The organism is Mycobacterium sp. E342 (assembly GCF_001667665.1).
Taxonomy (GTDB): domain Bacteria; phylum Actinomycetota; class Actinomycetes; order Mycobacteriales; family Mycobacteriaceae; genus Mycobacterium.
Genome location: NZ_LZJM01000022.1, coordinates 1 through 55172, shown reverse-complemented (window position 1 = coordinate 55172; position 55172 = coordinate 1). Strand labels below are relative to the sequence as shown.

Here is a 55172-nt window from a genome sequence, read left to right as displayed (position 1 = left end):
CTGCGGCAGTCGGTGCATTCGGTGTCCTACGAGACGCTGGCACACCTCCCCACTTACGCGCATTGGCTGTCCGAACAGGACTGGACGCCGTCGTATCGACGGCACCGCAAGAACCTCCAGCTGATCGGGCTCAATGACACCGAAAAGCGTTGGGTGCTGAAGAATCCCAGCCATCTGTTCGCGTTGGACGCCTTGATGGCGACCTATCCCGACGCGCTGGTGATTCAGACGCACCGGCCGGTCGAGACGATCATGGCGTCGATGTGCTCGCTGGCCCAGCACACCGCCGAGGGGTGGTCGACCACGTTCGACGGAGCCCAAATCGGTGCTGACGCAATGGACACCTGGTCGCGAGGGCTGGAGCGGTTCAACACCGCCCGCGCCAAGTACTCGCCGTCCCAGTTCTACGACGTCGACTACAAGGAACTGATCGCCGATCCGATCGGCACGGTGGCCGACATCTACCGGCATTTCGGTTTGACGCTGACCGACGACGCGCGCGCGGTGATGGAAAAGACGCACGCCGCCAGCCAGTCCGGCGAGCGCGCGCCGAAACACCGTTATTCGCTGGCGGATTACGGGCTGACCGTGGAAACGGTCAAGGAGCGGTTCGCCGGGCTGTAGAAGATCAGTCCTCTTCGGGCACCGGCTCGCCCAGATAGCCTTCGGCGACGGCATGCTCGATGCTGTCGCTCAATTTGGGGCATGAGCGGGTGCGTGCGGTATCGCCACCGGAGTTGCGCACCTCGGTGAAGTGCGCGCAGCGCTGCCACGCCTCGGTGTTCCATTGCACCGCGGTGTGACCCGGGCCGAGCCTGCGCACGGTGACCGTGACATGGCAGAACCGGCAGTCGACCGGCAGCAGCCCCGAGCTGAGGTAGCGCTCCCGGTCGGCTCGGCTGGCCTCGGCGACGGCCGCGGCGCGTTGCGGATCGTTACTGAAATCCCTTGACTTCGACCATGATCCAGAGCCGCCATCGCGGGCGGGCTTGTCCTCGTGATCGTGCCCGTCGCCGTGCAGCAACAACATCGACCGAGCGAGCCGATCGACGTCAGGAACTGCCGGCTGATCGTCGGGCATGGGCGTCAGTGCTGGTCCGCGGGAACGTCTTCGGTCTCTTTGGCCTTCAGGTTCTCTTCGACCTCGGCGTTCCAGTACTCGTTGGCGCGCGTGGTGTCCACTTCGATCTCGAAGCGTTCCACCATTTCCGGCTGGATGTCGGCGACATCGACATAGAACTGCTGATACCAGCGGCGCAGCTGATAGACGGCGCCGTCCTCTTCGACCAGCAGGGGGTTGTCGATGCGGGTCTTGTGCTTCCAGATCTCGACGTCCTGCAGGAACCCCTTGCTGACGCCTTCGGTGAACACCCGCGACAATTTGTCGGTCATCGCTTCGTCCATGCCCTTGGGCTTTTCGACGATGACTCCCCACTGCAGCACGAAGGAATTCTGCGTCACCGGGTAGTGGCAGTTGATCAGGATCGACTCGGCCTTGTAGCCCCCGTAGCTGTTGTGCAGCCAGTTGATCATGAACGACGGCCCGAAGTAGGACGCCTCCGAGTCCAAGTGCGCTTCGCCGTAGGAGGTGCCCAGGTCGTTGACGTCCGGCCGGCCCACGTTGTGCAGGTACTGCGACGCGATGTGACCCTCGAAAACGTTCTTGAAGTAGGTGGGCAGACCGAAATGGATGTAGAAGAAGTGCGCCATGTCGGTGACGTTGTCGATGATGTCGCGGCAGTTCGACCCCTCGATGAGGATGCGGTTCCACCGCCACTCGGTCCACTCGTCGCTATGCGCTTCCGGGATATCCGGAATCCGGACCGCGGGGTCCGGCGGATTCTGTTCGTGGTCGTGCCAGACGAAGAGCAGGCCGCCACGCACATCGGTCGTCCAGGAGCGGGTGCGCGCGGTCTTGGGCGTGCGCTTCGCGTACGGCACCAGCTTGCAGCGGCCGTCACCGCCCCAGCGCCAGTCGTGGAACGGGCAGGCCACCTCGTCGCCCTTGATGGTGCCCTCCGACAGGTCACCGCCCATGTGCCGGCAGTAGCCGTCCAGCACCTTCAGGTCCCCCTGAGAGTCGGCGAACACGACCAGCTTGGTGCCGAACGCCTCGACCGAGTGCGGCTTACCGTCCTGGAAGTCCTTCGCGACGCCCAGGCAGTGCCAGCCGCGCGCATACCTCGTCGGCAGCGCACCCGGGTCGATCTCCCGGATGCCGACCGCTTTGGTGTCGGTACTCACCTGTCACCTCCAAGTCGCGAGCCCTCTAACTAGAACACGTTACAGTTTTGCGGTAGGGGCGCGCAATGACGGCGAGTTTGGCTGGGCTTTCCCGACGAGCATGCGCGCTCGGGGTATATCTAGACGATGCCGCTGTTTGCTTTCGAGGGGCGGGCGCCGCGGGTCGATCCCACCGCGTTCGTGGCCCCCACCGCCACCCTGATCGGCGACGTTGTCGTCGAGGCCGGTGCCTCGGTGTGGTTCAACACCGTGCTGCGCGGCGATTACGGGCCCATTGTGGTGCGGGAGGGCGCCAACGTGCAGGACGGGTCGGTGTTGCACGCGCCGCCCGGCATCCCGGTCGACATCGGGCCGGGCGCCACAGTGGCGCACATGTGTTGCATCCACGGGGTGCACGTCGGGTCCGAGGCCCTGATCGCCAACCATGCCACCGTCCTCGACGGCGCGGTGATCGGTGCGCGCAGCCTGATCGCGGCCCACTCGCTGGTGACGGCCGGCACTCAGATCCCGGCCGGCATGCTGGCGGTAGGCGCGCCGGCGCAGATCAAGGGCCCGGTCGCCGGAACGGGCGCGGAGATGTGGGTCAAGGTGAATCCGCAGGCGTATCGCGAACTGGCGCAGCGGCACCTGGCCGGGCTCGAGCCGCTCTAGACCTTTCGGGCCGACGCGGCCGCGCGGTCCATTTCCCAGTACGCGCGCAGGGCGGTCAGTTTGCCGTCGTCGTCGGCCTTGTACGTGAAGACGCCTTCCGCGGTCACCTGGTAGTCACCATGGGTGATGAGGATGTGCCCGACGTTGGCTTCCTCATTGCCGCACTGATAGGTGTCGCGGAAGACGAATTCGATCCTCGTCGTGGGCGCGATGGCCTTGTCCCAGAACGCCGAGATCGCGTCGCGCCCGCGATGCCCCTTGCCTTCGGGGTCGAAGGCCGACGGCCCGATCGGGTCCTCCACGATGGCGTCGTCGGCGAACACCGCCAGCCACGAGTCTTTGTCCCTGGCGATGACCGCCTCGCGTGAGCGCCGGCCGGCCTCGTGCGCCGGGTGCTCAGCCATCGGCGCCGCTCTCCCCCGCAAGCGGGAGGTACCCGCACCTCATCGCTGCGTCCCCCTCGCCGCTTCGCGGCTGGGGGTGCCCCCACTGCATCGTCGCCGGCTGGTCACGCGCGGACTTCTTCCGGCGTGGGCTTGTCCGCGCCGACCACCCACATGGAGTAGTACTGCGAGCCGCCACCGTAGGCGTGCCCCAAGGCCTTGCGCGCGCCCCGCACCTGGTGATCGCCACCCTTGCCCATCACCTGAATGGCCGCCTCGGCGAACCGGATCAGGCCCGAGGCGCCGATCGGGTTCGACGACAACACACCGCCCGAGGGATTGACCGGCAGCCGCCCGCCGATCGCCGTTTCGCCGGCTTCGGTGAGCTTCCAGCCCTCGCCTTCGGGCGCAAAACCGAGGTTTTCCAACCACATCGGCTCGAACCACGAGAACGGCACGTAGATCTCGGCGGCGTCGATCTCGTCGATCGGGCTGGTGATCCCGGCCGCCTTCCACAGCGCGGCGGCCGCGTCCCGCCCGGCCTGCGGGCTGACCTGGTCGCGGCCGGCGAACTGCAGCGGCTCGGTGCGCAGCGCGGTCGCATGGATCCAGGCCACCGGTTGTCCTTGTGCCAGACGGGCTTCGGCCGCCTCTTCATTGCCGATCACGACCGCGGCGGCACCGTCGGACGACGGGCAGGTCTCGTCGTAGCGGATGGGGTCCCAAAGCATCGGCGACTGCATCACCTTCTCGACGGTGATGTCGGGCTGGTGGAGATGGGCCAGCGGATTGCGGGCCCCGTTGAGCCGATCCTTGACGGCCACGATGGCGCCGATGTTCAACGGTGCGCCCGAACGGCGGATGTATGACCGCACGTGTGGCGCGAAATACCCGCCCGCGCCGGCGCCGACCGGTTTGATGAAGGGGATCGGAATCGACAACGCCCACATGGCGTTTGACTCCGACTGCTTCTCCCAGGCCATCGCCAGCACGCGCCGGTACTTGCCGGACTGCACCAGGCTGGCGGCCACCACCCCGGTGGACCCGCCGACCGAACCCGCGGTGTGCACCCGGATCAGCGGCTTGCCGGTGGCCCCCATGGCATCCGCCATGAACAGCTCCGGCATCATGACGCCCTCGAAGAAGTCGGGCGCCTTGCCGACGACGACGGCGTCGATGTCGTCGAAGGTGGAGCCGGAGTCGGCCAGCGCACGGTCGATCGCCTCGCGCACCAGGCCGTTCATCGAGACGTCTTGCCGCTTCGCGACGTACTTCGTTTGTCCGGTACCGAGTACCGCGGCGAGGTTGGGGCCCGCACCGGCCATTAGTTCTTTCCTTCCATGACCGCGACCAGGTTCTGCTGCAACGCGGGCCCGCTGGTGGCGTGCGCGAGCACCCGCTCGGCTGACCCATTCCAGATATGTTGCGCCGCAAAGCCGATGCGCTCGAGGCCGGCGACGAACATGGGGTGGGCGGCCAGCGCGCCGCCCGACGGATTGACCTTGGTCGGCCCCGGTATCCGGATGGCGTCGGCGATGATCAGGTGCTGGTGGGTGAAGGGCGCGCAGATCTCCGCGACGTCGAGCTTGTCGGTCCTGCCGCCCGTGGCCGCCTGAGCCGCCGCCCTGGTTGAGGCCGATTCGGTGAGGTCACGCGCGCCCAGCGACGGGGTTTCGATGCGGTGCTCGATTCCCGTAATCCAGGCGGGGTTTTCGCGAAGCTCTTTCGCCCGCTCGCCGGCCGCCAGCACGATGGCGGCGGCGCCGTCGGTGATCGGCGCGATGTCGTGGCGCCTCAGCGGCTCGGCGAAGAACGGCCTTTCGAGCAACTCCGCGACGCTGATCGAGCCCTCCACGTTGTCGACCCGGCGGGCATTTGCGAAGGAATCAAAGGCGACACGCGCCATCTGCTCTTCGGTCCACTTGCCGGTGTCGAGCCCGATTCGGGCTTGCAGGCCCGCGATCGACACCGAGTCCGGCCACAGCGGCGCCACGGTGTACGGGTCGGTCTGCCGCGACAGGATCTGCCGCAGAATCCCGGCCGAAGATTTCCCGAAGCCGTACACCAGTGCGGTGTCGACCTCACCGGTCAGCAGCTTGATGTAGGCCTCGTAGAGGGCCCAGGCCGCGTCCATCTCGACGTGCGATTCGTTGATCGGCGGGATGGCGCCGATCGAGTCGATCGCCGAGATGAACGAAAACGCCCGCCCGGCAAGGTAGTCCGACGATCCCGAGCACCAGAAGCCGATGTCGGCCTTGGTGATTCCGAGGTCTTCGTAGAGTTGGGCGAAGCACGGCATCAACATCTCGACGCCATTGGTGGTGCCGTCGGTGCGGCGGACGTGTGGGGCGTGGGCGAAGCCGACGACCGCAACGTTGCGAGCGCTCATTTGATAGGTAGGCCCTTTACAGGTGGTGCTTGTAGGTGTCGTAGTCGGCGTCGGGTTCCCCGGTCGGCCGGAAGTACTCGATGTTGTCGATGCCAAAGCCCCACTCCTCGCGGGGTTTCCACACCGCCTCCACGCGCATGCCCATCCGCACTTCGTGCGCGTCGATATCCGCGACCAGATGTAGGAACGGGATGTCCGCTCCGTCGAGCAGCACGTAGGCCGCCACGTACGGCGGCTTGATGCGCTGGCCCTGGAACGGGATGTTGATGATCGCGAACGTCGTCACGGTGCCCTTGTCCGGCAACTCGACGAATTCGGTGGTGGGTTGGCCGGTGGCCGGGTCCGCGCCGTGGGGCGGGAAGTAAACCTTGCCCTCTTCGCCGTTGGCGCCTCTGGTCCGCGCGCCCAGCAGCTTGCCCTGCGCGATGGCGCGCAGGTAGGCGCTTTCCTCGTGCGACGCCGTGTGCTGAATCGTCAGCGAGATCGGCGTGACGATCATGGTCACCGGGTCTTGTTCTCCCGCAGCCTGTTCGGACACGGGTTCGGTTTCCTCGCCGAGGGCGAAGTACGCGATGTCGGTGATGGCGCCCACCGGCTCGTCGACCCAGTGCACGTGCACCCGCGAACCGGTCTTGATGGCCTTGGGCTCACCCGCATCGACGGCGTGCATCAGCGGGGTGTCCGCGCCGTCGAGCTTGATCAGCGCCCAGGCGAACGGGCGGTCCAGAGGCTGGCCCGCCAACGGCTCCGGTTGCCATGTCCAGGACACGACGGTGCCGACGCTGGACACCGGTACCATCTCGCCCAGCGGCTCATAGGTAACCGGGTCGTATTCCGCCGGTGGCACGTGCACCCGGCCATCGGATCCGCGCACCCCGAGGATGTGGCGTTCACGCAGTGCGGTGAAGAACTTGCTTAGCGTGGGGCCGACCGAACGGGTGTAGTCGAAAGACAACGTCAGTGGCGCGGAGAGCGGTGGCTCAGGGTGATCCGTCAAGGTCGGGCTGCTCGAGCTGGCTGTCACGCCATCGAGTAGAACAGGTTCTAAGAACGGTTTCAACATCGGGTCGCCGGAAGGGTCAATGACTATGAAGCTGGGGTTGCAGCTCGGGTATTGGGGCGCTCAGCCGCCGGAGAATCACGCGGAGCTCGTCGCTGCGGCCGAGGACGCCGCGTTCGACGCGGTCTTCACCGCCGAGGCGTGGGGTTCGGACGCGTACACGCCGCTGGCGTGGCTGGGTGCGTCGACGCGCCGGCTCCGCCTGGGCACTTCGGTGATCCAGCTGTCCGCGCGCACCCCGACCGCAACCGCGATGGCCGCGCTCACGCTCGACCACCTGTCCGGGGGTCGGCACATCCTCGGGCTCGGAGTCTCCGGCCCGCAGGTGGTGGAGGGCTGGTACGGGCGCCCGTTCCCCAAACCGCTGGCCCGCACCCGTGAGTACATCGACATCATGCGGCAGGTGTGGGCCCGGGAAAATCCGGTGACCAGCGACGGGCCGCACTACCCGCTGCCGCTGACCGGGGAGGGGACGACCGGCCTGGGCAAGGCGCTCAAGCCCATCACCCACCCGTTGCGCGCCGACATCCCGATCATGCTGGGCGCCGAGGGGCCGAAGAACGTGGCGCTGGCCGCCGAGATCTGCGACGGCTGGCTGCCCATCTTCTACACGCCGCGGATGGCCGACACCTACAACGAATGGCTCGACGAGGGGTTCGCACGGCCCGGTGCGCGGCGCAGCCGCGAGGACTTCGAGATCTGCGCGACCGCGAACATCGTCATCACCGACGACCGCGCCGGCGCGTTCGCGGCCATGAAGCCCTACCTGGCCCTCTACATGGGCGGCATGGGCGCCGAGGACACCAACTTCCACGCCGACGTGTACCGCCGGATGGGCTACGCCGAGGTGGTCGACGACGTGACCAAGCTGTTCCGCAGCAACCAGAAGGACAAGGCCGCCTCGATCATCCCCGACGAGGTCGTCGACGACGCCGCGATCGTCGGCGACATCAACTACGTCCGTGAGCAGGTCAAGGTCTGGGAAGCCGCCGGCGTGACCATGATGGTGGTCAACGGACGCAACGAGGCGCAGATCAGGGAGCTCGCCACGCTGGTCTAGCCGATCCTTGCCAGAGGATTAGAACGCGTTCTAGTGTGGCGATCGCAAGCGCGGCGAAGCCGGGCACAGCGGGTCGCCACGAGAACAGGAGACCGGATGACAGCCTCGCAGCACACCATCGCGGGCACGGTACTCACGATGCCGGTGAAGATCCGCCAGGCAAATCAGCACATGGCGATGTTCTCCGTCGACGCCGACGCGGCGCAGCAGATGATCGACTACAGCGGCCTGCGGGTCTGCCGCTACCTTCCCGGCCGCGCGATCGTGGTCCTGATGCTGATGCACTACCTCGACGGGGACCTGGGCCAGTATCACGAGTTCGGCACCAGCGTGATGGTCAACCCACCCGGTTCGAAGGCGAGCGGGCCGCGTGCCCTGCAGTCGGCCGGCGCCTTCATCCACCACCTTCCCGTCGACCAGGCGTTCACCCTGGAAGCGGGGACCAAGATCTGGGGCTACCCGAAGGTGATGGGCGAGTTCACCGTCTCCGAAGGCCGCCGGTTCGGCTTCGACCTCAGCATCGACGGCCAATCGGTGATCGGCATGGAGTTTCGCCGCGGCCTGCCGTTCCGGCTCACCCCGCGCCGGCAATCCCAGCGCACCTACTCCCACCGCGACGGAATCACCCGCGAAACCGCCTTCGAACACACTCTGGACGGCGTGCGCACCCGATTCGGCGGCGTGAGTGTCCGACTCGGTGACCATCCGTACTCGAAAGAGCTTGCGGCGCTGGGTCTTCCAAAGCATGCCTTGATGGCCAGCTCTGTCGACCACGTACAAATGTCCTTCGGTGATGCCCAGGAGATCTCATGACCGCCAGCGAGTTGAAGACCAAACCCGACGTCGACCTCACCGACGGGACTTTCTACGCCGGTGACTCCCGGCCCGTCTACAAGTGGATGCGCGAGAACGAGCCGGTCTTTCGGGATCGCAACGGATTAGCCGCGGCCTCGACGTATCAGGCGGTGATCGGCGCCGAGCGCAACCCCGAGCTGTTCTCCAACGCCGGCGGCATACGCCCCGACCAACCGGGCGTCGAGATGATGATCGAGATGGACGATCCGCAACACCTGTTGCGCCGCAAGCTCGTCAACTCCGGCTTCACCCGCAAGCGCGTGAAGGACCTGGAATCCAAGATCTTTGCGCTGTGCGACACGCTGATCGACGCGGTGTGCGAACGCGGCGAGTGTGACTTCGTCTGGGACCTGGCGGCGCCACTGCCGATGGCCGTCATCGGTGACATGCTCGGCGTGCGGCCCGAAGAACGCACGATGTTCCTCAAGTGGTCCGACGACCTGGTCGGCGCGTTGAGCAGCACCGCGGCCGAAGCGGACGTCCAGGTCACCATGGACGCCTTCGCGGCCTACAGCCAATACATGATGGGAATGATCGAGGCCCGCAAGGCCGAACCGACCGACGACCTGGTCAGCGTTCTGGTGCACGCGGAGGTGGAGGGCTCACGGCTCGAGGACCACCAGATCGTCACCGAGGTCCTGCTCCTGCTGATCGGCGGGGACGAGACCACCCGGCACACGCTGTCCGGCGGGACGCGCCAGCTGCTGCTGCACCCCGGCCAGCACCGGCGCCTGGCGGCCGATCTGAGCCTGCTGCCCAACGCGATCGAAGAGATGCTCCGCTGGACCGCGCCGGTGAAGAACATGGCACGCACGATCACGGCCGACGCCGAATTCCACGGCACCCAGCTGCACCAGGGCGAGAAGATGATCCTGCTGTTCGAGTCGGCCAACTTCGACGAGAAGGTCTTCGACGACCCGGAGACCTTCAACATCGAGCGCTACCCGAACAACCACCTGGCCTTCGGGTTCGGGACGCACTTCTGCCTCGGCAACCAGCTCGCCCGGCTGGAGCTGTCGATCATGCAGACGCGCCTGCTGCAACGGCTGCCCGACATGCGGCTGGCCTCCGGCGCCGACCTGCCCCTGCGGCCGGCCAACTTCGTGTCCGGCCTGGAGAAGATGCCGGTGGCGTTCACGCCGAGCGCGCCGCTGGGGTGAGCCCACCGCTGGCTCTTGCGCCGAGCGTGCGTTCAGCGCGACTTTTCGATGAGATTTCCGCGCTGAGTACACGCTCGCCGTTGCCATGCGGTGGTCACCCTTGCGATGATCCCGCCCGGGGTGTCTGCGGCGGTCACGCGAACGACAGTCCACCCCAACTCCACGAGCGACTCTGCGCGACGGATGTCCTTGTTGAACTGTCTTCTATCCGTTCGATGTTGGTCGCCTTCGTACTCGACGGCCAGTTTGATGTCCTCCCAGCCCATATCGAGGCAAGCGATCAGGGCGCCGTATTCGTGAACCGCGATTTGCGTTTGTGGTGGGGGAAAACCCGCGCGTATCAACAACAGTCTCAGCCACGTCTCGCGCGGGGACTCGGCGCCGGGATCGGCCAGCGACAGTGCGATGCGTGCCCGCCGGATGCCGCGGCGGCCCGGGTAACGATCAGCGATCATCTCGGCGTCGGAGACCTTGAGTTCTGTCGCGCGAGCGAGCGCGTCGATGGCCGCGACGGCCGCATCGACCTGATAGCGGCACGCGAGGTCTAGTGCCGTCCGGGCCGGCGTTGTCGCGGGGATCCCGGAGATCAGTTCTATCTCGTCCTCGGCCACGCGATCTGACCAGGTCCGGATGGCGCTCGGTGGCCGACGGTAGTCGTAGAGCAATTCGGCCGGGGCGTGATCGTCGACCCACTTGGCCCCGTGCAGTACTGATGCCGAGCGGCCGGCGACGACGGCCCGTCGCCGCGACCACAGCCAGGCCGCGTGCGCACGGCCGCGCGCGGTCAGCTCGGCGCCCGTCGCGATGTAGACGTCGGGATGAACGGGCACGAACCGGCTGCGCAATGCATAGGGCGTCAGACGGCCGGACGCGACGGCCTCGCTACCGATGAATGGCACCTCCATGGCAGGAGTGTGCCGGCGCGGTCTGACAGCGGGACCGAACGTGTACTCAGCGCGAAAAAGCGGCCGAAAATTCGCAGTGAGCGCACGCTCGGCGAAGAGGGCAGGGGAGGTATCAGCGGTTCTGGAAGTTGGGCTTGCGCTTCTCGGCGAACGCCCGCGGGCCTTCCTTGGCGTCGTCGGACAGGAACACCTTGATGCCGATCTGGGTGTCGATCTTGAACGCCTCGTTCTCGTGCATGCCCTCGGTCTCGCGGATCGCCCGCAGGATGGCCTGCACGGCCAGCGGGCCGTTGTTCTCGATGACCTCGGCGATCTCGAGCGCCTTGGCGAGCGCCTGCCCGTCGGGCACCACATGCCCGATCAGCCCCATCTCCTTGGCCTCGGCGGCGGTGATGTGGCGCCCCGTCAGCAGCAGGTCACACGCGACCGTGTAGGGGATCTGCCGCACCAGCCGCACGGCCGACCCGCCCATCGGGTACAGGCTCCACTTGGCCTCCGAGATGCCGAACTTGGCGCTTTCACCGGCGACCCGGATGTCGGTGCCCTGCAGGATCTCGGTGCCGCCGGCGATCGCGGGCCCCTCGACGGCCGCGATGAGCGGCTTGGTCAGCCGGCGGCCCTTGAGCAAAGCGTCGATTCGCGACGGGTCGTAGCTGCCGTCCTTGAACGACTCACCGGGCGGCTTCTTGGTTGCCGCCTTCAGGTCCATGCCGGCGCAGAAGTAGCCTCCGGCGCCGGTCAGGATGCAGCAGCGGATGTCCGGATCGTTGTCGACGCGGTCCCAGGCCTGCACCATGATTTCCATCATTTCGGTGCTCAGGGCGTTGCGGGCATGCGGCCGGTTCAACGTGACGATGAGGGTGTGACCCCGCTGTTCCACCAGTGCGTCTGCTTCGGAGGGGCCGGACTGCTCGTTTGCTGGGGCCGGTGCCACGGCTACCGCCTTTCGGTCGACGAGGGGCATGAGCTTGTCAAGAAATGTAACACGTTCTAATTTGGTGGCCGTGGCCCTGAATATTGCCGATCTCGCAGAGCACGCCATCGACGCTGTGCCGGACCGTGTCGCCCTGATCTGCGGCGACGAGAAGCTGACCTACGCCCAGCTGGAGGAGAAGGCCAACCGCCTGGCCCACTACCTGATCGACCAGGGGGTGAAAAAGGACGACAAGGTCGGGCTGTACTGCCGCAACCGCATCGAGATCGTCATCGCGATGCTCGGCATCGTCAAGGCGGGCGCCATTCTGGTGAACGTCAACTACCGCTACGTCGAGGGCGAACTCCGCTACCTGTTCGACAACTCCGACATGGTCGCCCTGGTCCACGAACGCCAGTACTCCGACCGGGTGGCCAACGTGCTGCCGGACACTCCCAACGTCAAGACGATCCTGGTCATCGAGGACGGCTCCGACAACGACTACCAGCGCTACGGCGGCGTCGAGTTCTACTCGGCGATCGCTCAGGGCTCGCCCGATCGCGACTTCGGCGAGCGCAGCGAGGACGACATCTACCTGCTCTACACGGGCGGCACCACCGGCTTCCCGAAGGGCGTGATGTGGCGCCACGAGGACATCTACCGGGTGCTCTTCGGCGGAACGGACTTCGCCACGGGGCAATTCGTCGAAGACGAGTACGACCTGGCCAAGGCCGCCGCGGCCAACCCGCCGATGGTCCGCTATCCGATCCCGCCGATGATCCACGGCGCCACCCAGTCGGCCACCTGGATGTCGATCTTCTCGGGCCAAACCACCGTGCTCGCACCGGAATTCAACGCCGAAGAGGTATGGCGCACCATCCACGAGCACAAGGTGAACCTACTGTTCTTCACCGGTGACGCGATGGCGCGCCCGCTGCTCGACGCGCTGGACACGGAGCACGAATACGACCTGTCGTCGCTGTTCCTGCTCGCCAGCACGGCCGCGCTGTTCTCGCCGAGCATCAAGGAAAAGCTCCTCGAGCTGCTGCCCAACCGGGTCATCACCGATTCCATCGGCTCCTCGGAGACCGGATTCGGCGGCACCAGCATCGTCGCGAAGGACGCACCGCACGCCGGCGGCCCGCGAGTGACCATCGACCACCGCACCGTCGTGCTCGACGAGGAGGGCAACGAGGTCAAGCCCGGCTCCGGGGTGCGCGGCTTCATCGCCAAGAAGGGCAACATCCCGGTCGGCTATTACAAGGACGAGAAGAAGACCGCCGAAACGTTCAAGACCATCAACGGGGTGCGCTACGCGATTCCCGGCGACTGGGCGCTCGTCGAGGAGGACGGCACCGTGACGATGCTGGGCCGCGGCTCGGTGTCGATCAACAGCGGCGGTGAGAAGATCTACCCCGAAGAGGTCGAGGCGGCGCTCAAGGGCCACCCCGACGTCTTCGACGCCCTGGTGGTCGGCGTGCCCGACCCCCGCTACGGGCAGCACGTCGCCGCCGTCGTCGCACCCCGGCCCGGGGCGCGCCCGACGCTGGCGGCGCTCGACCGCTTCGTGCGCTCCGAGATCGCGGGATACAAAGTGCCGCGCAGCCTTTGGCTGGTCGAAGAGGTGAAGCGCTCGCCGGCGGGCAAACCGGACTACCGCTGGGCGAAGGAGCAGACCGAGGCGCGACCGGCCGACGACGTGCACGCCGCTCACTTGTCCGCCTGACCGCGGTCATTGGCCGACTTCGTCAAACAGCACCCCGCCGCGCCCAGCGGCTACTTCGCGTGGGAAGCCGCCGGATTGCGATGGCTGGGCAGCGTCGCCGGCGGCGTGCCGTGCGCGCGGGTTGTTTCCGTCGACGCGACGAGCCTGACGCTGGGGCGCCTCGAGTCGGCGCCACCCACCCGCGAGGCGGCGCACGCGTTCGGCGGCCGGCTCGCCGTGACCCACGACGCCGGTGCCTCTGCGTTCGGCGCCGGTCCCGACGAATGGGAGGGGCCGGGTTTCTTCGGGCCGCTGTCGCAGCCGCTGCCGATGTCGCTGCGACGGCACGGCCGCTGGGGTGAGTTCTACGCCGAGGAGCGGCTGGCTCCGATGGCCGACCGCGCGGCGGAGCGCCTCGACGCCGCCACCCGCGGCGCGGTGGATTCCGTCGTCGCGCGATGCCGGGCGGGCGACTTCGACGACGATGACCCGCCCGCGCGGCTGCACGGCGATCTGTGGAGCGGCAACGTGATGTGGACACCCGACGGGGTGGTGCTGATCGACCCGGCCGCGCACGCCGGTCATCGCGAGACCGACCTGGCGATGCTCGCGTTGTTCGGCTGCCCGCACTACGACTCCGTCGTCGACGGGTATCAGCGGGTGCGGCCGCTGAAACCGGGCTGGCGCAACCGGATCGGGTTGCATCAACTCTTCCCGCTGCTGGCGCACGTCGTGCTGTTCGGCGGCGGGTACGCGCAGCAGACGCACGCTGCGGCCCGCGCGGCACTGGCCGCGTAACGCCCGTCTACTGTTGGATCTCGATGACGGTCGACGTGTGGATGCAGCATCCGACTGCGCGGTTCCTGCGCAGCGACATGCTGGCGTCGCTGCGCCGCTGGACCGGTGATTCCATACCGGACGCCGACGTGCCGATCGAGGCGAGCATCGCGACGATGGACGCGGCCGACGTGCGCTTCGGCCTGCTCAGCGCGTGGCGCGGTCCCGGTGGCCAGGACCTGATCTCCAACGACGAGGTTGCCGACTGGATCAACCTGCATCCGAAGCGGTTTGGCGGGCTGGCCACGGTCGACCTCGATCGCCCGATGGAAGCGGTTCGCGAACTGCGGCGCCGCGTTCGAGCGGGGTTCCTGGGCCTGCGGGTGGTGCCCTGGCTGTGGAACGCGCCGCCCACCGATCGCCGCTACTATCCACTCTTCGCCGAATGCGTGGAGCTGGGCGTGCCGTTTTGCACACAGGTGGGACACACCGGCCCGCTGCGCCCGTCGGAGACCGGCCGCCCGATTCCCTACATCGACCAGGTCGCCCTCGACTTCCCCGAGTTGGTGATCGTGTGCGGCCACGTCGGTTATCCCTGGACCGAGGAGATGGTCGCCGTCGCCCGCAAGCACCCCAACGTCTACATCGACACCTCCGCTTACACCTTGCGGCGGTTGCCACCGGAGCTGGTGCGGTTCATGAAAACCGGGACCGGACAACGCAAAGTGTTGTTCGGCACCAACTACCCGATGGTGACCCACGCGCACGCCCTGGCCGGGTTGGCGGACCTGGGCCTGACCGACGAGGGCCGCCGAGACTTCTTGTACGGCAACGCCGAGCGCGTTTTCACACTGGAGGCAATCACGTGAACGGTGCCCAGGCCCTGATCAACACCCTGGTCGACGGCGGCGTCGACGTGTGCTTCGCCAACCCGGGCACCTCGGAGATGCACTTCGTGGCCGCCCTGGACACCGTCCCGCGGATGCGCGGCGTGCTGGCGCTGTTCGAGGGTGTGGCGACCGGTGCAGCCGACGGGTACGCCCGCATCGCCGGGCGCCCGGCGGCGGTGTTGCTCCACCTGGGGCCCGGCCTGGGCAACGGCCTGGCGAACCTGCACAACGCCCGGCGCGCCCAGGTGCCGATGGTGGTGGTCGTCGGCGACCACGCCACGTATCACAAAAAGTACGACGCCCCACTGGAATCGGACATCGACGCGCTCGCCGGCACGGTCTCGGGGTGGGTGCGCCGCACCGAACACACCGCGGACGTCGCGTCCGACGCCGCCGAGGCGATCGCCGCCAGCCGCTCCGGCCCGCGAATCTCGACGCTGATCCTGCCCGCCGACGTGTCCTGGTCGGAGGGTGCGCAAGCCGCGGGCGCCGTGGCCGCGGAACCACCGGGAGCCGAGCCGCGGTTGGCGTTCGAGGTGGCCGAGGTGCTGCGGTCGGGAGACCCCACGGTGCTCATGATCGGCGGCGACGCCACTCGCGGTCCCGGACTTGCCGCCGCGGTTCGGATCGCTCAGGCGACCGGGGCCCGGCTGCTCTGCGAAACGTTCCCGACGCGGCTGGAGCGCGGCGCTGGCGTCCCCGCCGTCGAGCGGCTGGCCTATTTCGCCGAGGCCGCCACCGCCCAGCTGGACGGTGCCAAGCATCTGGTGCTGGCGGGGGCCAAGTCGCCGGTGTCCTTCTTCGCCTACCCGGGCATGCCCAGCGACCTGGTCCCGACCGGCTGCGAGGTGCATCTGCTCGCCGGGCACAGCGGTGCCGCGGAGGCGCTGGCCGCCCTGGCCGACGAGGTGGCGCCCGGAACCGTTGCGCCGGTAGCGGATGCCGCACGGCCGCAGCTGCCGACGGGCGCGCTGACGTCCGCGTCGGCGGCCGACGTGATCGGGGCGCTGCTGCCGGAAAGGGCGATCGTGGTCGACGAGTCGAACACCTCCGGTGTGCTGCTCGCCCAGGCCACGGCGGGGGCTCCGGCCCACGACTGGCTGACCCTGACCGGCGGGGCGATCGGGTACGGCATCCCGGCCGCCGTGGGTGCCGCGGTGGCCGCCCCCGACCGCCCGGTGCTCTGCCTGGAATCCGACGGGTCGGCGATGTACACGATCTCGGGATTGTGGACTCAGGCGCGCGAGAACCTCAACGTGACCACCGTGCTCTACGACAACAGCGCCTACGACATCCTGCGGATCGAGTTGGCGCGGGTGGGCGCCGGATCGGCCCCCGGGCCCAAGGCCCTGGACCTACTCGACTTGTCTCGTCCCACCATGGATTTCGTCAAGATCAGCGAGGGCATGGGAGTGCCGGCCCGCCGGGTCAACACCGCCGAGGAACTCGGCGACGCGCTGCGTCATGCCTTGAGCGAAGCCGGGCCGCACCTGATCGACGCCGTGGTGCCGTCAATAACGGGCTAGGCCGGGAAGCCGGCTGAGTACCCACTCCGACATCGCGTTGAGGACATCGACGCCCGTCTCCAACACGCCGTCGTGAACCTTGGCCGCCAGGGCCACGCCCCACTGTCCCGACGGCGTGGGCACGATCCCGAACTGACGCACCAAGTAGTCGCCGTGCGTCCCGGGCCCCCAACCGCCCTTGGCCGCATACCCTTTGGCGGCCAGCCCCCAGCGATGGCCGCTGGTGAGCCGCTGCATCAGGTCGAGGACGTCGGCGGAACCGGGGATAGCAGGCAGCTCGGCGGCGAAGCGGGCCTGCCGCTGCAGAGTCCACTGCGTTTGGCCGAAAGCGGTATACCCGCGCCGAAGCCGACGCGATTCGACCACGGTGGCGGTGTCGCCGCCCTCGGCGATCACCCCCTGCACCCGCCGTGCCGCTTCCGCCGGATCGCCCAGGTGTGACCACAATTGCTCGGACGCGCGGTTGTCGGATTCCGTGATGGCTTTGACCGCGAGGTCTTTGGCGCGCAACCAATCACTGCGCAGCGCCGCGATCGCCAACGGCACCTTGATGGTCGACCACGCGACGCCGGACCACCAGCGGCCGAGTGAGTAGGTGCGATCCGGTCGGGCGATCGCGACCCCGACGTCCGCCGGCACCGCGGCGGACAGCTGTTCGAAGCTCGCTTCGAGCGCGGTCTCCAGGGGCCGGGAAGTCATGGGCTGACCGGACCCACCATCGCGTCTCCTTCGGTCCCGACGTGTCTGTGCCGTGTCGCATTATCGTCGACGGTCTTAACGCGCGGTGCGACGAGGGTGACGGCGCGCCGCTTAGCCGGGCGGCGGCAGCGGCGGAAGTGGCGGTGCCTCCGGCGGGGGAGGCTCCCAGGTGTCACGTTCCGGCGTCTGCGGCGCGTACACCAGCGGGGGCGGCGGAGGCAGGGGCGGCGGCGGTGGCGCCGGCTCCCCCGCGGCGGAACCGGCACCAACGCCGAGCGCCGCGGCACCGAGGGAGGCAAGCAGGGCCGACCCCGCGATCAACTTTCGGATTCTAGGCACGCGTTGACGCTCCTCTTCCCGTTTGCGGCTGGATCCGCACCACGGGATCGTCGCAGTCCACGCCCTGCGCCGCCAACTGACGCTTGAGCACCTTGAAGGTCACCGTACGCGGAAGTAGGGCGCTGACCCGCACGTATGACGGCCACTGCTTGGGCCCGAGGTCGGGCTGCTCGCCGAGGAAGGCGCGGAACTTCTCGGCATCGAACTCCGCCCCGGGCGCCATGACCACGGCGGCCATCACCTGGTCGCCGACGACCGGGTCCGGCACCGCGTACACGGCCACCTCCGTCACGTCGGGGTAGCGCAGCAGCACCCGCTCGATCGGTGCGGCGCCCAGGTTTTCGCCGTCGACGCGCATCCAATCGCCGAGCCGTCCTGCGAAGTACGCATAGCCGGCGTCGTCTCGGTAGGCGAGGTCGCCGGTGTGGTACACGCCGCCCGCCATCCGCTCGGCCTCGGCGGCCTCGTCGTTGTAGTAACCCTCGAAACGGCCCGGCCCGGCGGTGTTCACCAGCTCGCCCACCACGCCCGGTGCGCAGGGTTCGCCGGTGTCGGGGTCGACGATCTCGACGCCCTCGGGCAACGGCCCCAGCGCGCCGTCCGGGGTGTCGGGGGTGCGGGCGATCGCGACCCCGCCCTCGGTGGAACCGAACCCGTCCTGCACCACGCAGCCGAACCGGCGGGCGAAGCGTTCGACATCGCGGGGCACGCCCTCGTTGCCGTACACCGCCCGCAGCGGGTTGTCCGCATCGTCGGGCCGCTCCGGCGTGGTCAGCACATAGGACAGGGGCTTGCCGACATAGTTGGCGTAGGTGGCGCCGAATCGGCGGACATCCGGCAGGAAGTTGGAGGCGGAGAACTTGCGCCGCAACGCCAATGAGCCTCGACAGGCCGCCGCCACCGCCCAGCCGACCAGCACCGCGTTGGAATGGAACAGCGGCATCGACACATAGCAGACGTCGTCGCGCCCGAGGTCGAAGCGCTGTGTCATCGTCACCCCCGCGATGGCGACCTTGCCGTGGCTGCACTTCACCGCTTTCGGCTCACCGCTGGTCCCCGAGGTGAAGATGAGCATGAAAAGGTCTGTGGCCGTAGCGGATTGGAAAAGCGGCTCGGCATCCCGATGCGCGGACACCTCATCGGCCCACTCGGCGGAATCGACGTTCACGTGGGCGATGTCGCCTAGCGCGGCGGCCGAATTGGAGTCGGCCAGCACCACCTGGCAATCGGCGTGGGCGATGTCGCGAGCCAGCGCGGCGCCACGGCGCACCGGGTTGAGTCCCACCGGCACGATCCCGGACATGCCGGCCGCCGTCAGCATCGCCGAGAAAAACGGGGTGTTCTCCAGCAGCACCCCGACGTGCGGCGGCTTCGCCGGGTCCAGGCGATCACGCAGCGCCGCCGCGATCGCGGCACCGTGGCGCAGGTGATCGCGCCAGCTGGTAAAGGAGTCCTCGAAGTAGACGCCCCGGTCGTCGATCTCGGCCAGCGGCACCAGCAGTTTGGTGACCGTCGGATCCGCAGGCAGGTTCAATGCCGCGCCTAGGCGGGGGTTTCGGCCAGCTCGCGGCCGATGCGGCGCAGCTGACCGGTGGCGCCGCCCAACGCGAACTCGGCCTCTTTGGCGGCCAGGAAGTAGCGGTGCACCGGGTGATCGGTGTCGACGCCGACGCCGCCGTGCACGTGCACGATGGTGTGCGCTACCCGGTGTCCTGCGTCGGCGGCCCAGAACGCGGCGCTGGCCACGTCGATGTCGGCGGGGACATCCTCGGAGACCTTCCAGGCCGCCTGGGTGAGCGTGAGACGCAAGCCCTTGACGTCGATGTAGCCGTCGGCCAGCCGCTGTGACACCGCCTGGAAGCTGCCGATCGGGCGGTCGAACTGCTCGCGCTCGCGGGCGTATTCGGCGGTGAGCTGCAATCCGCGGTCCAGCACTCCGAGCTGAAAAGCGCTGCGGCCCAAGGCGGCAAGGGTGTCGAGCCAGACGACCACCTCGGCGCCGCCGACCATCCGGGCGCCGTCCACCTCCGCGCCGTCCAGCGCCAGGTGTCCGACGCTGCCCAGGCCGGTGGTCTCCAGCGGGCTCACCGCGACCCCGGGATCACCGGCGGTGACCAGGAAAACTGCGGTCCCGGAATCGGTCTCGGCCGGAACGAGGAACGCGTCGGCCACCGGTCCGAAGCCGACCTGGGTGCGGGTGCCGGTGAGCCGGTAGCCGTCACCGGTGCGGGTGGCCTGCACCGGCCCCTCACCCATCTCGCCCAGGAGCGCGACGGTGAGGATCTTCTCGCCGCTGACCGCCGGGGAACCCCAATCCTGTTGCAGCTCTTCGGTGCCGAACCGCGCCAAAGCTCCGGCGCCCAGCATCACCGATTCCAGGTACGGCACGGCCGCCAACTGGTGACCCAGTGCCACGAGGATGGCGACCTGCTCGAGTACCCCGAAGCCGTCGCCGCCCACCGAGGTGGCCGAGGCGCTGGTCAGGATGCCGGCGTCGACGAGTTTGCCCCACAGCGCGCGGTCGAACCGTTGGTCGAGCTTGTCGAGGTCACGTTGGTGCTCCGGTGTGCACACCGAGTTCACGATCGTGTCGACCAGTCCGCCGAGATCGGTGGCCGCTTCGGTTGTCGAAAAGTCCATCGTTGTTCGTCCTTTAGGGGAGTGGGGCTCAGCGGTTTCGGGGCAGTCCCAGCGCGACCATGCCGATGATGTCGCGCTGCACTTCGTTGGTGCCGCCGCCGAAGGTCAGGATCAGGCACGCGCGGTGCATCCGCTCGACCCGGCCGCGCAGCAGCGCCCCCGGCGAATTCTGGCGCACCGTGGCCGCGGTCCCCAGCACCTCCATCAGCAGCCGGTAAGCCTCGGTGGCCAACTCGGTGCCGTACACCTTGGCCGCCGACGCGTCCGCCGGGTTGAGCGATTCGCCGTCCGACGACGCCAACTCCCAGTTGATCAGCTTCAGCACCTCGGCCTTGGCGTGCACCCGGGCCAGGTTGATCTGCACCCACTCCGAGTCGATCAGCCGGGCGCCGCTGGAATCCTTGGTGTTCTGCGCCCACTCGCGAACCTCGTGCAGCGCGAGGAAGATCGGTTGCGCCGACACCAGGGCGACGCGCTCGTGGTTGAGTTGGTTGGTGACCAGCTTCCAGCCGCCGTTCTCCTCACCGATGAGGTTGGTCACCGGGACCCGCACGTCGGAGTAATAGGTGGCGCTGGTGTCCACACCGGCCATGGTGTGCACCGGCGTCCACGAGAAGCCTTCGGCGGTCGTCGGCACGGTCAGCATCGAGATGCCGCGGTGCTTCTTGGCCTCGGGGTTGGTGCGCACCGCGAGCCAGACCCAGTCGGCGTACGCGATCAGGCTGGTCCACATCTTCTGCCCGTTGATCACGTAGTCGTCGCCGTCGCGGACGGCGGTGGTGCGCAGGTTGGCCAGATCCGTGCCGGCGCCCGGCTCCGAGTAGCCGATGGAGAAGTGCAGTTCGCCGGCGGCGATCTTGGGCAGGAAGAACTTCTTCTGTTCCTCGGTGCCGAACGCCATGATCGTCGGCGCCACGCTGTTGATGGTCAGGAACGGCACCGGCACGCCGGCGATCGCGGCCTCATCGGTGAAGATCAGCGAATCCATCGGGGAGCGGTCCTGGCCCCCGTACTCCTTGGGCCAGTTCAGCGTCAGCCAGCCGTCCTTGCCCATCTGCGCGACGGTGTCGCGGTACGCGGTGCCGGTCCCGACCTCGCCCCCGCCCGAGGAGGTCAGCGCCTCGCGGCGCTCCGGCGTCATGAGCTCGGTGAAGTACGACCGCAACTCGCGACGCAGCTCCTCCTGTTCAGGGGTGTAACTGATGCGCATCCCAGCCGTCCTTTGTTAACGTGATTCGCCTCGATTAGCCGACGTTACTCGGCCGACAACAACCCATTCGTCATCCCGGTTGTAACACGTTCTAGTCTGAGATTCCAGCGACCGTTTCCCCAGCGGTATCGGGGCCCTATGGTGGACCTACATACTGAGGGGGCGTGTCCTCAGGTTGAAGCCAGGTGCAAGGAGGGTGCTGTGCGGGTGATCGTCGACCGTGACCGGTGTGAAGGTAACGCCGTGTGCATGGGAATCGCGCCGGATATCTTCGACTTGGACGACGAGGATTACGCCGTCGTGAAGCTGGACCCGATTCCCCCCGATCAGGAGGAGCTGGCCGAGCGGGCGATCGCCGAATGCCCGCGAGCCGCGCTGCAGCGGGGCGAGTGACCCGAGCCCGAATGCGCCACCAGAAACTAGAGGTATTCATAAATTGACTAGCAGCACGAACGCGACCGATCTCTCCGGAAAGGTCGCGGTGGTGACCGGTGCCGCCGCGGGGCTGGGACGGGCCGAGGCTCTCGGCCTGGCCCGGGCCGGCGCGACCGTCGTCGTCAACGACATCGCCACCGCACTGGATGCCTCCGACGTCATCGACGAGATCAACTCGGCCGGCTCGAAGGCCGTCGCGGTCGCCGGCGACATCAGCCAACGCGCCACCGCCGACGAGCTGGTCGCCCAGGCCGACGGCCTGGGCGGGTTGGACATCGTGGTCAACAACGCGGGGATCACCCGCGACCGGATGCTGTTCAACATGTCCGACGAGGAATGGGATCTGGTCATCGCGGTGCACCTGCGCGGCCACTTCCTGCTGACCCGCAACGCGGCCACCTACTGGCGCTCGAAGGCCAAGGAAGCGGGGGGAACCGTCTTCGGGCGCCTGGTCAACACCGCGTCCGAGGCGGGGCTGGTCGGTCCCGTCGGGCAGGCCAACTATGGCGCCGCCAAGGCCGGAATCATCTCGCTCACCCTGACCGCCGCCCGGGCGCTCGGCCGCTACGGGGTGTGCGCCAACGCGATCTGTCCGCGCGCCCGGACCGCGATGACGGCCGACGTCTTCGGTGCCGTCCCGGAGGTGGAGCCGGGCGGCATCGACCCGCTGTCGCCCGAGCACGTCGTCAGCTTGGTGAAGTTCCTGTCATCGCCGGCGGCCGCAGAAGTCAACGGGCAGGTGTTTATTGTTTACGGGCCGCGGGTGACACTGGTTTCGGCGCCGACGGCGGAGCACCAATTCAGCGCCGACGGGCCGGCCTGGGATCCCGCGCAACTGAGCGCGACGCTGCGCGAGTACTTTGCTGGGCGGGATCCGGAGCAGAACTTTTCCGCGGTCGGACTTATGGAGCAATAACCGTGTGAGGTTACTTGGTGGGGGGGAATCGACAGGTATAACCTGTTTCAGTTTGACACATGACAAGTGCGTCTGACCTGGCAAATTAACGGTTCGGATAAGGAAATGCCGTTCATTGACACCGTTAACTTCTTCTGGGTTAATATGATCCGGCTCACATCGAGCCAGCTACGACCGCGAACGACGCAAAGGCCTGACATAGACTTCGCCGCGAGCAGCCGAGGGGGGTAATCGAGTTGATGCAACAACTTGCTGTTCCCGCCCGCGCCGTCGGCGGGTTCTTCGAAATGATGATCGACACGGGTCGTCAGACTTTTCGACGGCCGTTCCAGCTGAGCGAGTTCCTGGAACAGACGTGGATGATCGCGCGGGTGTCGCTGGTCCCGACCCTGCTGGTGTCGATCCCATTCACCGTGCTGGTGGCGTTCACCCTCAATATCCTCCTGCGCGAAATCGGGGCCGCCGACTTGTCCGGCGCCGGAACGGCTTTCGGCACCATCACCCAGTTGGGCCCGGTGGTGACGGTGCTCGTCGTGGCCGGCGCCGGAGCCACGGCGATCTGTGCCGACCTCGGCGCGCGGACCATCCGCGAGGAGATCGACGCGATGCGGGTGCTCGGCATCGACCCGATCCACCGGCTGGTGGTTCCCCGCGTGCTGGCGTCCACCGTGGTCGCGCTCTTGCTCAACGGTTTGGTGTGCGCCATCGGCTTGTCCGGCGGCTACGTGTTCTCCGTCTTCCTGCAGGGCGTGAATCCGGGCGCGTTCATCAACGGGCTGACCGTCCTGACCGGCCTGCGCGAGCTGGTGCTCGCCGAGGTCAAGGCGCTGCTATTCGGCGTCATGGCCGGGCTGGTCGGCTGCTACCGCGGGCTGACCGTCAAGGGCGGACCCAAGGGCGTCGGCAACGCGGTCAACGAAACCGTGGTCTACGCGTTCATCTGTCTGTTCGTCATCAACGTGGTGATGACCGCCATCGGCGTGCGAATCTCGGCGAAGTGAGTACTCGATGAGCTACGACGTCACCTACCGGCTGCGCAACCTCGCCTCCCGGTTGCAGGAGCCGGTCGATGACTTCGGCGAGCAGGCGCTGTTCTACGGGCAAACCGTCCGCTACGTCCCCAACGCGCTCACCCGCTACCGCAAGGAGACGGTCCGGCTGATCGCCGAGATGACGATGGGCGCGGGAGCGCTCGTCATGATCGGCGGCACCGTCGGCGTCGCCGCCTTCCTGACGCTGGCCTCCGGCGGGGTCATCGCCGTGCAGGGGTATTCGTCGCTGGGCAACATCGGAATCGAGGCGTTGACCGGCTTCCTGTCGGCCTTCCTCAACGTCCGGGTGGTGGCGCCGGTGATCGCGGGCATCGCGCTGGCCGCCACCATCGGCGCCGGTGCCACCGCGCAATTGGGCGCCATGCGGGTGTCCGAGGAGATCGACGCGGTCGAGTGCATGGCGGTGCACTCGGTGTCCTACCTGGTGTCGACCCGGCTGATCGCCGGGCTCATCGCGATCATCCCGTTGTATTCCCTGTCGGTGCTGGCCGCGTTCTTCGCCGCCCGCTTCACCACGGTGTACATCAACGGGCAGTCCAAGGGCCTCTACGACCACTACTTCAACACCTTCCTCATCCCCTCGGATCTGCTGTGGTCGTTCCTGCAGGCGATCGTCATGTCCATCGCGGTGATGCTCGTCCACACCTACTACGGCTACAACGCCAGCGGCGGGCCGGTCGGCGTCGGGATCGCGGTCGGTCAGGCCGTGCGGACCTCGCTGATCGTGGTCGTCGTCATCACATTGTTCATCTCACTCGCTGTCTACGGCGCGTCCGGTAACTTCAACCTCTCCGGGTAAGAGGACCGCTTAAAGGGACATGGCAGAAACAGATACGCGACGCTCACACGTCAGGCTGGCAGCCGCGGTGCTGGCCGGCCTGCTGGTGGCGTTCGCCGCCGTGACTTACCTTTCCTACACAGCGGCTTTCGCCTCGATCGACAACGTCACGGTCTCGGCCCCGCGCGCCGGTCTGGTGATGGAGAAGGGCGCCAAGGTCAAATACCGCGGCATTCAGATCGGCAAGGTCGAGAGCATCGACTACTCCGGTGACCAGGCGCGACTGACGCTCGGCATCAACAGCGACGACATGCACTTCATCCCCTCCAACGCGACGGTGCACATCGCGGGCAACACCATCTTCGGTGCCAAGGCCGTGGAATTCCTTCCGCCGCAGAACCCTTCGCCGACCCCCCTGCGCCCGGACGCCCATGTCGCGGCGTCGGCGGTGCAGCTGGAGGTCAACACGCTGTTCCAGTCGCTGATCGACCTGCTGCACAAGATCGACCCCGTCGAGCTCAACGGCACGTTGAGCGCGCTGTCCGAGGGTCTGCGCGGTCACGGCGACGACTTCGGTGGCATCTTGTCCGGCCTGAACACGCTGACCCAGCAAACTAACCCGAAACTGCCTGCGCTGCAGGAGGACTTCCGTAAGGCGGCGGTCGTCACCAACATCTACGCCGACGCCGCCCCGAACCTGAACACCGTCTTCGACAACCTGCCGACGATCAACAAGACCGTCGTCGACCAGCAGAACAACCTCAACGACACTTTGCTGGCCACCATCGGCCTGGCCAACAACGCCTACGACACGTTGGAGCCGGCCGAACAGAACTTCATCGACGCCATCAACCGGCTGCGGGCCCCGCTGAAGGTGGCCGCCGACTATTCGCCGGAATTCGGCTGCCTGTTCGCCGGCATCGACCGGGGCCTCAAGGAATTTGGACCGATCCTCGGCGTGCGCAAAGCGGGTCTGTTCACATCTTCGAGCTTCGTGCTGGGTGCGCCGGCGTACACCTACCCCGAATCGTTGCCCGTGGTCAATGGCTCCGGGGGCCCGAACTGCCGGGGCCTGCCCGACATTCCGAACAAGCAACACGGTGGATCGTGGTACCGGGCGCCGTTCCTGGTGACCGACAACGCCAACGTTCCGTACGAGCCGTTCACCGAGTTGCAGTTCGACGCGCCCTCGACGCTGCAGTTCCTGTTCCATGGCGCGTTCGCCGAACGGGACGACTTCTGATGGCGGCCGGGGCAATGCCGACGCACCGCTCGATGATGATCAAGGTCAGCATCTTCGCGGTGGCCATGCTGATCGTGTCCGCCGGTCTGGTGGTGGTCTTCGGGGACTTCCGGTTCGGCCCCGAAAGCACCTACCACGCAACGTTCACCGACGTGTCGCGGTTGAAGGCGGGCCAGAAGGTTCGCATCGCCGGGGTGCCGGTCGGGGCCGTGTCCGGCGTGAAGCTCAACCCGGACAACACCATCGACGTGACGTTCGGACTCGACAAGCGGTACACCCTCTATTCCTCCACCCGCGCGGTGATCCGCTACGAAAACCTGGTCGGCGACCGGTATCTGGAGATCACTTCCGGTCCGGGAGAGCTGCGCAAGCTGCCGCCGGGCGCGACGATCAACGCCCAGCACACCCAGCCGGCGCTGGATCTCGACGCGCTGCTGGGCGGCCTGCGACCGGTGCTCAAGGGGCTCGACGCGGACAAGGTCAACACGATCAGCAGCGCCGTCATCGAATTGCTGCAGGGTCAGGGCGGTGCGTTGTCCAACGTGCTGGCCGACACCAGCGCGTTCTCGTCGGCGCTGGGCCAGCGCGACCAACTCATCGGTGACGTCATCAACAACCTGAACACGGTGCTTAAGACCGTCGATGCGCGCAGCGCCCAATTCTCGGCCAGCGTAGACCAGCTGCAGCAGCTGATCAGCGGCCTGGCGAAGAACAAGGACGACATCGCCGGCGCCATTCCGCCGCTGGCCTCCACGACGACGGATCTGACCGAGCTCCTGAAGAATTCGCGGCGGCCGCTGCAGGGCATCCTGGAAAACACCCGGCCGCTGGCCACCGAAATCGACAATCGGAAGGCCGAGGTCAACAACGACGTCGAGCAGCTGGGTGAGGACTACCTGCGGCTGGCGGCGCTGGGCGCCTACGGGTCGTTCTTCAACATCTACTTCTGTTCCGTGACGATCAAGATCAACGGCCCCGCCGGCAGCGACATCCTGCTGCCGCTCGGTGGCCAGGTGGATCCCAGCAAGGGGAGGTGCGCTTTTGTCAAGTAACGCAAAGCGCGAGCGCGATCCGCTGCGCACCGGCATCTTCGGGGTGGTGCTGGTGGTCTGCGTCGTACTCATCGCATTCGGCTATGCGGCGCTACCGTTCTGGCCGCAAGGGAAGATCTACGACGCCTACTTCTCCGACGCCGGCGGCATCAATCCGGGCAATGCGGTGTACGTGTCGGGCCTCAAGGTCGGCAAGGTGACCGCCGTGGGCCTGGCCGGTGACACCGCCAAGATCAGCTTCAGCGTGGACCGGCACGTCACCGTCGGCGACCAGTCGCTGGCCGCGATTCGCACCGACACCATCCTCGGTGAGCGTTCGATCGCGGTGACGCCGGCCGGCAGTGGCAGGTCGACCACGATCCCGCTCAGCCGCACGACCACGCCGTACACGCTCGCCGGCGCGCTCGAGGACCTGGGCTCGAACGCCAGCAACTTGAACAAGCCCCAATTCGAGCAGGCGCTGAACGTCCTGACCGACACGTTGCACGACGCGACTCCCCAGCTGCGCGGCGCGCTCGACGGTGTGACGACGCTGTCGCGCACCCTGAATCGCCGGGACGAGGCGCTGCAAAGCCTGCTGGCGCATGCGAAGTCTGTGACCGGCGTGCTGTCTCAGCGCGCCGACCAAGTCAACAAGCTGGTCGACGACGGCAACGAGTTGTTCGCCGCGCTCGACGAGCGGCGCGCCGCGATCGGACAACTCATCGGGGGGATCCAGGGCCTATCGCAACAGATTTCCGGCTTCGTCGCCGACAACCGCCGTGAATTCGGCCCGGCGCTGAGCAAGCTCAACGACGTGCTGAGCGACCTCAATGAGCGCCGCGACTACATCACCGAGGCCCTCAAGCGGCTACCGACTTACGCCACCGAGCTGGGCGAGGTGGTCGGCTCTGGGCCCGGCTTCAACGTCAACGTCTACGGCGTCATACCCGCGCCGCTGGTCGCGACGATGTTCGACTTCTTCTACCAGCCCGGCAAGATGCCGGCCAGCCTCGCCGATTATCTGCGCGGCCTAATCCAGGAGCGTTGGATCATCAGGCCGAAGTCGCCATGATCAAGCGCTTAGCCGGCAGCCGGGGGCTGCGCTACACCACCGCCATCGCTCTCATCGCGGTGTTGGTGGGCGGCGTGTACGTGTTGTCGTCGACCGGCAATACCCGAAGCATCGTCGGCTATTTCACGTCGGCCGTCGGGCTCTACCCCGGCGACCAGGTCCGGGTTCTCGGGGTCCCGGTCGGCACGATTCGCACGATCGAGCCGCGGCCCTCCGACGTCAAGATCACCATGTCGGTGTCCAAGGACGTGAAGATCCCCAAGGACGCCAAGGCCATCATCATGTCGCCGAATCTGGTGGCGGCCCGGTTCATTCAGTTGACCCCGGCCTACACCGGCGGGGCGGTGCTGCCCGACGGCGCAAGCATCGGCCTCGGCCGCACCGGCGTCCCGGTGGAGTGGGACGAGGTCAAGGAGTCGCTGACCCAACTGGCCGCCCAGCTCGGGCCGACGACCGGGTCGATGCAGGGCCCCTTGGGGCGGGCGATCAACCAGGCGGCGGACACGTTCAACGGCAACGGCGATTCTTTCCACAATGCGCTGCGCGAACTCTCGCAAGCCGCGGGGCGGCTGGGGGATTCACGCAGCGACATCTTCGGCACGGTCAAGAACCTTCAGGTTCTCGTCAATGCGCTGTCGGCCAGCAACGAACAGATCGTGCAGTTTGCCGGAAACGTCGCCTCGGTCTCGCAGGTGCTCGCCGACAGCTCACGCCACCTGGACACGACGCTGGGCACGCTCAACAAGGCGCTCTCCGACATCCGGGGGTTCCTGCATGAAAACAACTCGACGATCATCGACACGGTCAACAACCTCAACGACTTCGCGAAGACCCTGAGCGACCAGAGCGACAACATCGAGCAGGTGCTGCACGTCGCGGGTCCGGGTATCTCGAACTTCTACAACATTTACGACCCGGCGCAGGGCACGCTCAACGGTCTGTTATCCATTCCGGAGTTCGCCAACCCCGTGCAATTCATCTGCGGCGGGTCGTTCGAGACGGCCGCCGGACCGAGGGCACCCGACTACTTCCGGCGTGCGGAACTGTGTCGTGAGCGACTGGGGCCGGTGCTGCGGCGGCTCACGGTGAACTACCCACCCATCATGTTCCACCCGCTCAACACGATCACGGCCTACAAGGGCCAGATCATCTATGACACCCCGGAAACCCAAGCGAAGTCGGCGACCCCGGTCCCGGAGCTGACTTGGATCCCGGCCAACGGCGCCAAGACGCCGCCCGCCGCACAGAACCCGGCCGACCTCCAGGCGTTGCTGGTTCCGCCGGTCCCGCAGTCCGGCCAGGCGCCTGCGCCGGCGCCGGCCTTGGGAAATGCCGGTCCCGCGCCCGGACCCGCGCCGGGGAGCGCCTTCGGCCCCCTGCCGGGGCCCCCGCCAAGCCAAGCACCGCCGGCCGCGGACGGGGGCGGCTGATGCGTCGGATGTGGTTGCGCGGCGGCGCTTTAGCCGCGGGCAGCGCCCTGCTGGCCGGCTGCCAGTTCGGCGGCCTGAACTCGCTGTCGATGCCCGGTACCGCCGGCCATGGCCGCGGCGCCTACTCGATCACTGTCGACCTGCCCGACGTGGCGACGCTGCCGCAGAACTCGCCGGTCATGGTCGACGACGTGACCGTAGGCAGCGTCGCCGGCATTCAGGCTATGCAGCGTTCCGACGGATCGTTTTATGCCGCGGTGAAATTGGCGTTGGACAATCATGTCGTGCTGCCGACCAACGCGACCGCGACGGTCGCCCAGACGTCGCTTTTGGGTTCGATGCACATCGACCTGGCCCGCCCCAAGGACAAACCCGCCGTCGGCCGGCTGACCGACGGGTCGAAGATTTCCGAGTCCAACACCGGCCGCTATCCCACCACCGAGGAGGTGCTGTCTGCCCTTGGTGTCGTGGTGAACAAGGGCAATGTCGGTGCCCTGGAAGAGATCACCGACGAGACCTATCAGGCCGTCGCCGGCCGGCAGAACCAGTTTGTCGACCTGCTGCCCCGACTCGCGGAACTGACCGCCGGACTCAACCGTCAGGTCAACGACATCATCGATGCGGTCGACGGCCTGAACCGATTCTCGGCGAGCCTGGCGCGCGACAAGGACAACCTGGGCCGGGCCCTGGACACCTTGCCCGACGCGATACGCGTGCTCAACAAAAACCGCGAACACATCGTCGAGGCCTTCGCGGCGCTCAAGAAACTCGCGACGGTCACTTCCAACGTGCTCGCGAAAACCAAGGCCGACTTCGCCGCCGACATGAAAGACCTTTACGCGGTGGCCAAGGCCCTCAACGACAACCGAAAGAACTTCGTCACTTCTCTGCAGATCTTGCTGACGTTCCCGTTCCCCAATTACGGCATCAAGCAGGCCGTCCGAGGTGATTACCTCAACGTGTTCACCACCTTCGACCTGACCTTGCGCCGGATCGGCGAAACGTTCTTCACCACGGCATATTTCGATCCGAACATGGCCCACATGGGTGAGATCCTCAATCCGCCCGACTTCTTGACCGGCGAAATGGCCAACCTGTCGGGGCAGGCGGCCGACCCGTTCAAGATCCCGCCCGGCACGGCTTCAGGACAGTAGGAGGCGGCCGCAGATGCACGACAGACTCACCAAGATCCAGCTGCGGATCTTCGCGGTGATCACCGCCGTCACGTTGATCGTGATGGCAGTCTTCTATCTGCGACTGCCGGCCACGTTCGGCCTGGGAACCTACGCAGGCACCGCCGATTTCGTCGCCGGCGGCGGTCTCTACAAGAACGCCAACGTCACCTATCGCGGAGTCGCGGTGGGGCGGGTGGAATCGGTCGGGCTCAACCCTAATGGCGTCACGGCTGGGATGAGGTTGAACAGCGGCACGCCGATTCCGTCGAACGTCACCGCGACCGTCAAGAGTGTGTCGGCCGTCGGCGAGCAATACATCGACCTGGTACCGCCCAGTGCGCCGGCGTCGACCAAGCTGCGCAACGGGTTTCGAATTGATCGGCAGAATACCCGGATCGGCCAGGATGTCGCCGACCTGCTGAAGCGGGCGGAGGCGCTGACCAACAGCCTGGGCGACACCCGGCTGCGCGAGTTGCTGCATGAGACGTTCATCGCGACCAATGGGTCGGGCCCCGAGCTGGCCCGGCTGTTCGAGTCCGCCCGGCTGCTGGTGGACGAGGCCAACGCGAACTACCCGCAAGCCTCGCAGCTGATCGACCAGGCCGGCCCCTTCCTGGAGGCGCAGATTCGCGCCGGCGCCGACATCAAGTCGTTGTCCGACGGGCTGGCGCGGTTCACCTCCGAGGTGCGGCAGGCCGACCCGGAGCTCCGCCAGACACTGGCCACCGCCCCGGGAGCGACCGACGAGGCCAGCACCGCGTTCTCCGGTATCCGTCCCTCCTTCCCGGCGCTGGCAGCCAGCCTGGCCAATCTGGGCCGGGTGGGCGTCATCTACCACAAGTCGATAGAGCATCTTCTGGTCGTGCTGCCCGCGCTGTTTGCCGCGATCATCACGATGGCGGGCGGTCCACCTCTCGACGAGGGCGGCAAGCTGGACTTCAAGCTGGACCTGAACGACCCGCCGCCGTGCGCGGTCGGCTTCCTCCCGCCGCCGCTGATGCGCACACCCGCCGACGAGACCGTGCGCGAGCTGCCAAAGGACATGTACTGCAAGGTCGCCCAAAACGACCCCAGCACGGTACGTGGCGCCCGCAACTACCCCTGCCAAGAGTTCCCCGGGAAGCGCGCGCCCACGATTCAGCTCTGTCGTGACCCGAAGGGCTATGTGCCCGTTGGGCGCAACCCATGGCGAGGTCCGCCGGTCCCATACGACACTCCGATGACAAACGGTCTGAACGTCCTGCCGCCCAATAAGTTCCCCTACATCCCGCCGGGTGCGGAACCCGACCCTGGCACTCCGATCGTCGGGCCACCCCCGCCCGGGGTGGTACCGGGGCCGGGGCCGCTGCCGAACAAGCAGCCGGCATACGATCCGCCGCCGCCCAACGACAACGGGCCGCCACCGCCCTTCACATCGTGGCAGCCTCCGGGGGTTCCACCCGTGCCGCCGCAACTGCCCTATCCCAAGTGGCTGCCGCCACCGGCGCCGCCGGAAGGGATCAATCCCCCGCCGGCCGGCCCCGGACCGGAGAAGCCGTGGGGGCCGCCGCCAGGCCCGCAGCCGCAGGCCAGCGGACCGGCCTATACGACCTATGACGAGAAGACGGGCGCGTTCAAGGACCCGGCCGGTGGCACCGGTATTTTTGCGGCCGGAGCCAGCGGCGCATCCAGCGCCGAGAACTGGGTGGACCTCATGCTTGATCCAAGGCCTATGTAATGGACGCTGTCGCAGCAGAAGAGCAAACAACCAAACCCCGCGTCCGTCGTCGGGCATCGCGCGCGGCGGGTCCCGCGAAAACCGAGGAGGCCAAGGCCCCGCCGGTGAGCGTCGACCTCCCGGCCGGGTCCAGGTCGCCGGCGAAGCTCGCCAGGCCAGCGAAGGCCCTGAAACCTCCGCCGCGGCGCCCTCCCAACCGAAGGCTGGTGGTGTGGATCTCCTTCGCGGCCGCGGTGCTGGCCGTTGGGACGCTTGCCGGCTGCGTGGCCCTGCTGCGAGTCCAGCAACGGCACGCTGCCGCCGCGGAGGCGCGCGACCAGCGTTTCGTCGACACCGCCAGGCAGACCGTGGTCAACATGTTCAGCTACAAACAGGACAACATCGACGAGAGCGTGAATCGCTTCGTCGACGGCACCAGCGGCCCGCTTCGCGGGATGCTCGGCGCCAACAACAACGTCGAAAACCTCAAGGCCATCTTCCGCACTACCAATGCGACGTCGGAGGCGGTCGTGAACGGCGCAGCGCTGGAAGGCATCGACACGGTCGCCGACAACGCGTCAGTCTTGGTCTCCGTGCGCGTCACGGTCGCCGACATCGACGGGGTCAACAAGCCCTCCATGCCATATCGTCTGCGCGTGATCGTGCACGAAGACGAGACCGGGCGGATGACCGGCTACGACATCAAATACCCGAACGGCGGTAATTGATGCGATGGCTGCGCTGGCTGGCGGTCGCCGCGAGCTACCTGGCGGTCGCGGCCTTCGTCGGGCTGTCCGCGGTGGGCGGCTGGCTGTATTGGGACCGCGTGCAGACCCGCGGCGAGCAGGCGGCCCGTGCGGTCCTGCCCGGGTTGGCGGCCAAGGAGATTCCCGAGGTCTTCGCTTACGACTACCAGACCGTCGAGCGGAGCCTGACGGCCGCGTACCCGCTGTTGACGCCGGAATATCGCGCTGAATTCCAGAAGAGCGCCAACACGCAGATCATCCCCGAGGCCAAAAAGCGTGAAGTGGTTGTGCAGGCCAACGTGGTCGGCGCGGGAGTCATGTCGGCCAAACGGGATTCGGCGTCGCTGATGGTCTACATGAACCGTACGGTGACCGACAAGTCACGCCAGCCGCTCTACGACGGCAGCCGGTTGCGGGTGGACTTCAAAAAGATCGGCAAGCAATGGCTGATCGCCTACATCACGCCGATCTAGTAGCACATCGCAATCGCGTTGCAGTACAACGGATAACGCTCGACCGGGCTGGGTGGGGGGCCGCTCAGTGAAAGCGAGAACGGTTGCTTCTTCATCGCCGGTTCCATCCCGCAGACGGCACCGTGCAGTGTGGTGTGGGTGCCGCTCATCGTTTCGTCGCTGAAAGCCCACGTTTCGGAGGAAGGCGCGGTGCCGCCACCCGGACATGACACACCGTCGGACTTGTCGACCTTGAAAGTCCACAGCATGCTCGACATCCGCGCCCGGCCGCTGTAGTTCTGTAGTTTGTCCGCGGCGCTAATCCGCTCGTCCGTGAAACTAACGATGTTCAGGGCGCAGTTCATCGCGAAAACGATCGGGTCGGAATAGTCGTTCATGTTCCGGGTTCCGGACGGCTGATCGCAGATGGCCGTGACGGTCCAGGTCACTCCGGACACGCCCGCTTCGTTGTAGGTGTAGTTGCCGTCCGGCGGCGGTCCGAGCGCCTTGGCGGGTGCCCCCGATTCCAGCGCAATTCCCGTTGCGACGGCGACGAAGATGCCGGTGCCTGCAGCCAGCCCGTGACGGAGCTTCATCTGACCCCTCCCTCCGCGATCCCTTGAGTATCACAGCGATTACGCGGCAACACCATGGGTTCGCGCGGCCTACTTGGCATCGTGCGGACGCGACTCTGCCAACGCGTCGAGGAATGACCGCGCCCAGCGGTCGACGTCGTGTGCCAGGACTTGGCGCCGCATCGACCGCATCCGGCGCCTACCCTCCTCGACGGGCTGGTTGAGCGCCGCCTCGATCGCGTCCTTCACGCCGTCGAGGTCGTGCGGGTTGACCAGATAGGCCTGCCGGAGTTCGTCGGCGGCGCCGGTGAATTCGGAGAGCACCAGCGCGCCGCCGAGATCGCTGCGGCAGGCGACGTACTCCTTGGCCACCAGGTTCATGCCGTCGCGCAGCGGGGTGACCAGCATGACGTCGGCGGCCACGAAGAACGCGATCAACTCGTTGCGGGGGACCGGACGGTGCAAGTAGTGCACCACCGGATGGCCGACCTCCGCGTATTCGCCGTTGATGTGGCCCACTTCGCGCTCGATGTCGTCACGCAGAATCTGATAGCTCTCCACGCGTTCGCGGCTCGGCGTGGCGAGCTGGACCAGTACGGTGTCGTCGCGCTTCGCGCGTCCCTCCGCGAGCAGCTCCGAGAAGGCCTTGAGCCGCACGTCGATGCCCTTGGTGTAGTCCAGTCGGTCGACGCCGAGCAGCACCTTGCGGGGGTTGCCCAGCTCGGCCCGGATCTCCCGGGCGCGCCGCCTGATGTCGCGGTCGCGGGCGGCATGATCGAGCGAGCCGGAGTCAATCGAGATGGGGAAGGCGCCCACCCGCACGACGCGTGACCCGAGGTCGACCTCGCCGTATCGCGAGCGCACCCCGACCGATCCGCGGGATGTGTTGACGCCGATCAGCCGACGGGACAGGAACAGGAAGTTCTGCGCGCCCCCAGACAAATGGAAGCCCACCAGGTCGGCGCCGAGCAGGCCCTCGATGATCTCGGTGCGCCAGGGCAGCTGCATGAACAGCTCAACCGGTGGGAAGGGGATGTGCAGGAAGAAGCCGATGGTGAGGTCGGGACGCAGTTCGCGCAGCATCTTGGGAACCAGCTGCAGTTGATAGTCCTGCACCCACACGGTCGCACCCTGGGCGGCGGCGCGGGAGGTGGCTTCCGCAAAGCGCCGGTTGACCTCGACATAGCGCTCCCACCACTGGCGGTGGTAGATCGGCTTGACGATGACGTCGTGATAGAGCGGCCACAGCGTGGCGTTCGAGAACCCCTCGTAGTACTGGGCGATGTCGTCGGCGCTCAGCCGCACCGGACGGAGCTCCAAATCCTCCTGCACGATCGGCTCGTCGTCGAAGTCGACCTCTTCCTCGGCGATTCCGGCCCAACCGACCCATGCGCCACGCCGGCGGCGTAGCAGCGGCTCCAGCGCCGTCACCAGGCCGCCCGGGCTGCGCTTCCACGCTGTGGTGCCGTCGGGAAGCCGCTCCTGGTCCACCGGAAGCCGGTTGGCGACCACGACGAAGTCAGACTTGCCGAAGGTCGGCGTCTTCGAGTCGTGCCCGTCCCCGGGAGTCATTTACGCGTCGAGTTTTGCGGGCCCAATGCCGAGCATGGACAGGAACACGCGGCACTCGTCGGCGTCGTTCGCGTACGCCGCGACAACGCGCCTGGCCTGGCTCGCGGTGCTGTCGGCGACCGGTTCGACGTCGCCGATCTCGCCAGGGTCAGATTTGGTAGCCATGACTTAACTGTAGGTGATGGGAGGATGGGCGGGTGGGTGAGGACTTGATGTTCGAGTTCCTCGACGTCGTCGTAGAGCGGCAACAAGTGCGTGCCTTGGACGGCCTGACGGCAGCCATCCCGGGGCAGGGCGTGACGGCCGTGTTCGGACCGTCGGGCTCGGGCAAATCGACCCTGCTCCGACTGTGCAACCGGCTCGAGGTGCCGGCGACCGGCACCGTGTCGTTCTACGGCGCGGACGTCGCCGGCATCGACCCACTCCGGCTGCGGCGCCGGGTGGGCATGTGTTTCCAGCGCCCGACGCCCTTCCCCGGGACGGTGGCAGACAACCTGCGCGTGGCCGACCCCAACGCGTCCGACGCGCGGATGCGGGACACCCTGGCAAGGGTTGGTTTGACCGGGTCATGGCTGGATCGGGACGCTACCGGCTTGTCGGGCGGCGAAGCGCAGCGGATGTGTCTGGCCCGCACGCTGATGGCGCAACCGCAGGTGTTGTTGCTCGATGAACCCACCTCCGCCGTCGATGCCGAAGCCGCCCGGGTGATCGAGCGTGCCGTGCGTGATCTTGCGGCCAACGGGGTTCCCGCCCTCTGGGTCACCCACGATTCCGCGCAGGTCGAGCGCGCCGCCGATCGGGTCCTGCACCTGGAGCGCGGTCGCAGCTTCGGGCTTGGGCCGGTCGGGTCGGTGACGTGATGAACGGCCAGGTGGGCTGGGTTGGCCTGGGTGTGTCGCTGATCCTGGTGGCGTTGGCGGCGGCGGTGTCGATCTGGCAGCGGCTGGGGCTTGCGGGGCAGTTGATCTGGGCGGCGGGCCGCGCGCTGGCGCAGTTGCTGCTCGTGGGCGGCGCGCTGACGTTGCTGTTCGCGCCCGGCCGTTCACTGTGGTGGTCGTGGGTGTGGGTGGCCGCCATGGTTGCCTACGCCGGGGACGTCGCCCGCCGTCGAGCGCCGGAGGTGCCACGGCTGGGGCCGCTGACCATCATGGCGTTCGCCGCCGCGGCGGTCATCACCCTCGGCGTGATCTTCGGGCTACGGGTGTTCCCCCTGCAGCCCCGGACTCTGGTGCCGGTCGCCGGGATGATGATCGGCAACTCGATGACCGCGACCGTGTTGGTGGCCCGGCGGCTGGTCGACGAGCTGCGCGACAAACGCGACGAGGTGGAAGCCAGGCTCGCCCTCGGGCAACCGTCCCGCCAGGCCGCTTCCCCGTACCTGCGGACCGCCCTGCGCTCGGCGATATCGCCGCAGATCGAGACCACCAAGGCCACCGGGCTGGTGTTCCTCCCGGGCGCGATGACGGGGCTCATCCTCGCCGGCGTGCACCCGGTGCAGGCCGTGCTGGTCCAGGCCGTCGTGATGTTCTTGATCCTGGGATCGGTGGCAGCCACCACCGTCGTCGTCGCCCTCGGCCTGGTCCGCCTGGCCTTCACCCGCGACCATCGCCTGGTGCCGCTCGGCCCGGGGCCGGACGGCTCACCCACCCACCGGTGAGCCGCTTACACACTGGCCGTAATGTGTAAACCCTTGGGACCTGGCGACGAGTGAGGTGGGCCGAATGACAGTGTCAGAGCAAGCCGGTGCTCAGACTGGCGATGCCAACGCCGAAGAGTTGGTGAGCTACGAAACCCTCGACGAGGGCCGCATCGCGCGGATATGGCTGAACCGGCCCGACGCCCACAACGCGCAAAGCCGCGGCCTGCTGGTCCAGCTCGACGAGGCGTTTCTGCGCGCCGAGGCCGACGACACCGTGCGCGTGGTGATCCTGGCGGCGCGCGGCCGCAACTTCTCCGCGGGTCACGACCTGGGCTCGGAGCTGGCGATCGCCGAGCGCAGCCAGCTGCCGAGCTTTCGCATCAACGGTGGGACCCGGGACCCGATCGCGGAGAAGATCTACCTGCAGGAGTGGCACTACTTCTTCCAGAACACCTGCCGTTGGCGCGATTTGCGCAAAATCACCATCGCCCAGGTGCAGGGCAACGCGATCTCCGCGGGTCTGATGCTGATCTGGGCGTGCGATCTGATCGTGGCCGCCGACAATGCCAAATTCAGCGACGTGGTCGCGGTGCGCTTGGGCATGCCGGGCGTCGAATACTACGCTCACCCTTGGGAATTCGGTCCGCGCAAAGCCAAAGAGCTGCTGCTGACCGGAGATTCGCTCGACGCCGACGAGGCGTATCGGCTGGGCATGGTGTCCAAGGTGTTCCCCGTCGACGAGTTGGCGGACAAGACACTGGAATTCGCCCGGCGCATCGCCGACCGGCCCACGATGGCGGCGCTGCTCGTCAAGGACTCCGTCAACGCCGCCTCCGACGCAATGGGATTCACCGAGGCGTTGCGGCACGCGTTCCACATCCACGAGCTGGGACACGCGCACTGGGCGGCCCACAACGAGAACCGGTACGCGGTGGGCCTGCCGCCCGAGGTCGAGGACTGGCGCAACGCCAAGCCGACGCAGGTAGCCCGCCGCGACACGCCGTAGCGGTCGCCGGTCGCACGTGGCCACCCGTTGCTGCGGCGAGTTCTCCGCGTGGTTCGATATCTAGAACCTGCTTGGAGTTTGAGAGGGCGTCGCGTGCAGCTTTCTTTCGAAAACCGGACGTATCTGGTCACCGGCGGTGGCAGCGGAATCGGCAAGGGTGTGGCCGCCGGGCTGGTCGCGGCGGGCGCCTCGGTCATGATCGTGGGCCGCAATCCCGACCGGTTGGCGGGGGCCGTCAGCGAGATCGAGGCGCTTTCAGGCGGTGGTTCCATTCGCTACGAGCCGACCGACGTCACCAATGAGGAGGAGGCCGCCCGCGCGGTGGACGCCGCGACGGCCTGGCACGGTCAACTCCACGGGGCTGTGCATTGTGCGGGTGGCTCCGAGACGATCGGACCGATCACCCAGATCGACTCGGAAGGCTGGCGGCGCACCGTCGACCTCAACGTCAACGGCACCATGTATGTGCTCAAGCACGTCGCGCGCGAGCTGGTGCGGGGCGGCGGGGGATCGTTCGTGGGCATCTCGTCGATCGCGGCCAGCAACACCCACCGCTGGTTCGGCGCCTACGGTGTCAGCAAGTCGGCCGTCGACCACATGATGCAGTTGGCCGCCGACGAACTGGGCCCGTCCTGGGTGCGGGTCAACAGCATTCGGCCGGGCCTGATCCGCACGGATCTGGTCGCGCCGGTGTTCGCCCTGCCGGAGGTGGCCGAGGATTACCGCAAGTGCACGCCGCTGCCTCGCCCCGGCGAGGTCGAGGACGTCGCCAACCTGGCGATGTTCCTGCTCAGCGACGCGGCCTGCTACATCACCGGCCAGGTCATCAACGTCGACGGTGGGCTGATGCTGCGGCGCGGTCCGGACTACTCCGCCATGCTGGAGCCGGCGTTCGGTGCCGACGGGCTACGCGGAGTGGTCTGACGCCAGGCCGGCGTCGCGGTCGGCGAGCGTGGCGAGCGCGGACCAGTCCAGGTGCCCGCCGCCCGATGCCACCAGGGCCAGGAAGCGGTCGCGCAGCAGGCTTGCCACCGGCAGCGGCACCTGCAACTGCTCCCCGGCGGCGAGCGCCAGCCGGACGTCTTTGAGACCCAGCTGGGCGGCGAACCCGGCCGGCTCGAACTCCCGGCGCGCGATCAACCCGCCGTAGGTCTGGTAGACGGGGGCGGCGAACAACGTCGACGTGAGGATGTCGACGTACTGCTGCCTGTCGACCCCGGCCTTGGCGACCAGCGCGACGGCCTCGCTGACGCTCTCGATCACTGAAGCGATCAAGAAGTTTCCGCTCAACTTCACCAGGTTGGCGGTGTGCGGGTGCTCGGATACCACGAAGGTCCGCTGACCGATCGTGTCGAACAGCGGCGACAGCGCCTGCAACACCTGAGGCTCGCCCGCCGCGATCACGAAAAGCTTTGCCGCCGCGGCCGCTTCGGGCCTGCCGAACACCGGTGCCGCGGCGTAGCGCTGGCCGGCTTCGGCGTGTGCGGCCGCCAGGCGCTCCGATAGGGCGACGCTGATGGTGCTCGACGAGACGTGCGTGGCGCCCGGTGCCAGCGAAGCGACGACGCCGGCCCCACCGAACACCACATCCTCGACGGCGTGGTCGTCGGCGAGCATGGTGAACACCACCTCGGCGTGGCACGCGTCGGCGACGGCGCGCGCCGCCGCGGCTCCCTGCTGCACAAGCGTTGCCGCCTTCTCGGGGGAGCGGTTGTAGACGGTGACGCGGTGGCCCGCCTTCAACAGGTTCGCGGCCATGCCCTGGCCCATCTTGCCCAAGCCGATAAATCCGATGTCCATGCATCTACTCTGCCTTGTCCGGGGGCCGCCCTTTGCAATGATGAGCCCCTAGTGATGCGACGAGCAGGGAGCAGCAATGAAGCGACTCGAGGGCAAACGGATCCTGGTGACCGGCGCCGCGTCGGGCATTGGGCAGGCGACCGCGCTGCGACTCCTCGACGAGGGCGCGACCGTGGTGGCCTCCGACGTCGCGGAGGGCGGCCTGGACGCCACGCGTGCCCGCGCCGACGAGGCGGCGACGGCCGGTCGCCTGACCACCATGCCGATGGACGTGGGCAACGAGGATTCGGTGGTCGACGGCGTGTGCCGGGCCGTCGAAACGCTCGGCGGCCTGGATTCGTTGGTCAATGCCGCCGGCATCCTGCGCGCCGCGCACACCCACCAGACCTCGCTGGAACTGTGGAACCAGATCGTCGGGGTCAACCTGACCGGCACGTTTCTCGTTGTGCGGGAAGCGCTTCCGGCGCTATTGGCGAATTCGCGCAGCGCGATCGTCAACTTCAGTTCGACGTCCGCCTCGTTCGCTCACCCGTATATGGCGGCATACGCCGCGAGTAAGGGCGGGATCCAGGCGTTCACGCATTCGCTGGCGCTCGAGTACGCGCGCGACGGCCTGCGGGCGGTGTGCGTGGCACCCGGCAGCATCAAGTCCGGGATCACCGATGCAACCGGCGGATACATCCCGAAAGACGCTGACTGGGCGCTGTTTTCGAGGCTGATGCCGATTCTGCCGACCACTGTGGAGTCCAGCGGCACCGGGATGGCCGATCCGTCGGTGGTGGCCGGGGTGATCGCGATGCTGGTGTCCGAGGACGGCGCGTTCATCACCGGGACCGAGATCCGCATCGACGGCGGGACACACGCCTAGCCTCAGGGCGATCGCCGCTAGTTAACGCACGGCACGCCGCCGCCGTCGATCGGCTTCCCCTGATCGGGCGTCGGATAGGTCGTCGTGGTGCCGTTGTAGTAGTACGGCTTGGCCTTGGTGGACGTCGTCGTGGTCGAGGTTTCGTCCGTGCCGTCGTCGACCATCGACACCGTGAAATTGGTATCCACGGTCACCCTGATGTGGCCGGGCTGGACGCTGGGGTCGGGCTGGGCGGGCGCGTCGAGGCCGAGCAGTTTGGCGACGTTCGCCGCGTCGGTTTGCGCACCGGCGCCGTACGCGACCGTGCTCGCCGTCGGCTCGCCCGTGTTGCGGTCGCGGGTCTGGCCGGTCGTGTAGCCGTGGTTCTGCAGCGCGCGGGACACCTCGGTCGCGAGTCCACTCGTGCTGCCGGCGTTGATCACATCGACGACGGTCGACGGACTCGGCTTGGCGGCCGTGGTGGCGGGCGTTGTGGTTGTGGGCGAGGCGCCGATCGCCGTTGCCACTTCGGCCTTGATCGCCGCCGGGTCGATGATGTTGACGTCCTGACCGTCGATGTTGTCGTAGCGCACCACCGGCAGGGTCCTGAACTCGACGTGGCCACTGGAGGCCAGCGAACCGAGCCGCTGGATCATCTCCTCGTCCCAACCGGCCGACAGCACCACATCCTTGCGCGCCACGGCCATCAGGCTCTTGAGCTTGTCCAGATTGGTGAAGGTCCCCGTGGCCTGCAGCTCCTGCATGACCGACGAAATGAACGCCTGCTGCCGATGGGTCCGGTCCAGGTCCCCGTTGTCCAGGCCGTGGCGCTGCCGGACGAAGGACAGGGCCTCCGAGGCGTCCAAGGTCTGCCGCCCGGCCGGGAAGTCGGCGCCCGAATACGAGTCGTAGACGGGGTGGTTGAGGCAGACCTCCACCCCGCCCAGGGTTTGGGCCAGGTCGTAGAACCCGGCCAGATTGACCTCGGCGAAGTAGTCGATCGGTACGCCGGTCAGGCTCCGCACCGCACGCAGGGTCGCCGCCCGGCCGGCTTCCCGGCCCTTGGTCTCGAGTTCCTTCTGGCTGCTGGCGCCCTGGTTGGCGAGCTTGTTCGCGACGTACTGCTTGGTCAGGCCGTACGCCTCCTTGATCTTGATGTGGTTGTAACCCGGCACTCCGTTGAAGGCGACCCAGTCGTCGCGCGGGATCGAGAAGGCGACGACTTTGTCGTCAGCCCCGACGTGCACCAGAATCAGGGTGTTGGTGTTGTAGCCGCCGTCGTCGGAATCGCCCGCGTGCAGGTGCTTCAAAATCGACCAGGGCAGGTCGTTGCCATCCTGGTCTTTGCGGGAGTCCAGCCCGATAAGCAGGATGTTCATGTTGTCGCCACTGGATCGCGGGTCGTCGGGCTGCAGGGCATTCGAGACGGTGATGCCGCCCAGCGCGCCGTGCGCGACGTAGTACCCCGCCCCGGTCAGGCCGACTGCCGCCACGGACACCAGCGCGCCCAAGGTGCGCGTCAGCCCCTTGCGGAATCGGGAGGGCTGGCGGACGGCTCGATGACGGTGGTGGGCACCGCCAGAGCGGGCCATCACAAACCTCGGCCCAAACCCAGCGCATCGCCGGGCACCGCGGCGGCGGTTTGCGGCGATGTCGCTTCAAGCATGGTGTCAAGTATGCGTTAGCTTGCTGTGAAGCCCCCAATCGAGAACGGGTCCCGGGCGCGCTCCAGCGCCTGCTCCCGGCCGGCCGTCGGGGCGGCGGAATCGGCCTGACCAGCGTGTTCCGGACGACGCGTCTCGCGGTGGTTTCACCAACGTCACATGGCCGGCGTGACCGAATCGAACTTGTTATCGAGCCGAAATGGCGGCTATCGGGCTTTGACGAGCTCCTCGCCGGACTCGTAGAAAACGGTGATGTTCGAGCCGGTCACGATCTCTGCGAGGTACACACCGAGCGGTTCCACCTCGTAGTAGTAGTGAACGTCGCCCCGGGGGTCGATCGCCGTAGCGCACGATAAGCCCGGCGCCCCGCAGCGTTGTTTGATGGGTACGGCGAGAACGGCGAGAACCACCACCACGGCGATCCCGGCGATCAGCCGACCCCTGCCGAAGGCCTGCCTGGTCGTTGGCGCCGGATGCATCACCGTTGGAGTGTAAGCGGCAGGCCCGCCCGATTCGGCTCGGCGCAGTAGGTTTTGCAGCTATGGCCATTGCAAACCCCGGCGGCGCCGCGTCGCCGCAGACCCGGGTCGAGGTGCTGGGCAATATCGGGCCCAACTGGTTCGCCGCGGTGATGGGCACCGGGATCGTGGCCAGCGCCGGCGCGGCCCTGCCCGTGCACGTCGTGGGGCTGCGCGCCTTCGCCCAGGTGGTCTGGGTGATCGCCGCCGTCCTGCTGGTGATACTCATCGTCCTGGTCGGGGGCCACTGGTTGCGCCACCCCACGGTGGCGCGCACGCACGCACGCAATCCGCAGATGGCGCACTTCTACGGCGCCGCGCCGATGGCGCTGATGACGGTCGGCGGGGGAGCGGTGCTGGTCGGAAGGGACCTGCTCGGCGAGCGCATCGCCGTCGACCTGGATTGGGTGTTGTGGACGGCGGGAACGCTGGGCGGGCTGTTCACCGCGGTCAGCATCCCGTTTTTGATGTTCACCCAGCACAACGTCGAGCCCGACGCGGCCTTCGGGGGCTGGCTGATGCCGGTGGTCCCGCCCATGGTGACCGCGGCCATGGGGGCGCTGCTGCTGCCGCACATGGCGGCGGGCACCGGACGCGAAACCATGCTCTACGGCTGCTACGCGATGTTCGGCCTGTCGTTGCTGGCTTCCCTGAACATCATCGCGATGATCTGGGCGCGCCTGACCCTGTACGGCACGTCGGGCTCGGCGCGGGTGCCGACGCTGTGGATCGTCCTGGGCCCGCTCGGCCAGTCGATCACCGCCGCAGGGCTGTTAGGTGCAAGCGCGGGACTGGCCGTCAACCCCGAACTGGCCGAGGACCTGAATGCCTTCGCGATCCTGTACGGAGTCCCGGTGTGGGGCTTCGCGGTGTTGTGGATTGCGCTGGCCACTTCGCTGACCGTGCGCACGCTGCGTCGCGGCATGCCGTTCGCGTTGACGTGGTGGAGCCTGACCTTCCCGGTCGGAACGTTCGTGACGGGCACCTCCCAGCTCGCCGGCCACACGCATCTGCCCGCGTTCCGGGTGGCCGCGGTGATCGCGTACGCCGGGCTGTTGTTCACCTGGCTGCTGGTGGCTGTGCGCACCACGCGGGGGAGCCTGCGCGGCAACCTGCTCAAGCTGCCGCCCAGCACCGCGCCGGTCAAGGCCAGCAAAGAACCGGTGTCCTGAAGCCGCGGCGGTCGAGTTCGTCCGCGTTTCGGCGCCCGGGGTCGGCGGGTAGGCAACCCTGAGCCGATCGGAGGGCTAAATGATGGACACGATCGAGCCGCCGCAGCGGGGCACTCCCGACGAGACGCCCGAGCGGCTGGCGCCGGCCGAGACACCCGAACGGCTAACCCCGGCGGAACCGCCGGAGCGGTTGACGCCGTCGGAACCGTCCGAGCGTCAGCCGCGGACACGAGCAGCTTGACGAGATCGGAGGCTGAGGATGCGCGCTGAGGAAGGCGACGAAACCGTCGGCGACTACGCGGCGGAGGGACAACAAGCTCTCGGCAGGATCAAGGCTTCGCAGTGGGCCGGGAGCCGCCTCGGCGATGTCGCCCGGCGGTTCTCGCGCCTGTGGCGGGGCGATCACTTGTCGGAAGGCAAACCGGACGCATAGCGGGTGGTCACGCGGGCGCGGGGTAGCGGTGGGCCCACGGGGCGGCTTCCTCGAGTTGGGCTGCCAGCTGCAGGAGGTCGCCGTCGGCACCTAGGCGCCCGACGAATTGAACCCCGAGGGGAAGCCCGTCGTCGGTCCAGTGCAGGGGCACGCTGATCGCCGGGCGTCCGGTGATGTTGGCCAGCTGCGTGTAAGGCACCCATCCCAGGCTCTGCTGGACCAATTGGTCGAGAATCCCGCTGAGCGCCATGAGTTTTCCCGCGCGCAGCTTGCTGGCGATGCGGGCCACCTGTTGGAGGGGCCGCGGCGTGGCCGTCGCGCCGACCCGAAGCGGCGGCGTGGCCAGAGTGGGGGTCAGCAAGAAATCGAAGGTCTCGTGGAACGACGCCAGCGATCGGATGTGACTGTTCCGGTTCTCCAGCGCGAAGATCGGTGCCAGGACGCCGGTGGACCGGGCGAGTTCACTCACGGCCAAGGTGTCGGCCTCGAAATCGCGGTCGCCGGCGCCGGTGCGTTGTCTGGCGTCCGCGACGTGCTGGTACAGCTGGGCGAACCAGATGGTGAGAAAGTCGCGGGCGAGGGCGGCGTCGTCGTACGGCGGCCGAACCTCCTCGACCCGGTGCCCCAGATCGCTCAGGAGCGACACCGCCCGTTCCACCGCGGCGACGGCTTCCGGGTCCGGGTGTGGGTTGATCGCCGAGGACCACGAGTATCCGATCCGCAGCGTGCCCGGACGACGCTTGACGTGGTCGGCGAAAGCGCCTCGCGGAACGGCGACTTCGTAGGCCGCGCACGGATCGCGGCCGACGATCGCGTCGCACAGCGCGGCGCTGTCACGCACCGTGCGCGAAACGACGCCCTGGGTCACCATCCCGAACATCGGCTCGCCCGTCTGCGGCCCGTACGGCGAAAGTCCCCGGCTGAACTTGAGGCCGACGAGCCCGTTGCAGGCGGCCGGGATGCGGATGGATCCGCCGCCGTCGTTGGCCCCCGCGGCTGGGACGATTCCGGCCGCCACCGCCGCCCCGGAACCTCCGGAAGAGCCGCCGGGGGTGTGCTGGGTGTTCCAGGGGTTGCGCGCCGGCCCCCAGTAATCGGATTCTGTGACGCCCTTGGCCCCGAACTCGGGGGTGTTGGTCATCGCGAAGATCACCAGCCCCGCGTCCAGGAACCGCTGCGTCACCAGGGCGTGTCGATCGGCCACGTCGTTGGCTAGGGACCGGGAACCGCTCGCGGTCGGGAAGCCGCGATACTCCTGCGCGAGGTCTTTGATCACGAAGGGCACTCCGGCGAAGGGTCCGCTCAGGGCCGGGTCGGCGGCCCGCCTGTCCGCGACCTCGCCGAGGTGGCGGACGATCGCGTTCAACCGCGGATTGACGGCGTCGGCCCGCTGCCGTGCCAATGCGAGAAGTTCGGACGCCGTGACCTGCTTGCGCTCGACCAGTTCGGCCAACGCGGTCGCATCCAAGGACAGGTATTCGTCAAGCTGCATCGGTTTCTCCTCGGGACGCTCCGCTGCATCGTATTGGAGCCGCTTCGAGGCCGGGTCGTGCCGAAACGGCTTAGTATCACCTGATGCCCATGGCAGTGGAACCGTTCTCGATCCGGGGGACCGGCGGCGTGCGCATCGTCGCCGATCGGCTAGGCGATCCGCAGGCGCGGGCCGTGGTGTTCCTGCACGGTGGCGGGCAGACGCGTCGTTCGTGGGGCAAGGCCGCCGCCGCCGTCGCGCAGCGCGGCTGGCAGGCCGTCACCGTCGACCTGCGCGGCCACGGGGAATCGGATTGGTCCGACGAGGGCGACTACCGCGTCGTCAGCTTCGCCGGCGACGTCCAGGAAGTACTCGGCACGCTGCCCCCGCAACCGGTGCTGGTCGGCGCCTCCCTGGGCGGCTTCACGTCGATGCTGCTCGCGGGTGAGCTCTCCCCGGGCATCGCCAGTGCGGTCGTGTTGGTCGACATCGTGCCCAACATGGACCAGTCCGGGGCGAATCGGATCCACGCCTTCATGTCCGAGCGGGTGGAATCGGGGTTCGGCTCGCTGGACGAGGTCGCTGACGCCATCGCCGAATACAACCCGCACCGGCCGCGGCCCACCGACCTGGACGGCCTGACCACGAATCTGCGCCGCCGCGGCGATCGCTGGTACTGGCACTGGGATCCCCAGTTCATCAGCGGAACCGCCGCGTTTCCCCCGTTCGAGGTCACCGACCCCGATCGCATGCACGCGGCCGTCGACGCGATCCTGCGCGGCGGCGTGCCGATGCTGTTGATTCGGGGACAGATGAGTGACCTCGTCAGCCAGGAACGCGCCGACGAATTCCTGGCGCGCTTCCCGCAGGTCGAGTTCACCGACGTGCGCGGTGCGGGGCACATGGTGGCCGGTGATCGTAACGACATCTTCGCCGACGCCGTGCTGGGCTTCCTCGCCCGCCACGTCGGCAGCTGATCATCGGTTTGTCGACCTCGCGGCGAAAGCTGTTGTGTTGCAGAGCAATCGCCACCGATTTGCCATACACCTCAATTCGCTCGGGCGGGCCGGCGGGCGTATTCCGAACGGTCGGGGGGCCGAAACCCGCTCCCGCTGTTAGCATGCTGCCCGATACATCAAGAGAGGTGGCGTGGCCATGCGGTGGTTGCGAGGGTTGGGCCTGGTCGGCGCTGTGGTCGTCGCCACGATGGCGTTGGCGAATCCCGCGCGTGCGGATTCGGGCGTGACGCCGGGTATGAAGGTTGAGGATGAAAATAACTCGTGCACAGCGGGTTTCGCGGCGAAGGGTAACGACGGTAGCTATTACCTGATGACCAGCGGCCACTGCGACGCCCATGACGGTTCGTTGTGGACGTACGGAAATTCGTTACCGCTCGGGAGGATCAGCGCCAGCGAGCAGGTGGGCGAGACGCGGGACGCGGCGATCATCCGCTTCAATCCGGGCGTCGGCGCGCCGATAGGTGATGTCGGCGGCAGGTATGTGGTCCGGGATGTGTTGAACGGCGACCAGATTCGGGAGGGTGTGCCCTTCTGCAAGATCGGCGCGGTCACCGGCGAGACCTGTGGGGTCGTCAAGCATGTCGAATCCGGCGTTGTGACAGCCAGCGTGTTCAGCCTCAACGGGGACAGCGGCAGCCCCGGTTTCGTGAAGAACGATGACGGCACCGTGAGTGCGGTGGGTTTGTTGATGTCTTCCCCCGAGGGCGACGACAACACCACCGACTTCGTACTCGTCGATCCGCTACTGGGCAAGTGGGGTTTGCGCGTTCTGCCGTAGCGTGTGGCGTCCCGACACCGCGTTTCTCTTTCACCGGCAGCGGGTACCCGGGCTCGCGGCATTCGGGCGTCCGTGCTGCAGGTTCGGCCTGGGCTCGCGCAGTTGACCAGGCCAACGAGTTGGCTGTGCGACACCAGCGACACGAAGGAGAGCAGTAGTGAAGCGTGGGTTCGTCGTCGGCATGGCGGGCATGGCCGTGGTGGCCGCGGCCTGCGCCGGCTGTTCGAGTAACAAGTCAAACACCGGGCCCTCGTCCTCGTCCTCGTCGTCGCCGTCGGCGGCCGGCCCGCAGGTCATCGTGGACGGTCAGGCGCAGAACGTCAGCGGCCAGGTCACCTGCACCGCGGCGGGCGACAACACCAACATCGGCATCGGGGACGCCACAGCCGGCGTCGGCGCGGTGGTCAGCAACGCCAACCCGCCCATCGTTCACTCGGTCGGGCTCGGCAGCGTCAACGGCATCACGCTCGGCTTCTCCGACGCCGCTCCCAACCAGGGCGGCAACGCCGGAGCCGCGGTGAACGGGAAAACGTATGCGATCAAGGGCACCGCAACCGGGCTCGACATGAGCAACCCGCAGCAACCGCAGCAGGTGACCAAGTCATTCGAGTTGGACGTCACCTGCCCGTAGTGCAGGCGATCCACACCCAAGAGGGGACGCAGCTATGTCGATGAAACGTGTTGTCAGCGCGGCGGCGGTCGCGGTGGGCCTGAGTATCTCCGCGGTCACCTTGAGCGCGAGCTCGGCCTTCGCGGCGCCGCTCGACCCGCCCCCGCCGTGCCCGAACTGCCATGGAGGCGGCGGCGGTGGTGGGGGTGGCGCTCCCGGCGGCGGCGGTGGTGGTCCGCAGAACGGGCCGGGCGGTCAGCAGGCCGGACCCGGCGGTGCGCCGGGCGGGCAGAACAATCCTCCCCAAGGTGGCCATGGGCAGAACAACCCGCCGCAGGGTGGCCAGAACAACCCGCCGCAAGGCGGCCAAGACAACCCGCCCCAGGGTGGTCAGAACAACCCGCCCCAGGGCGGGCAGAACCCGCCGGGTGGGCAATCCAACGCGCCGGCGAGCGAACACAACGCACCCCCGCCGGAGGGCAGGCAGGCCCTCAACCCGCCGAGCACGCAGCCACCGCACCAGCCCTATGTCCCGCGCGGGACCTACGTCAGCGGCAACGCCCAGGTCGGCGGGCCCGGCGACGCGCGCACCGGCTTCAGCGTCGTGGACCACGGCGCGCCGCCACCACCGCCGCCGCGAGGACACGGCTGGAACGACGGCCCGGCACCCGGCCACGCGCCGCCACATTGGGTGGGTGCACCGCCTCCGGGTGGCTGGGACGGTCCGCCGCCTCCAGGCGGCTGGAACCGCCCGTGGTCCGGGCCGCCGCGTGACGTCGTCGCGGCGCAGGCCGATTTCGGGCCGTTCCAGTACGACACCTACACCGCCATCCCGGTCTTCAACTGGCAGTTCGGCGGCTGGGGCTTCTGGTACATGGGGGTCTGGGTCCCGCTGTACTGACGGTCCGGCCTGGCCGGACCGCCGCATCGGGACGCCGGCGGACGCAGCCGCCACAGCCGCGGTGCGCCCGTCGGCGGGCGGTCGGCGGGTCGTCGTGGCAGGCTCCGGGAATGGATGTGCGGGAAAACGTTCGCCGAGCCATCGAGGTCATGACGGCGTGGACGTCGGACAGCGGCAATGAATTCGCATGGAACCGGCTCGTTGAAAACGTCACCAACGAACCCGACGGCGAAATCATGCTGCTGATGGGCTTCGTCAATCTCGCCGGCGAGTTGGGAATCAAGCTCGAGAAGGCGACCGGACAGACCATGCGCACCCACCTGCAAGACATCGCCCTGAAATACCTGTGAGGGCGCATGAACACGATGGACAAGCGGTTCGTCCGGGTCGGCCGCGACGGCGGCGTCGTCACCGTCGAGCTGATCAATTCCAAATCGCTCAACATCGTCGGCACGGCCGCCATCGAAGAATTGACACAGGCGCTCGTCACCGTCGGCGATGACGCTGACGCTCGGGTGGTCGTGCTGCGCGGGGCCGGGGACGCGGCGTTCATCGGTGGCGCCGACATCCACGAGATGGTCGCCCTGGACCGCGTCAGCGCCGAGGCGTTCATCCGTCGGCTCGCGGGCCTCTGCGAGGCGATCCGTCAATGCCCCGTCCCGGTCATCGCCCGGCTCGCCGGGTATTGCCTGGGCGGTGGGCTCGAGGTCGCGATGTGCTGCGATCTGCGGATCGCCGAGTCCGGCGCCAAATTCGGCATGCCCGAAGTGGCGGTCGGAATTCCCTCGGTGATCCATTCGGCCTTGATGCCGGCCTTGATCGGGGCGTCGCACGCGGCCTGGCTCCTGCTGACGGGCGAAACGATTGACGCCGCCACGGCCGTCACGTGGGGCCTGGTCCACGAGGTGGTCGCCCCCGACGCGCTTGACTCTCGCATCGCCGCACTCGCAGGCAGGCTCGCGGGATTCGGCCCGCACGCGGTCCGCCAACAGAAGCGGCTGCTCAACAAGTGGTTCGACATGACGGTGCACGGGGCGATCGAGGACAGCATCGAGCAGTTCGGTCTGGCGTTTCTGACCGGAGAGCCACAAGAGCACATGCGGGCGTTCCTCGCCCGCAAGAAGGACCGAGCGTAGCGCTGGCCCATAGCGGGCGCGTCGAGCGCTTAAATCCCTTGGGGTGCTTGCTTATCGGCCCGGCGTACGGTCTTTACTGCGGGTGGGTGGCGAGGTAGTCCCCGACGGGGATCGGGGCCGGCGCTGAGTAACCGACGGGCAGCAGGACGTCGCCGGCGGTGGTGACGTAGTAGACGTCCCAGCGGTAGTAGGTGGGGAAAGCGGCCGGATCGGCGGCGATCAGGGCGGCGTATTGGTCGACCGCATCGACGTACTGGTGCGCGTGGTTGTAGCCGTAGATGGCGCGAGCGGGGTCGTTGGCGAAGCCGTTGGCGGCGAGGAACCGGCCCGCCGCCATGATGCTGTCGCGGGGCGAGTTGATGTCGCCACCCTGGCCGTAGGTGGCGAAGGTCGACGGCAAGAACTGCATGGGCCCTTGGGCGCCGGCCGTACTGACGCCGTTGATGCTGCCGAAGCGGGTCTCGACGAAGTTGATCGCTGCCAGGTAGTTCCAGCCGACGCCGGTCTCGGCTTCCGCCGCGTGGTAGTCGTTCATCAGCTCGTCGGCCGGGACCGGGGGGTCGACCCGCCACGCGGGAAGCGTGTCTTTCGCGGGCGTCATCGCCTGCAGCTGGCGCCGGGCGTCGAGGTTGCGGTCGTAGACGTCGACCAGTTCGGGCGGGACGCGTGGCCGGGTGACCGAGTCCCATTCGGGGTGTCTCCCGATGGCCCGGTACGCGGCCTGCTCCCGATGCGCCGCCGCCACCAACGCCGGCTCCGGCGTCGATGGGTCACGCAGCGCCCGCTCGTCGGCGACCAGGTCGTCGGCCAGTTGCGCCGGGTCGGTCGCCAGTTGCGGCTGTGCGCCGAGGGGTGGATTGGGTGCGGCGGGCACCGCCCTGGATGCGAGCGGTGTGGCCGCCGCAGTCGGTCCGTTCGCAGCGGTTACCGCCGTGGCGGTCGGCCTCACCGCCGAGGGTGAACAACCGGCGATTGCGAACATGGCCACGCAGAGCAACATCGGCCCGGTGTGCCGTATTGTCCGGATATTCGCGACGCGGTCACGGCTCACGGTGATCACTTTCGTCGACTGCCCTTAACAGTCTTCCGCATCGAGGGGCCGGACATCAATGTGGCTGACCGAGCGCGGACGAGTCGGAAGTGGAAATTCCTTCGAGTTGCGGCCAATACCGGCGCATTCCAGACTGGGAAATCAGCTTCCCTGCAGAGCGGAATAGTTATATGCCTGACGCCTTGCCCGGCCCGTCGGCGAGACGAATCGGCGTCCTGATGCGCCCGGCGATTCTGGCCGCAGTCCTGACGGCGTTAATCGCCGGACCGCAGATCCCGCCTTTGTTGCCGCCAGGGTGCGCCATTGGCTGGACCATGGTCGGGGGCGTGTTGATGTTCGTGCCCGACTGCACGCATCGGTCGCAGGCTCCTCCGCCGCCCCCGCCCGACGGCCCGCCGCCTGATCCCGTTGCGCCACCGGACCAGTAGACGATACGGATCTTCCCGCCAGGGGGACGGGCCGAGCGCGGCGCCGGTTCCCGGTCAGACCACCTACGACGGCGTCGCGGCGCTGGGATCGCTGTTGGGGCGGTCGGAGAAAGCCGGAAGTTGCACCGGTTCTCCATCGCGGGCGGGGCGTGACACGACCTCGGGCTCGTAGCGATGCGAAAACAGGTCGGACGATGTCATGGAGTGGGACTCCTCGAATTGGTTTTGGCTTCGGCCCAAACGTAAGTGGTGGAGCGAAGAGCGATCGATTCGTAGATGCGCCCCTCCGCATAGGAAATCGCTGGGGAAGGCGAACACGACCGCTGACACCAATCTACACCCGCAACGCACTGTGGGCTGGCGGGAAAGCTCCCACCAGCCCACATGGAGTAGAACTCGCTCTAGACGGCAGTCACTCCGACTGCCTGCGGGCCCTTGGCTCCCTGCTCGACGTTGAACTCGACTCGTTGGTTCTCTTCGAGCGATCGGTAGCCGCCGCCCTGAATTTCCGAGTAGTGGACGAACACATCTGCTGCGCCGCCGTCCGGAGCGATAAAACCGAAGCCTTTTTCGCTGTTAAACCATTTCACAGTTCCCTGTGTCATACCTTCAACTTCTCTCATTTCGAATGGATGCCGATGGGCATCCCCGGCAACCGTAGCACATGCTGCATCTACCAACGCTAATCGGCTGCACCAGAATACTTTTCATGTAGTCAAAGGCCGATGGGCGACCAAAAGGCCCTGGGCTCTCGAATAGTCCTGATAGGCAGCGTGTTTCGATGACTCGGGCCTGCGTACACCAGAATTCTCCTAGTTGCTACCGCCGGGGCCGGGGCGCCGTCCCGCGTGGGTCTGGCACCTCTGCAGGCACCCGTTCACGGCCTGCGGGCGCTCACCCGATCGCCCGCCTGTGCCCCGAGGCTTGTGACAACGCCGTGGCAGTCGCAAACTTGTTGATATGCGCGACCGCGAGACCATCGACGCAGAATTGCGGCGCATCGCAATGCGGCGCCGCGCAATGCGCGAGCAGGGCGGTCGGCTGTCGTCATGGGAGGTTGACGAGCTGCTCGACGAGCTCCTGGCCCACAACACGGGGGCGTCTTCGAGCAACTCGATGGGGGCGCGCGCAACCGGAACCGTCGCCGACAACGCGTCGCGCGGCGACACTGCGAGGAGCAGGGCGCGCCGGCGTAAGCGCCCGCTGTTCCGCCGGGCTCTTTTCGCGGCCATGCCGCTATCGCTGGTCGCCATCGCCGCCGCGGTGGTGCTGGTGGTGTTCACCGTTCACCGCCAAGATCCATCGCCGCAGCCGACCGAAACCCCGGCGTCGGCCGCGCCGCCCCCCAATCGAATGGCGCCGAAAGTGGCCGCTCCGCGCGTTGACATCGCCGACGCGGCGTTCATCACCGCGCTGAAGCGTCAGGGCGTACCGGTTCCCAGCCAGGAGTACGTGACCGCCCAAGGGCACGCGGTCTGCGACTTCCTGGCGCGCCAACCCAATTTCGCGGACGCGGTCCAGTTCGTGCAGCGATCATCGGTGTGGGACGCCGATCAGAGCGCGCAAGTGACGGCGGGGGCGATCGTCTCGTATTGCCCGCAGTCTCGACCCACCGTCGCGGACCAGCTGCAGCCCGCCTATCAGAACACCCTCTCCGATCTGCAGGCCATCCAACGGCAACTGGACGGAATCCAAGGCGACCTGCAGGGCATCCAGGGAAGTCTGGACGGCATCCCGGGCCGTCCCTGATCGGTTTCCTACCCCCTAAGGCGGGGACTACCCGGAACCGATCGGCCCTTTTCTAGCAACGCTGCTGGGACTACGATCTCCCTGCACGGAGATATGGGATGCTCAGCATGGCTAACCGTTTGGCATTCATGGTCCCAGCCGTATTCACGCTGGCGTTCATCACGACGTGTCTCTCGCCGGGAGTAAGTAGAGCCGCCGAATGTGGCCAAGGCACCGTATACGACGCACCATCCGATACCTGTGTGGTTCTCGCGCAGGCGCCGCAACACCCCGAAGCCGTCCATGCCGGGCATCATCACGTCCAGGATCACCGCGTCGGGCCGGGCTTCCCGCGCCCGGTCCAGCGCCTGGGCTCCGTTGGTCGCGGTATAGACCTCGAACCCCTGAAACTTCAGGCTCACCGAGAGCAACTCGACGATGTTGGCCTCGTCGTCGACCACCAGGACGCGAGCCTCCGGTTTGGTTTCACTTGGGGTTGCCGCGGTCATCAGGTTCTTCTACCCCTTGGTTGTACGTTAGCTATGTGAAGATTGTGTGTTTGCTGAGAGCTCAGTGCCAACACTCTGATAGTAGTCTGCCAGGAATCGCGACAATGGCGCGGACCTGCGCAGCTTGACGTCCTCGCGTCGCGAATAAACTCGTGGGATGAATCTCGCCGCACGGATCGTCTCGGCCGCGACCGCCCCGGCGCGTGTGGGGCTCGCGGCCGCGGACGCCAGCCTGACCGTCGCCGGCGCGGCGGTGGGTGTGGCGAAACGGGCTCTGGGTGACGGCGGTGCCGCCGGAACCGCGGCCATGACGTCCATGCTGGGAATCGACGACGCGATCGTTCGCGCCAACCGGCTCGCCCGACTGCTCGACGACGACGCGCCACTCGGGCGGGCGGTCGCGCCGGACGGACCGATCGACCGCCTGTTGCGCCCGGGCGGTGTGGTCGACATGCTCACCTCGGATGGCGGCCTGCTGGACCGCCTGACCGCCGAGGGCGGCGGACTGCACCGCACGCTCCAGCCCGGCGGGCTGGCCGATCAGCTGGTCTCGGAGGACGGGTTGATCGAGCGGCTGCTGGCCGAGGATGGGCTGGCCGACCGGCTGCTGGCCGAGGGTGGCCTGGTCGACAAGCTGACGGCGAAAAACGGGCCGCTGGATCAGCTCGCCGACGTCGCCGACACCCTGGCGCGGCTGACGCCCGGGATGGAGGCGCTGGAGCCGGCGATCGCCACGCTGCAGGACGCCGTCGTCGCGCTGACCATGGTGGTCAACCCGCTGAGCAACATCGCCGACCGCATCCCACTGCCGGGCCGGCGCCGTCCGTCGTCGCGGGCCGTGCGCTCAACGCGCATGATCGACACCGGCGAGTGACCGATT

Annotated in this window: 61 protein-coding genes and 1 pseudogene (1 of these 62 running past the window's edge); 38 read left to right on the top strand and 24 right to left on the bottom strand. The window is 67.4% G+C overall.

Translation table 11 applies throughout. The features are described from left to right. A protein-coding gene (locus tag A5692_RS01410) for a sulfotransferase (protein ID WP_068051334.1) crosses the window boundary here: on the top strand, positions 1-624 show its 3' portion. It extends 522 nt beyond the left edge of the window; 624 of the gene's 1146 nt are visible here — the last part of the coding sequence; its start codon lies off the left edge, out of view; the stop codon is at positions 622-624. A 4-nt stretch (positions 625-628) separates the two neighbouring features. Here the strand turns inward: A5692_RS01410 and A5692_RS01405 are convergent, their stop codons facing one another. Then, a complete protein-coding gene (locus tag A5692_RS01405; protein WP_068051332.1) occupies positions 629-1081 on the bottom strand; it encodes a hypothetical protein in 453 nt (150 codons plus the stop codon). Positions 1082-1086: 5 nt separating this feature from the next. Continuing rightward, positions 1087-2244: a Rieske 2Fe-2S domain-containing protein gene (locus A5692_RS01400; protein ID WP_068051330.1), complete on the bottom strand. Its 1158-nt coding sequence runs from the start codon at positions 2242-2244 to the stop codon at positions 1087-1089. 126 nt (positions 2245-2370) lie between these two features. On the opposite strand from A5692_RS01400, the gene A5692_RS01395 reads away from it, so the two are divergent. Next, the gene (locus A5692_RS01395; RefSeq protein ID WP_066955234.1) at positions 2371-2895 is read left to right on the top strand and encodes a gamma carbonic anhydrase family protein; all 525 of its coding nucleotides are present in this window, start codon (positions 2371-2373) and stop codon (positions 2893-2895) included. Here A5692_RS01395 and A5692_RS01390 read toward each other — a convergent pair. From A5692_RS01390 to A5692_RS01375, 4 genes are all read right to left on the bottom strand, one after another. Further along, positions 2892-3299 (bottom strand): nuclear transport factor 2 family protein, encoded by a 408-nt coding sequence (locus A5692_RS01390; protein WP_068051328.1) that lies wholly within the window; start codon positions 3297-3299, stop codon positions 2892-2894. The two genes, A5692_RS01395 and A5692_RS01390, sit on opposite strands and share 4 nt — an antisense overlap. 104 nt (positions 3300-3403) lie before the next feature. After that, entirely contained in the window at positions 3404-4603 is a 1200-nt protein-coding gene (locus tag A5692_RS01385) for a thiolase domain-containing protein (protein WP_068051326.1), read from the bottom strand. Next, positions 4603-5667 (bottom strand): thiolase domain-containing protein, encoded by a 1065-nt coding sequence (locus A5692_RS01380; RefSeq protein WP_068051324.1) that lies wholly within the window; start codon positions 5665-5667, stop codon positions 4603-4605. The genes A5692_RS01385 and A5692_RS01380 overlap by 1 nt, the downstream gene beginning before the upstream one ends. Before the next feature lie 16 nt (positions 5668-5683). Beyond that, positions 5684-6691, bottom strand: coding sequence for a Zn-ribbon domain-containing OB-fold protein (locus A5692_RS01375; RefSeq protein ID WP_068051322.1), 1008 nt, complete (start codon positions 6689-6691; stop codon positions 5684-5686). Between the two features lie 64 nt (positions 6692-6755). Here A5692_RS01375 and A5692_RS01370 point away from each other — a divergent pair, with 64 nt between their 5' ends. From A5692_RS01370 to A5692_RS01360, 3 genes are all read left to right on the top strand, one after another. After that, entirely contained in the window at positions 6756-7787 is a 1032-nt protein-coding gene (locus tag A5692_RS01370; protein WP_068051321.1) for an LLM class F420-dependent oxidoreductase, read from the top strand. A 96-nt stretch (positions 7788-7883) separates the two neighbouring features. Next, positions 7884-8600 (top strand): acetoacetate decarboxylase family protein, encoded by a 717-nt coding sequence (locus A5692_RS01365; RefSeq protein ID WP_068051319.1) that lies wholly within the window; start codon positions 7884-7886, stop codon positions 8598-8600. Positions 8601-8611: 11 nt separating this feature from the next. Continuing rightward, positions 8612-9802 carry a cytochrome P450 gene (locus tag A5692_RS01360; protein WP_197514313.1) on the top strand — a complete coding sequence of 397 codons (1191 nt, stop codon included), beginning with the start codon at positions 8612-8614 and terminating at the stop codon, positions 9800-9802. A 32-nt stretch (positions 9803-9834) separates the two neighbouring features. Here A5692_RS01360 and A5692_RS01355 read toward each other — a convergent pair whose 3' ends face one another. Then, positions 9835-10707: an endonuclease domain-containing protein gene (locus A5692_RS01355; RefSeq protein WP_068051315.1), complete on the bottom strand. Its 873-nt coding sequence runs from the start codon at positions 10705-10707 to the stop codon at positions 9835-9837. 112 nt (positions 10708-10819) lie between these two features. Further along, positions 10820-11671 carry a crotonase/enoyl-CoA hydratase family protein gene (locus A5692_RS01350; RefSeq protein WP_068051313.1) on the bottom strand — a complete coding sequence of 284 codons (852 nt, stop codon included), beginning with the start codon at positions 11669-11671 and terminating at the stop codon, positions 10820-10822. 34 nt (positions 11672-11705) lie between these two features. Here A5692_RS01350 and A5692_RS01345 point away from each other — a divergent pair, with 34 nt between their 5' ends. From A5692_RS01345 to A5692_RS01330, 4 genes are read left to right on the top strand one after another with little or no spacing between them, the layout of a single operon-like run. After that, complete coding sequence (locus tag A5692_RS01345; protein ID WP_068051308.1) at positions 11706-13346, top strand: acyl-CoA synthetase; 1641 nt, start codon at positions 11706-11708, stop codon at positions 13344-13346. 9 nt (positions 13347-13355) lie between these two features. Next, the gene (locus A5692_RS01340; RefSeq protein ID WP_068051306.1) at positions 13356-14123 is read left to right on the top strand and encodes a fructosamine kinase family protein; all 768 of its coding nucleotides are present in this window, start codon (positions 13356-13358) and stop codon (positions 14121-14123) included. Positions 14124-14146: 23 nt separating this feature from the next. Continuing rightward, complete coding sequence (locus tag A5692_RS01335; protein WP_068051304.1) at positions 14147-14971, top strand: amidohydrolase family protein; 825 nt, start codon at positions 14147-14149, stop codon at positions 14969-14971. Beyond that, positions 14968-16518, top strand: a complete 1551-nt coding sequence (locus tag A5692_RS01330; protein WP_068051302.1) for an acetolactate synthase large subunit — start codon at positions 14968-14970, stop codon at positions 16516-16518. The genes A5692_RS01335 and A5692_RS01330 overlap by 4 nt, the downstream gene beginning before the upstream one ends. Here the strand turns inward: A5692_RS01330 and A5692_RS01325 are convergent. From A5692_RS01325 to A5692_RS01310, 5 genes are all read right to left on the bottom strand, one after another. Beyond that, the gene (locus A5692_RS01325) at positions 16504-17217 is read right to left on the bottom strand and encodes a serine hydrolase (RefSeq protein ID WP_068051301.1); all 714 of its coding nucleotides are present in this window, start codon (positions 17215-17217) and stop codon (positions 16504-16506) included. The genes A5692_RS01330 and A5692_RS01325 overlap by 15 nt on opposite strands. Before the next feature lie 111 nt (positions 17218-17328). Then, positions 17329-17538 (bottom strand): hypothetical protein, encoded by a 210-nt coding sequence (locus A5692_RS27860; protein WP_231984141.1) that lies wholly within the window; start codon positions 17536-17538, stop codon positions 17329-17331. Positions 17539-17548: 10 nt separating this feature from the next. Further along, a complete protein-coding gene (gene fadD17 / locus A5692_RS01320; protein ID WP_156765868.1) occupies positions 17549-19084 on the bottom strand; it encodes a long-chain-fatty-acid--CoA ligase FadD17 in 1536 nt (511 codons plus the stop codon). A gap of 14 nt (positions 19085-19098) precedes the next feature. After that, positions 19099-20196 (bottom strand): acyl-CoA dehydrogenase family protein, encoded by a 1098-nt coding sequence (locus A5692_RS01315; protein ID WP_068051297.1) that lies wholly within the window; start codon positions 20194-20196, stop codon positions 19099-19101. 28 nt (positions 20197-20224) lie between these two features. Beyond that, positions 20225-21406 carry an acyl-CoA dehydrogenase gene (locus tag A5692_RS01310; protein WP_068051295.1) on the bottom strand — a complete coding sequence of 394 codons (1182 nt, stop codon included), beginning with the start codon at positions 21404-21406 and terminating at the stop codon, positions 20225-20227. A 201-nt stretch (positions 21407-21607) separates the two neighbouring features. Here A5692_RS01310 and A5692_RS01305 point away from each other — a divergent pair, with 201 nt between their 5' ends. The 12 genes from A5692_RS01305 (at position 21608) to A5692_RS01250 (ending at position 33456) form a co-directional block, all read left to right on the top strand. Further along, on the top strand, positions 21608-21799 hold the full coding sequence (locus tag A5692_RS01305; RefSeq protein WP_067922954.1) for a ferredoxin: 192 nt from the start codon (positions 21608-21610) through the stop codon (positions 21797-21799). Positions 21800-21842: 43 nt separating this feature from the next. Beyond that, positions 21843-22757, top strand: a complete 915-nt coding sequence (locus A5692_RS01300; RefSeq protein ID WP_068051293.1) for a 3-oxoacyl-ACP reductase — start codon at positions 21843-21845, stop codon at positions 22755-22757. A gap of 236 nt (positions 22758-22993) precedes the next feature. After that, the gene (locus A5692_RS01295) at positions 22994-23758 is read left to right on the top strand and encodes an ABC transporter permease (protein WP_068051291.1); all 765 of its coding nucleotides are present in this window, start codon (positions 22994-22996) and stop codon (positions 23756-23758) included. Between the two features lie 7 nt (positions 23759-23765). Further along, the gene (locus A5692_RS01290) at positions 23766-24608 is read left to right on the top strand and encodes an ABC transporter permease (protein ID WP_065442814.1); all 843 of its coding nucleotides are present in this window, start codon (positions 23766-23768) and stop codon (positions 24606-24608) included. 19 nt (positions 24609-24627) lie between these two features. Further along, on the top strand, positions 24628-25830 hold the full coding sequence (locus A5692_RS01285; protein WP_068051290.1) for an MCE family protein: 1203 nt from the start codon (positions 24628-24630) through the stop codon (positions 25828-25830). Beyond that, complete coding sequence (locus tag A5692_RS01280; RefSeq protein ID WP_068051288.1) at positions 25830-26882, top strand: virulence factor Mce family protein; 1053 nt, start codon at positions 25830-25832, stop codon at positions 26880-26882. Before A5692_RS01285 ends, A5692_RS01280 begins: the two co-directional genes overlap by 1 nt. Further along, positions 26872-27936, top strand: coding sequence for a virulence factor Mce family protein (locus A5692_RS01275; RefSeq protein ID WP_068051287.1), 1065 nt, complete (start codon positions 26872-26874; stop codon positions 27934-27936). Before A5692_RS01280 ends, A5692_RS01275 begins: the two co-directional genes overlap by 11 nt. Then, complete coding sequence (locus tag A5692_RS01270) at positions 27933-29366, top strand: virulence factor Mce family protein (protein ID WP_068051285.1); 1434 nt, start codon at positions 27933-27935, stop codon at positions 29364-29366. The genes A5692_RS01275 and A5692_RS01270 overlap by 4 nt, the downstream gene beginning before the upstream one ends. Further along, positions 29366-30520, top strand: coding sequence for an MCE family protein (locus tag A5692_RS01265; RefSeq protein ID WP_068051283.1), 1155 nt, complete (start codon positions 29366-29368; stop codon positions 30518-30520). The genes A5692_RS01270 and A5692_RS01265 overlap by 1 nt, the downstream gene beginning before the upstream one ends. Before the next feature lie 13 nt (positions 30521-30533). Further along, a complete protein-coding gene (locus A5692_RS01260; protein WP_068051281.1) occupies positions 30534-32258 on the top strand; it encodes a virulence factor Mce family protein in 1725 nt (574 codons plus the stop codon). Further along, positions 32258-32965: a mammalian cell entry protein gene (locus A5692_RS01255; RefSeq protein ID WP_068051279.1), complete on the top strand. Its 708-nt coding sequence runs from the start codon at positions 32258-32260 to the stop codon at positions 32963-32965. The genes A5692_RS01260 and A5692_RS01255 overlap by 1 nt, the downstream gene beginning before the upstream one ends. Beyond that, positions 32965-33456, top strand: a complete 492-nt coding sequence (locus tag A5692_RS01250) for a mammalian cell entry protein (protein ID WP_068051277.1) — start codon at positions 32965-32967, stop codon at positions 33454-33456. The genes A5692_RS01255 and A5692_RS01250 overlap by 1 nt, the downstream gene beginning before the upstream one ends. On the opposite strand, the gene A5692_RS01245 is transcribed toward A5692_RS01250, so the two are convergent. The 3 genes from A5692_RS01245 to A5692_RS28760 form a co-directional block, all read right to left on the bottom strand. Further along, positions 33453-34031: a hypothetical protein gene (locus A5692_RS01245; protein ID WP_068051275.1), complete on the bottom strand. Its 579-nt coding sequence runs from the start codon at positions 34029-34031 to the stop codon at positions 33453-33455. The genes A5692_RS01250 and A5692_RS01245 overlap by 4 nt on opposite strands. 69 nt (positions 34032-34100) lie before the next feature. Then, positions 34101-35582 carry a trehalose-6-phosphate synthase gene (locus tag A5692_RS01240; protein WP_068051273.1) on the bottom strand — a complete coding sequence of 494 codons (1482 nt, stop codon included), beginning with the start codon at positions 35580-35582 and terminating at the stop codon, positions 34101-34103. Beyond that, positions 35583-35747 (bottom strand): hypothetical protein, encoded by a 165-nt coding sequence (locus A5692_RS28760; protein WP_102419489.1) that lies wholly within the window; start codon positions 35745-35747, stop codon positions 35583-35585. A gap of 47 nt (positions 35748-35794) precedes the next feature. Here A5692_RS28760 and A5692_RS01235 point away from each other — a divergent pair, with 47 nt between their 5' ends. The 4 genes from A5692_RS01235 to A5692_RS01220 all read left to right on the top strand — a co-directional run bounded on the left by A5692_RS01235 (position 35795) and on the right by A5692_RS01220 (position 39151). After that, on the top strand, positions 35795-36442 hold the full coding sequence (locus A5692_RS01235; RefSeq protein WP_231984144.1) for a phosphate ABC transporter ATP-binding protein: 648 nt from the start codon (positions 35795-35797) through the stop codon (positions 36440-36442). Continuing rightward, positions 36442-37239, top strand: a complete 798-nt coding sequence (fetB, locus tag A5692_RS01230; protein WP_068051269.1) for an iron export ABC transporter permease subunit FetB — start codon at positions 36442-36444, stop codon at positions 37237-37239. The genes A5692_RS01235 and fetB overlap by 1 nt, the downstream gene beginning before the upstream one ends. 64 nt (positions 37240-37303) lie before the next feature. Beyond that, complete coding sequence (locus tag A5692_RS01225) at positions 37304-38227, top strand: enoyl-CoA hydratase (RefSeq protein WP_068051267.1); 924 nt, start codon at positions 37304-37306, stop codon at positions 38225-38227. Between the two features lie 93 nt (positions 38228-38320). Further along, positions 38321-39151, top strand: a complete 831-nt coding sequence (locus A5692_RS01220) for an SDR family oxidoreductase (RefSeq protein ID WP_068051265.1) — start codon at positions 38321-38323, stop codon at positions 39149-39151. Here the strand turns inward: A5692_RS01220 and A5692_RS01215 are convergent. Further along, entirely contained in the window at positions 39134-40027 is an 894-nt protein-coding gene (locus tag A5692_RS01215) for an NAD(P)-dependent oxidoreductase (protein WP_068051263.1), read from the bottom strand. The genes A5692_RS01220 and A5692_RS01215 overlap by 18 nt on opposite strands. Positions 40028-40103: 76 nt before the next feature. Between A5692_RS01215 and A5692_RS01210 the strand changes: the two genes are divergently transcribed. After that, positions 40104-40895, top strand: a complete 792-nt coding sequence (locus A5692_RS01210; protein ID WP_068051261.1) for an SDR family NAD(P)-dependent oxidoreductase — start codon at positions 40104-40106, stop codon at positions 40893-40895. Between the two features lie 17 nt (positions 40896-40912). Here A5692_RS01210 and A5692_RS01205 read toward each other — a convergent pair whose 3' ends face one another. Both A5692_RS01205 and A5692_RS01200 read right to left on the bottom strand, forming a co-directional pair. Further along, positions 40913-42466 carry an LCP family protein gene (locus A5692_RS01205; protein ID WP_156765866.1) on the bottom strand — a complete coding sequence of 518 codons (1554 nt, stop codon included), beginning with the start codon at positions 42464-42466 and terminating at the stop codon, positions 40913-40915. Between the two features lie 278 nt (positions 42467-42744). Then, positions 42745-43017, bottom strand: a complete 273-nt coding sequence (locus A5692_RS01200; RefSeq protein ID WP_068051257.1) for a hypothetical protein — start codon at positions 43015-43017, stop codon at positions 42745-42747. Between the two features lie 62 nt (positions 43018-43079). Between A5692_RS01200 and A5692_RS01195 the strand changes: the two genes are divergently transcribed. From A5692_RS01195 to A5692_RS29330, 3 genes are all read left to right on the top strand, one after another. Beyond that, positions 43080-44228, top strand: a complete 1149-nt coding sequence (locus A5692_RS01195) for a TDT family transporter (protein WP_068051255.1) — start codon at positions 43080-43082, stop codon at positions 44226-44228. Between the two features lie 79 nt (positions 44229-44307). Continuing rightward, positions 44308-44469 (top strand): hypothetical protein, encoded by a 162-nt coding sequence (locus A5692_RS28755; RefSeq protein WP_156765865.1) that lies wholly within the window; start codon positions 44308-44310, stop codon positions 44467-44469. A gap of 18 nt (positions 44470-44487) precedes the next feature. Next, positions 44488-44661, top strand: a complete 174-nt coding sequence (locus tag A5692_RS29330) for a hypothetical protein (protein WP_197514310.1) — start codon at positions 44488-44490, stop codon at positions 44659-44661. 7 nt (positions 44662-44668) lie between these two features. On the opposite strand, the gene A5692_RS01190 is transcribed toward A5692_RS29330, so the two are convergent. After that, complete coding sequence (locus tag A5692_RS01190) at positions 44669-46153, bottom strand: amidase (protein ID WP_068051253.1); 1485 nt, start codon at positions 46151-46153, stop codon at positions 44669-44671. Positions 46154-46242: 89 nt separating this feature from the next. Between A5692_RS01190 and A5692_RS01185 the strand changes: the two genes are divergently transcribed. The 6 genes from A5692_RS01185 (at position 46243) to A5692_RS01160 (ending at position 50576) form a co-directional block, all read left to right on the top strand. Continuing rightward, a complete protein-coding gene (locus A5692_RS01185) occupies positions 46243-47109 on the top strand; it encodes an alpha/beta fold hydrolase (protein ID WP_197514311.1) in 867 nt (288 codons plus the stop codon). A gap of 172 nt (positions 47110-47281) precedes the next feature. Then, positions 47282-47929, top strand: a complete 648-nt coding sequence (locus tag A5692_RS01180) for a trypsin (RefSeq protein ID WP_068051251.1) — start codon at positions 47282-47284, stop codon at positions 47927-47929. A 157-nt stretch (positions 47930-48086) separates the two neighbouring features. After that, positions 48087-48560 carry a lipoprotein LpqH gene (locus A5692_RS01175; protein ID WP_082962306.1) on the top strand — a complete coding sequence of 158 codons (474 nt, stop codon included), beginning with the start codon at positions 48087-48089 and terminating at the stop codon, positions 48558-48560. 40 nt (positions 48561-48600) lie between these two features. Continuing rightward, positions 48601-49440 carry an MAP_0585 family protein gene (locus tag A5692_RS28750; RefSeq protein WP_068051344.1) on the top strand — a complete coding sequence of 280 codons (840 nt, stop codon included), beginning with the start codon at positions 48601-48603 and terminating at the stop codon, positions 49438-49440. Between the two features lie 110 nt (positions 49441-49550). Further along, positions 49551-49790 (top strand): hypothetical protein, encoded by a 240-nt coding sequence (locus A5692_RS01165; protein ID WP_068051249.1) that lies wholly within the window; start codon positions 49551-49553, stop codon positions 49788-49790. 6 nt (positions 49791-49796) lie between these two features. Next, positions 49797-50576, top strand: coding sequence for an enoyl-CoA hydratase (locus tag A5692_RS01160; RefSeq protein ID WP_068051247.1), 780 nt, complete (start codon positions 49797-49799; stop codon positions 50574-50576). Positions 50577-50649: 73 nt separating this feature from the next. On the opposite strand, the gene A5692_RS01155 is transcribed toward A5692_RS01160, so the two are convergent. Next, positions 50650-51558, bottom strand: coding sequence for a lytic transglycosylase domain-containing protein (locus A5692_RS01155; RefSeq protein ID WP_231984143.1), 909 nt, complete (start codon positions 51556-51558; stop codon positions 50650-50652). On the opposite strand from A5692_RS01155, the gene A5692_RS29625 reads away from it, so the two are divergent. Beyond that, complete coding sequence (locus A5692_RS29625; protein WP_231984145.1) at positions 51470-51655, top strand: hypothetical protein; 186 nt, start codon at positions 51470-51472, stop codon at positions 51653-51655. The two genes, A5692_RS01155 and A5692_RS29625, sit on opposite strands and share 89 nt — an antisense overlap. 463 nt (positions 51656-52118) lie before the next feature. Here A5692_RS29625 and A5692_RS29325 read toward each other — a convergent pair whose 3' ends face one another. Both A5692_RS29325 and A5692_RS01150 read right to left on the bottom strand, forming a co-directional pair. Beyond that, entirely contained in the window at positions 52119-52256 is a 138-nt protein-coding gene (locus tag A5692_RS29325) for a hypothetical protein (RefSeq protein ID WP_197509181.1), read from the bottom strand. A 200-nt stretch (positions 52257-52456) separates the two neighbouring features. Next, positions 52457-52660 (bottom strand): cold-shock protein, encoded by a 204-nt coding sequence (locus tag A5692_RS01150; protein ID WP_068051245.1) that lies wholly within the window; start codon positions 52658-52660, stop codon positions 52457-52459. A gap of 355 nt (positions 52661-53015) precedes the next feature. Between A5692_RS01150 and A5692_RS01145 the strand changes: the two genes are divergently transcribed. Next, on the top strand, positions 53016-53804 hold the full coding sequence (locus tag A5692_RS01145) for a DUF732 domain-containing protein (protein WP_068051243.1): 789 nt from the start codon (positions 53016-53018) through the stop codon (positions 53802-53804). 251 nt (positions 53805-54055) lie between these two features. On the opposite strand, the pseudogene A5692_RS27850 reads toward A5692_RS01145, so the two are convergent. Further along, positions 54056-54292: pseudogene (locus tag A5692_RS27850) on the bottom strand (response regulator); the annotation flags it as partial. Positions 54293-54449: 157 nt separating this feature from the next. Here A5692_RS27850 and A5692_RS01135 point away from each other — a divergent pair. Then, positions 54450-55166, top strand: coding sequence for a hypothetical protein (locus tag A5692_RS01135; RefSeq protein WP_068051239.1), 717 nt, complete (start codon positions 54450-54452; stop codon positions 55164-55166). The last annotated feature ends 6 nt before the right edge of the window (positions 55167-55172 follow it).

Excerpts from the sequence above, each read along its gene's own strand:
- A5692_RS01405 (WP_068051332.1), bottom strand. The coding sequence starts at position 1,081 with ATGCCCGACGATCAGCCGGCAGTTCCTGACGTCGATCGGCTCGCTCGG.
- A5692_RS01395 (WP_066955234.1), top strand. The coding sequence starts at position 2,371 with ATGCCGCTGTTTGCTTTCGAGGGGCGGGCGCCGCGGGTCGATCCCACC.
- A5692_RS01390 (WP_068051328.1), bottom strand. The coding sequence starts at position 3,299 with ATGGCTGAGCACCCGGCGCACGAGGCCGGCCGGCGCTCACGCGAGGCG.
- A5692_RS01385 (WP_068051326.1), bottom strand. The coding sequence starts at position 4,603 with ATGGCCGGTGCGGGCCCCAACCTCGCCGCGGTACTCGGTACCGGACAA.
- A5692_RS01380 (WP_068051324.1), bottom strand. The coding sequence starts at position 5,667 with ATGAGCGCTCGCAACGTTGCGGTCGTCGGCTTCGCCCACGCCCCACAC.
- A5692_RS01370 (WP_068051321.1), top strand. The coding sequence starts at position 6,756 with ATGAAGCTGGGGTTGCAGCTCGGGTATTGGGGCGCTCAGCCGCCGGAG.
- A5692_RS01365 (WP_068051319.1), top strand. The coding sequence starts at position 7,884 with ATGACAGCCTCGCAGCACACCATCGCGGGCACGGTACTCACGATGCCG.
- A5692_RS01355 (WP_068051315.1), bottom strand. The coding sequence starts at position 10,707 with ATGGAGGTGCCATTCATCGGTAGCGAGGCCGTCGCGTCCGGCCGTCTG.
- A5692_RS01350 (WP_068051313.1), bottom strand. The coding sequence starts at position 11,671 with ATGCCCCTCGTCGACCGAAAGGCGGTAGCCGTGGCACCGGCCCCAGCA.
- A5692_RS01335 (WP_068051304.1), top strand. The coding sequence starts at position 14,147 with ATGACGGTCGACGTGTGGATGCAGCATCCGACTGCGCGGTTCCTGCGC.
- A5692_RS01325 (WP_068051301.1), bottom strand. The coding sequence starts at position 17,217 with ATGACTTCCCGGCCCCTGGAGACCGCGCTCGAAGCGAGCTTCGAACAG.
- A5692_RS01315 (WP_068051297.1), bottom strand. The coding sequence starts at position 20,196 with ATGGACTTTTCGACAACCGAAGCGGCCACCGATCTCGGCGGACTGGTC.
- A5692_RS01310 (WP_068051295.1), bottom strand. The coding sequence starts at position 21,406 with ATGCGCATCAGTTACACCCCTGAACAGGAGGAGCTGCGTCGCGAGTTG.
- A5692_RS01290 (WP_065442814.1), top strand. The coding sequence starts at position 23,766 with ATGAGCTACGACGTCACCTACCGGCTGCGCAACCTCGCCTCCCGGTTG.
- A5692_RS01285 (WP_068051290.1), top strand. The coding sequence starts at position 24,628 with ATGGCAGAAACAGATACGCGACGCTCACACGTCAGGCTGGCAGCCGCG.
- A5692_RS01280 (WP_068051288.1), top strand. The coding sequence starts at position 25,830 with ATGGCGGCCGGGGCAATGCCGACGCACCGCTCGATGATGATCAAGGTC.
- A5692_RS01270 (WP_068051285.1), top strand. The coding sequence starts at position 27,933 with ATGATCAAGCGCTTAGCCGGCAGCCGGGGGCTGCGCTACACCACCGCC.
- A5692_RS01265 (WP_068051283.1), top strand. The coding sequence starts at position 29,366 with ATGCGTCGGATGTGGTTGCGCGGCGGCGCTTTAGCCGCGGGCAGCGCC.
- A5692_RS01260 (WP_068051281.1), top strand. The coding sequence starts at position 30,534 with ATGCACGACAGACTCACCAAGATCCAGCTGCGGATCTTCGCGGTGATC.
- A5692_RS01255 (WP_068051279.1), top strand. The coding sequence starts at position 32,258 with ATGGACGCTGTCGCAGCAGAAGAGCAAACAACCAAACCCCGCGTCCGT.
- A5692_RS01250 (WP_068051277.1), top strand. The coding sequence starts at position 32,965 with ATGCGATGGCTGCGCTGGCTGGCGGTCGCCGCGAGCTACCTGGCGGTC.
- A5692_RS01245 (WP_068051275.1), bottom strand. The coding sequence starts at position 34,031 with ATGAAGCTCCGTCACGGGCTGGCTGCAGGCACCGGCATCTTCGTCGCC.
- A5692_RS01240 (WP_068051273.1), bottom strand. The coding sequence starts at position 35,582 with ATGACTCCCGGGGACGGGCACGACTCGAAGACGCCGACCTTCGGCAAG.
- A5692_RS28760 (WP_102419489.1), bottom strand. The coding sequence starts at position 35,747 with ATGGCTACCAAATCTGACCCTGGCGAGATCGGCGACGTCGAACCGGTC.
- A5692_RS01235 (WP_231984144.1), top strand. The coding sequence starts at position 35,795 with ATGTTCGAGTTCCTCGACGTCGTCGTAGAGCGGCAACAAGTGCGTGCC.
- fetB (WP_068051269.1), top strand. The coding sequence starts at position 36,442 with ATGAACGGCCAGGTGGGCTGGGTTGGCCTGGGTGTGTCGCTGATCCTG.
- A5692_RS01225 (WP_068051267.1), top strand. The coding sequence starts at position 37,304 with ATGACAGTGTCAGAGCAAGCCGGTGCTCAGACTGGCGATGCCAACGCC.
- A5692_RS01215 (WP_068051263.1), bottom strand. The coding sequence starts at position 40,027 with ATGGACATCGGATTTATCGGCTTGGGCAAGATGGGCCAGGGCATGGCC.
- A5692_RS01210 (WP_068051261.1), top strand. The coding sequence starts at position 40,104 with ATGAAGCGACTCGAGGGCAAACGGATCCTGGTGACCGGCGCCGCGTCG.
- A5692_RS01205 (WP_156765866.1), bottom strand. The coding sequence starts at position 42,466 with ATGGCCCGCTCTGGCGGTGCCCACCACCGTCATCGAGCCGTCCGCCAG.
- A5692_RS01200 (WP_068051257.1), bottom strand. The coding sequence starts at position 43,017 with ATGCATCCGGCGCCAACGACCAGGCAGGCCTTCGGCAGGGGTCGGCTG.
- A5692_RS01195 (WP_068051255.1), top strand. The coding sequence starts at position 43,080 with ATGGCCATTGCAAACCCCGGCGGCGCCGCGTCGCCGCAGACCCGGGTC.
- A5692_RS28755 (WP_156765865.1), top strand. The coding sequence starts at position 44,308 with ATGATGGACACGATCGAGCCGCCGCAGCGGGGCACTCCCGACGAGACG.
- A5692_RS29330 (WP_197514310.1), top strand. The coding sequence starts at position 44,488 with ATGCGCGCTGAGGAAGGCGACGAAACCGTCGGCGACTACGCGGCGGAG.
- A5692_RS01190 (WP_068051253.1), bottom strand. The coding sequence starts at position 46,153 with ATGCAGCTTGACGAATACCTGTCCTTGGATGCGACCGCGTTGGCCGAA.
- A5692_RS01185 (WP_197514311.1), top strand. The coding sequence starts at position 46,243 with ATGGCAGTGGAACCGTTCTCGATCCGGGGGACCGGCGGCGTGCGCATC.
- A5692_RS28750 (WP_068051344.1), top strand. The coding sequence starts at position 48,601 with ATGAAACGTGTTGTCAGCGCGGCGGCGGTCGCGGTGGGCCTGAGTATC.
- A5692_RS01165 (WP_068051249.1), top strand. The coding sequence starts at position 49,551 with ATGGATGTGCGGGAAAACGTTCGCCGAGCCATCGAGGTCATGACGGCG.
- A5692_RS01160 (WP_068051247.1), top strand. The coding sequence starts at position 49,797 with ATGAACACGATGGACAAGCGGTTCGTCCGGGTCGGCCGCGACGGCGGC.
- A5692_RS01155 (WP_231984143.1), bottom strand. The coding sequence starts at position 51,558 with ATGTTCGCAATCGCCGGTTGTTCACCCTCGGCGGTGAGGCCGACCGCC.
- A5692_RS29325 (WP_197509181.1), bottom strand. The coding sequence starts at position 52,256 with ATGACATCGTCCGACCTGTTTTCGCATCGCTACGAGCCCGAGGTCGTG.
- A5692_RS01150 (WP_068051245.1), bottom strand. The coding sequence starts at position 52,660 with ATGACACAGGGAACTGTGAAATGGTTTAACAGCGAAAAAGGCTTCGGT.
- A5692_RS01145 (WP_068051243.1), top strand. The coding sequence starts at position 53,016 with ATGCGCGACCGCGAGACCATCGACGCAGAATTGCGGCGCATCGCAATG.
- A5692_RS01135 (WP_068051239.1), top strand. The coding sequence starts at position 54,450 with ATGAATCTCGCCGCACGGATCGTCTCGGCCGCGACCGCCCCGGCGCGT.